General features: G+C 72.0%; 66 protein-coding genes and 1 tRNA gene (2 of these 67 running past the window's edge). 45 read left to right on the forward strand and 22 right to left on the reverse strand.

The genetic code is table 11. The features are described from left to right. On the reverse strand, positions 1 to 369 hold the start of the coding sequence (locus KIT14_13570; protein ID MCW5891562.1) for an alpha/beta hydrolase. It extends 621 nt beyond the left edge of the window; only the first 369 of its 990 coding nucleotides appear in the window; it begins with the start codon at positions 367 to 369; the stop codon falls past the left edge of the window. Between the two features lie 67 nt (positions 370 to 436). Here KIT14_13570 and KIT14_13575 point away from each other — a divergent pair, with 67 nt between their 5' ends. Both KIT14_13575 and KIT14_13580 read left to right on the forward strand, forming a co-directional pair. Then, positions 437 to 1210, forward strand: coding sequence for an enoyl-CoA hydratase/isomerase family protein (locus tag KIT14_13575; protein ID MCW5891563.1), 774 nt, complete (start codon positions 437 to 439; stop codon positions 1208 to 1210). Positions 1211 to 1226: 16 nt separating this feature from the next. Then, entirely contained in the window at positions 1227 to 2351 is a 1125-nt protein-coding gene (locus KIT14_13580) for a glycosyltransferase (GenBank protein MCW5891564.1), read from the forward strand. On the opposite strand, the gene efp is transcribed toward KIT14_13580, so the two are convergent. After that, positions 2324 to 2896 carry an elongation factor P gene (efp, locus tag KIT14_13585; GenBank protein MCW5891565.1) on the reverse strand — a complete coding sequence of 191 codons (573 nt, stop codon included), beginning with the start codon at positions 2894 to 2896 and terminating at the stop codon, positions 2324 to 2326. The genes KIT14_13580 and efp overlap by 28 nt on opposite strands. Before the next feature lie 61 nt (positions 2897 to 2957). Then, positions 2958 to 3287 carry a cupin domain-containing protein gene (locus KIT14_13590; protein ID MCW5891566.1) on the reverse strand — a complete coding sequence of 110 codons (330 nt, stop codon included), beginning with the start codon at positions 3285 to 3287 and terminating at the stop codon, positions 2958 to 2960. Positions 3288 to 3427: 140 nt separating this feature from the next. Here KIT14_13590 and nuoB point away from each other — a divergent pair, with 140 nt between their 5' ends. The 5 genes from nuoB to KIT14_13615 all read left to right on the forward strand — a co-directional run bounded on the left by nuoB (position 3428) and on the right by KIT14_13615 (position 9488). Further along, entirely contained in the window at positions 3428 to 3928 is a 501-nt protein-coding gene (nuoB, locus tag KIT14_13595; GenBank protein MCW5891567.1) for an NADH-quinone oxidoreductase subunit NuoB, read from the forward strand. 10 nt (positions 3929 to 3938) lie between these two features. Continuing rightward, the gene (gene nuoF / locus KIT14_13600) at positions 3939 to 5243 is read left to right on the forward strand and encodes an NADH-quinone oxidoreductase subunit NuoF (protein MCW5891568.1); all 1305 of its coding nucleotides are present in this window, start codon (positions 3939 to 3941) and stop codon (positions 5241 to 5243) included. Continuing rightward, positions 5230 to 6798: a (2Fe-2S)-binding protein gene (locus KIT14_13605; protein MCW5891569.1), complete on the forward strand. Its 1569-nt coding sequence runs from the start codon at positions 5230 to 5232 to the stop codon at positions 6796 to 6798. Before nuoF ends, KIT14_13605 begins: the two co-directional genes overlap by 14 nt. 765 nt (positions 6799 to 7563) lie before the next feature. Then, a complete protein-coding gene (locus tag KIT14_13610; GenBank protein ID MCW5891570.1) occupies positions 7564 to 9222 on the forward strand; it encodes a nitrite/sulfite reductase in 1659 nt (552 codons plus the stop codon). Further along, the gene (locus tag KIT14_13615) at positions 9219 to 9488 is read left to right on the forward strand and encodes a hypothetical protein (protein ID MCW5891571.1); all 270 of its coding nucleotides are present in this window, start codon (positions 9219 to 9221) and stop codon (positions 9486 to 9488) included. The genes KIT14_13610 and KIT14_13615 overlap by 4 nt, the downstream gene beginning before the upstream one ends. 74 nt (positions 9489 to 9562) lie before the next feature. On the opposite strand, the gene KIT14_13620 is transcribed toward KIT14_13615, so the two are convergent. Then, positions 9563 to 9910, reverse strand: coding sequence for a hypothetical protein (locus tag KIT14_13620; GenBank protein ID MCW5891572.1), 348 nt, complete (start codon positions 9908 to 9910; stop codon positions 9563 to 9565). Between the two features lie 153 nt (positions 9911 to 10063). Here KIT14_13620 and KIT14_13625 point away from each other — a divergent pair, with 153 nt between their 5' ends. From KIT14_13625 to dnaA, 3 genes are all read left to right on the forward strand, one after another. Beyond that, a complete protein-coding gene (locus tag KIT14_13625) occupies positions 10064 to 10795 on the forward strand; it encodes a thioredoxin domain-containing protein (GenBank protein ID MCW5891573.1) in 732 nt (243 codons plus the stop codon). 12 nt (positions 10796 to 10807) lie between these two features. Continuing rightward, positions 10808 to 11611, forward strand: a complete 804-nt coding sequence (locus KIT14_13630; protein ID MCW5891574.1) for a M48 family metallopeptidase — start codon at positions 10808 to 10810, stop codon at positions 11609 to 11611. A 337-nt stretch (positions 11612 to 11948) separates the two neighbouring features. Further along, positions 11949 to 13271, forward strand: coding sequence for a chromosomal replication initiator protein DnaA (gene dnaA / locus KIT14_13635; protein ID MCW5891575.1), 1323 nt, complete (start codon positions 11949 to 11951; stop codon positions 13269 to 13271). 100 nt (positions 13272 to 13371) lie between these two features. Here dnaA and KIT14_13640 read toward each other — a convergent pair whose 3' ends face one another. Next, the gene (locus tag KIT14_13640) at positions 13372 to 14148 is read right to left on the reverse strand and encodes a hypothetical protein (GenBank protein ID MCW5891576.1); all 777 of its coding nucleotides are present in this window, start codon (positions 14146 to 14148) and stop codon (positions 13372 to 13374) included. Positions 14149 to 14198: 50 nt separating this feature from the next. Here KIT14_13640 and KIT14_13645 point away from each other — a divergent pair, with 50 nt between their 5' ends. Genes KIT14_13645 through rfbC form a run of 6 tightly spaced genes read left to right on the forward strand, consistent with a single transcriptional unit; the run spans position 14199 to position 17822 of the window. Continuing rightward, entirely contained in the window at positions 14199 to 14792 is a 594-nt protein-coding gene (locus KIT14_13645; GenBank protein ID MCW5891577.1) for a hypothetical protein, read from the forward strand. 1 nt (position 14793) lies between these two features. Further along, positions 14794 to 15162 carry a hypothetical protein gene (locus tag KIT14_13650; GenBank protein ID MCW5891578.1) on the forward strand — a complete coding sequence of 123 codons (369 nt, stop codon included), beginning with the start codon at positions 14794 to 14796 and terminating at the stop codon, positions 15160 to 15162. Between the two features lie 54 nt (positions 15163 to 15216). Then, positions 15217 to 15690 (forward strand): hypothetical protein, encoded by a 474-nt coding sequence (locus tag KIT14_13655; GenBank protein ID MCW5891579.1) that lies wholly within the window; start codon positions 15217 to 15219, stop codon positions 15688 to 15690. Beyond that, the gene (locus KIT14_13660) at positions 15650 to 16405 is read left to right on the forward strand and encodes a uracil-DNA glycosylase (GenBank protein MCW5891580.1); all 756 of its coding nucleotides are present in this window, start codon (positions 15650 to 15652) and stop codon (positions 16403 to 16405) included. The genes KIT14_13655 and KIT14_13660 overlap by 41 nt, the downstream gene beginning before the upstream one ends. After that, a complete protein-coding gene (rfbA, locus tag KIT14_13665; GenBank protein MCW5891581.1) occupies positions 16402 to 17274 on the forward strand; it encodes a glucose-1-phosphate thymidylyltransferase RfbA in 873 nt (290 codons plus the stop codon). Before KIT14_13660 ends, rfbA begins: the two co-directional genes overlap by 4 nt. Then, entirely contained in the window at positions 17274 to 17822 is a 549-nt protein-coding gene (gene rfbC, locus KIT14_13670) for a dTDP-4-dehydrorhamnose 3,5-epimerase (protein MCW5891582.1), read from the forward strand. The genes rfbA and rfbC overlap by 1 nt, the downstream gene beginning before the upstream one ends. Here rfbC and KIT14_13675 read toward each other — a convergent pair. The 3 genes from KIT14_13675 to KIT14_13685 form a co-directional block, all read right to left on the reverse strand. Beyond that, entirely contained in the window at positions 17819 to 18145 is a 327-nt protein-coding gene (locus tag KIT14_13675; protein MCW5891583.1) for a gamma-glutamylcyclotransferase, read from the reverse strand. The genes rfbC and KIT14_13675 overlap by 4 nt on opposite strands. Continuing rightward, entirely contained in the window at positions 18142 to 18678 is a 537-nt protein-coding gene (locus tag KIT14_13680) for an acyl carrier protein (GenBank protein MCW5891584.1), read from the reverse strand. The genes KIT14_13675 and KIT14_13680 overlap by 4 nt, the downstream gene beginning before the upstream one ends. A gap of 580 nt (positions 18679 to 19258) precedes the next feature. After that, the gene (locus KIT14_13685; protein MCW5891585.1) at positions 19259 to 21154 is read right to left on the reverse strand and encodes a glucan biosynthesis protein; all 1896 of its coding nucleotides are present in this window, start codon (positions 21152 to 21154) and stop codon (positions 19259 to 19261) included. Here KIT14_13685 and KIT14_13690 point away from each other — a divergent pair. Both KIT14_13690 and KIT14_13695 read left to right on the forward strand, forming a co-directional pair. Continuing rightward, entirely contained in the window at positions 21073 to 21549 is a 477-nt protein-coding gene (locus tag KIT14_13690; GenBank protein MCW5891586.1) for a glutathione peroxidase, read from the forward strand. The genes KIT14_13685 and KIT14_13690 overlap by 82 nt on opposite strands. Positions 21550 to 21668: 119 nt before the next feature. Next, positions 21669 to 22523 carry a class I SAM-dependent methyltransferase gene (locus KIT14_13695; protein ID MCW5891587.1) on the forward strand — a complete coding sequence of 285 codons (855 nt, stop codon included), beginning with the start codon at positions 21669 to 21671 and terminating at the stop codon, positions 22521 to 22523. A gap of 13 nt (positions 22524 to 22536) precedes the next feature. On the opposite strand, the gene KIT14_13700 is transcribed toward KIT14_13695, so the two are convergent. Continuing rightward, on the reverse strand, positions 22537 to 23361 hold the full coding sequence (locus tag KIT14_13700; protein ID MCW5891588.1) for an SPASM domain-containing protein: 825 nt from the start codon (positions 23359 to 23361) through the stop codon (positions 22537 to 22539). Between the two features lie 956 nt (positions 23362 to 24317). Here KIT14_13700 and KIT14_13705 point away from each other — a divergent pair. The 9 genes from KIT14_13705 (at position 24318) to KIT14_13745 (ending at position 29468) form a co-directional block, all read left to right on the forward strand. Then, entirely contained in the window at positions 24318 to 24602 is a 285-nt protein-coding gene (locus tag KIT14_13705) for a hypothetical protein (protein ID MCW5891589.1), read from the forward strand. A 207-nt stretch (positions 24603 to 24809) separates the two neighbouring features. Further along, positions 24810 to 25202: a hypothetical protein gene (locus tag KIT14_13710; GenBank protein ID MCW5891590.1), complete on the forward strand. Its 393-nt coding sequence runs from the start codon at positions 24810 to 24812 to the stop codon at positions 25200 to 25202. A gap of 291 nt (positions 25203 to 25493) precedes the next feature. Further along, entirely contained in the window at positions 25494 to 26987 is a 1494-nt protein-coding gene (locus KIT14_13715; protein ID MCW5891591.1) for a hypothetical protein, read from the forward strand. A gap of 41 nt (positions 26988 to 27028) precedes the next feature. Continuing rightward, positions 27029 to 27451, forward strand: a complete 423-nt coding sequence (locus KIT14_13720; protein ID MCW5891592.1) for an HNH endonuclease — start codon at positions 27029 to 27031, stop codon at positions 27449 to 27451. Continuing rightward, positions 27448 to 27696: a hypothetical protein gene (locus KIT14_13725; GenBank protein MCW5891593.1), complete on the forward strand. Its 249-nt coding sequence runs from the start codon at positions 27448 to 27450 to the stop codon at positions 27694 to 27696. Before KIT14_13720 ends, KIT14_13725 begins: the two co-directional genes overlap by 4 nt. Beyond that, positions 27681 to 28784, forward strand: a complete 1104-nt coding sequence (locus KIT14_13730) for a hypothetical protein (protein MCW5891594.1) — start codon at positions 27681 to 27683, stop codon at positions 28782 to 28784. Before KIT14_13725 ends, KIT14_13730 begins: the two co-directional genes overlap by 16 nt. Beyond that, on the forward strand, positions 28784 to 28948 hold the full coding sequence (locus KIT14_13735; GenBank protein ID MCW5891595.1) for a hypothetical protein: 165 nt from the start codon (positions 28784 to 28786) through the stop codon (positions 28946 to 28948). The genes KIT14_13730 and KIT14_13735 overlap by 1 nt, the downstream gene beginning before the upstream one ends. Next, positions 28938 to 29105 (forward strand): hypothetical protein, encoded by a 168-nt coding sequence (locus tag KIT14_13740; protein ID MCW5891596.1) that lies wholly within the window; start codon positions 28938 to 28940, stop codon positions 29103 to 29105. The genes KIT14_13735 and KIT14_13740 overlap by 11 nt, the downstream gene beginning before the upstream one ends. Positions 29106 to 29180: 75 nt before the next feature. After that, positions 29181 to 29468 carry a hypothetical protein gene (locus tag KIT14_13745; protein MCW5891597.1) on the forward strand — a complete coding sequence of 96 codons (288 nt, stop codon included), beginning with the start codon at positions 29181 to 29183 and terminating at the stop codon, positions 29466 to 29468. 25 nt (positions 29469 to 29493) lie between these two features. On the opposite strand, the gene KIT14_13750 is transcribed toward KIT14_13745, so the two are convergent. Then, a complete protein-coding gene (locus KIT14_13750; protein ID MCW5891598.1) occupies positions 29494 to 30051 on the reverse strand; it encodes a hypothetical protein in 558 nt (185 codons plus the stop codon). A gap of 68 nt (positions 30052 to 30119) precedes the next feature. On the opposite strand from KIT14_13750, the gene KIT14_13755 reads away from it, so the two are divergent. The 6 genes from KIT14_13755 (at position 30120) to KIT14_13780 (ending at position 34365) form a co-directional block, all read left to right on the forward strand. Continuing rightward, positions 30120 to 30359, forward strand: a complete 240-nt coding sequence (locus KIT14_13755; GenBank protein MCW5891599.1) for an AlpA family phage regulatory protein — start codon at positions 30120 to 30122, stop codon at positions 30357 to 30359. Continuing rightward, positions 30356 to 30655: a hypothetical protein gene (locus tag KIT14_13760; GenBank protein MCW5891600.1), complete on the forward strand. Its 300-nt coding sequence runs from the start codon at positions 30356 to 30358 to the stop codon at positions 30653 to 30655. The genes KIT14_13755 and KIT14_13760 overlap by 4 nt, the downstream gene beginning before the upstream one ends. Then, a complete protein-coding gene (locus KIT14_13765) occupies positions 30624 to 31931 on the forward strand; it encodes a DUF3631 domain-containing protein (protein ID MCW5891601.1) in 1308 nt (435 codons plus the stop codon). Before KIT14_13760 ends, KIT14_13765 begins: the two co-directional genes overlap by 32 nt. Then, a complete protein-coding gene (locus KIT14_13770) occupies positions 31931 to 32602 on the forward strand; it encodes a hypothetical protein (protein MCW5891602.1) in 672 nt (223 codons plus the stop codon). Before KIT14_13765 ends, KIT14_13770 begins: the two co-directional genes overlap by 1 nt. After that, positions 32599 to 32967: a helix-turn-helix domain-containing protein gene (locus tag KIT14_13775; protein ID MCW5891603.1), complete on the forward strand. Its 369-nt coding sequence runs from the start codon at positions 32599 to 32601 to the stop codon at positions 32965 to 32967. The genes KIT14_13770 and KIT14_13775 overlap by 4 nt, the downstream gene beginning before the upstream one ends. Before the next feature lie 93 nt (positions 32968 to 33060). Continuing rightward, positions 33061 to 34365 (forward strand): site-specific integrase, encoded by a 1305-nt coding sequence (locus tag KIT14_13780; protein MCW5891604.1) that lies wholly within the window; start codon positions 33061 to 33063, stop codon positions 34363 to 34365. Positions 34366 to 34510: 145 nt separating this feature from the next. Here KIT14_13780 and KIT14_13785 read toward each other — a convergent pair. Beyond that, positions 34511 to 34583 (reverse strand) — tRNA-Arg (locus tag KIT14_13785). Between the two features lie 43 nt (positions 34584 to 34626). Then, entirely contained in the window at positions 34627 to 35010 is a 384-nt protein-coding gene (gene apaG / locus KIT14_13790) for a Co2+/Mg2+ efflux protein ApaG (protein ID MCW5891605.1), read from the reverse strand. A 51-nt stretch (positions 35011 to 35061) separates the two neighbouring features. Between apaG and KIT14_13795 the strand changes: the two genes are divergently transcribed. The 3 genes from KIT14_13795 to KIT14_13805 all read left to right on the forward strand — a co-directional run bounded on the left by KIT14_13795 (position 35062) and on the right by KIT14_13805 (position 38386). Further along, positions 35062 to 35904 (forward strand): response regulator transcription factor, encoded by an 843-nt coding sequence (locus tag KIT14_13795; protein ID MCW5891606.1) that lies wholly within the window; start codon positions 35062 to 35064, stop codon positions 35902 to 35904. 127 nt (positions 35905 to 36031) lie between these two features. Next, positions 36032 to 37729, forward strand: coding sequence for an amidohydrolase family protein (locus tag KIT14_13800; protein ID MCW5891607.1), 1698 nt, complete (start codon positions 36032 to 36034; stop codon positions 37727 to 37729). A gap of 21 nt (positions 37730 to 37750) precedes the next feature. After that, the gene (locus KIT14_13805; protein MCW5891608.1) at positions 37751 to 38386 is read left to right on the forward strand and encodes a class II aldolase/adducin family protein; all 636 of its coding nucleotides are present in this window, start codon (positions 37751 to 37753) and stop codon (positions 38384 to 38386) included. Between the two features lie 4 nt (positions 38387 to 38390). Here the strand turns inward: KIT14_13805 and KIT14_13810 are convergent, their stop codons facing one another. Then, entirely contained in the window at positions 38391 to 38855 is a 465-nt protein-coding gene (locus tag KIT14_13810) for a TIGR03618 family F420-dependent PPOX class oxidoreductase (GenBank protein ID MCW5891609.1), read from the reverse strand. Positions 38856 to 38916: 61 nt separating this feature from the next. Here KIT14_13810 and KIT14_13815 point away from each other — a divergent pair, with 61 nt between their 5' ends. After that, positions 38917 to 39441, forward strand: a complete 525-nt coding sequence (locus KIT14_13815; protein ID MCW5891610.1) for an NUDIX hydrolase — start codon at positions 38917 to 38919, stop codon at positions 39439 to 39441. A 2-nt stretch (positions 39442 to 39443) separates the two neighbouring features. Further along, the gene (locus KIT14_13820; GenBank protein ID MCW5891611.1) at positions 39444 to 40325 is read left to right on the forward strand and encodes a hypothetical protein; all 882 of its coding nucleotides are present in this window, start codon (positions 39444 to 39446) and stop codon (positions 40323 to 40325) included. A 7-nt stretch (positions 40326 to 40332) separates the two neighbouring features. Here the strand turns inward: KIT14_13820 and KIT14_13825 are convergent, their stop codons facing one another. The 6 genes from KIT14_13825 to KIT14_13850 form a co-directional block, all read right to left on the reverse strand. Further along, positions 40333 to 40575: an acyl carrier protein gene (locus tag KIT14_13825; protein MCW5891612.1), complete on the reverse strand. Its 243-nt coding sequence runs from the start codon at positions 40573 to 40575 to the stop codon at positions 40333 to 40335. Positions 40576 to 40615: 40 nt separating this feature from the next. Then, a complete protein-coding gene (locus tag KIT14_13830) occupies positions 40616 to 42046 on the reverse strand; it encodes a hypothetical protein (protein MCW5891613.1) in 1431 nt (476 codons plus the stop codon). A gap of 13 nt (positions 42047 to 42059) precedes the next feature. Next, positions 42060 to 42572 (reverse strand): TlpA family protein disulfide reductase, encoded by a 513-nt coding sequence (locus tag KIT14_13835; GenBank protein MCW5891614.1) that lies wholly within the window; start codon positions 42570 to 42572, stop codon positions 42060 to 42062. Positions 42573 to 42578: 6 nt separating this feature from the next. Continuing rightward, on the reverse strand, positions 42579 to 43043 hold the full coding sequence (locus KIT14_13840; protein ID MCW5891615.1) for a hypothetical protein: 465 nt from the start codon (positions 43041 to 43043) through the stop codon (positions 42579 to 42581). Positions 43044 to 43421: 378 nt separating this feature from the next. Next, positions 43422 to 45140, reverse strand: coding sequence for a hypothetical protein (locus KIT14_13845; protein ID MCW5891616.1), 1719 nt, complete (start codon positions 45138 to 45140; stop codon positions 43422 to 43424). 2 nt (positions 45141 to 45142) lie between these two features. Then, a complete protein-coding gene (locus KIT14_13850) occupies positions 45143 to 45325 on the reverse strand; it encodes a hypothetical protein (protein MCW5891617.1) in 183 nt (60 codons plus the stop codon). A gap of 173 nt (positions 45326 to 45498) precedes the next feature. Between KIT14_13850 and KIT14_13855 the strand changes: the two genes are divergently transcribed. After that, positions 45499 to 46356 carry a hypothetical protein gene (locus tag KIT14_13855; protein ID MCW5891618.1) on the forward strand — a complete coding sequence of 286 codons (858 nt, stop codon included), beginning with the start codon at positions 45499 to 45501 and terminating at the stop codon, positions 46354 to 46356. On the opposite strand, the gene KIT14_13860 is transcribed toward KIT14_13855, so the two are convergent. Next, positions 46302 to 46526 (reverse strand): helix-turn-helix transcriptional regulator, encoded by a 225-nt coding sequence (locus tag KIT14_13860; GenBank protein MCW5891619.1) that lies wholly within the window; start codon positions 46524 to 46526, stop codon positions 46302 to 46304. The two genes, KIT14_13855 and KIT14_13860, sit on opposite strands and share 55 nt — an antisense overlap. Before the next feature lie 87 nt (positions 46527 to 46613). Here KIT14_13860 and KIT14_13865 point away from each other — a divergent pair, with 87 nt between their 5' ends. After that, positions 46614 to 46916, forward strand: a complete 303-nt coding sequence (locus tag KIT14_13865) for a hypothetical protein (protein ID MCW5891620.1) — start codon at positions 46614 to 46616, stop codon at positions 46914 to 46916. Continuing rightward, positions 46889 to 48091, forward strand: coding sequence for a Coenzyme F420 hydrogenase/dehydrogenase, beta subunit C-terminal domain (locus KIT14_13870; protein MCW5891621.1), 1203 nt, complete (start codon positions 46889 to 46891; stop codon positions 48089 to 48091). The genes KIT14_13865 and KIT14_13870 overlap by 28 nt, the downstream gene beginning before the upstream one ends. Positions 48092 to 48098: 7 nt before the next feature. On the opposite strand, the gene KIT14_13875 is transcribed toward KIT14_13870, so the two are convergent. Next, entirely contained in the window at positions 48099 to 49334 is a 1236-nt protein-coding gene (locus KIT14_13875) for a patatin-like phospholipase family protein (protein ID MCW5891622.1), read from the reverse strand. 112 nt (positions 49335 to 49446) lie between these two features. On the opposite strand from KIT14_13875, the gene KIT14_13880 reads away from it, so the two are divergent. The 4 genes from KIT14_13880 to dnaB all read left to right on the forward strand — a co-directional run bounded on the left by KIT14_13880 (position 49447) and on the right by dnaB (position 52958). Continuing rightward, on the forward strand, positions 49447 to 50634 hold the full coding sequence (locus tag KIT14_13880; GenBank protein ID MCW5891623.1) for an acetyl-CoA C-acetyltransferase: 1188 nt from the start codon (positions 49447 to 49449) through the stop codon (positions 50632 to 50634). An 8-nt stretch (positions 50635 to 50642) separates the two neighbouring features. Continuing rightward, positions 50643 to 51299 (forward strand): HAD family hydrolase, encoded by a 657-nt coding sequence (locus KIT14_13885; protein MCW5891624.1) that lies wholly within the window; start codon positions 50643 to 50645, stop codon positions 51297 to 51299. Positions 51300 to 51409: 110 nt separating this feature from the next. Then, positions 51410 to 51571: a hypothetical protein gene (locus tag KIT14_13890; GenBank protein MCW5891625.1), complete on the forward strand. Its 162-nt coding sequence runs from the start codon at positions 51410 to 51412 to the stop codon at positions 51569 to 51571. Between the two features lie 16 nt (positions 51572 to 51587). Continuing rightward, on the forward strand, positions 51588 to 52958 hold the full coding sequence (gene dnaB, locus KIT14_13895; GenBank protein ID MCW5891626.1) for a replicative DNA helicase: 1371 nt from the start codon (positions 51588 to 51590) through the stop codon (positions 52956 to 52958). Between the two features lie 6 nt (positions 52959 to 52964). On the opposite strand, the gene thiE is transcribed toward dnaB, so the two are convergent. Next, positions 52965 to 53497, reverse strand: partial view of a thiamine phosphate synthase gene (thiE, locus tag KIT14_13900; GenBank protein MCW5891627.1) — the 3' portion only. The gene runs 88 nt beyond the window's last position; only the last 533 of its 621 coding nucleotides appear in the window; its start codon lies off the right edge, out of view; the stop codon is at positions 52965 to 52967.

Below are 53497 nucleotides of genomic sequence, written 5' to 3' on the forward strand. Positions count from 1 at the left end.
GTTCATGACCACGAGCTTGCGCGTCATCGCGGGGCGCTCCATCGCGAACGTCCAGGCGACGCCGCCGCCCCAGTCGTGCCCGACGATCACCGCGCGCTCCTGGCCGAAGGCGCGGATGATGCCTTCGACGTCGGCCACCAGCTCGTCGATCGCGTAGGCGGCCACCTGGGCCGGCTTCTCGCTCTCGTTGTAGCCGCGGAGGTCCGGCGCCACGACCGTGAAATGGGGCGCCAGCGCGGCGATCTGATGCCGCCAGGAGTACCAGAACTCCGGAAAGCCGTGCAGGAGGACGACCAGCGGTCCGCTGCCGTCGACGACGCAGTGGAGGCGGACGCCGTTGGTCTCGATCGTACGGTGCTGCAGGGGCATCCGACGTCTGCTACCGGCGGCTCGCCGCACCTGTCAAACCGCGTCGGCCTGCGGTATGGACCCGCGCATGTCGTACGAGTTCATCGGCTGGGAGCAGCGGGACCACGTCGTCACGGTCACGATCAACCGGCCGGAGGTGATGAACAGCCTCCACCCGGACGCCAACGAGGAGCTGTCGCAGGCGTGGGATCGCTTCGCGGCGGACGACGACCTCTGGGTGGGCATCCTCACCGGTGCGGGCGAGAAGGCGTTCTCGGCCGGCAACGACCTCAAGTGGACGGCGCAGCACGGCATGCCGCGCGTACCGCGCTCGGGCTTCGGCGGGCTCACGGCCCGCTTCGACCTGTGGAAGCCGATCATCGCGGCGGTGAACGGCTTCGCGCTCGGCGGCGGCCTCGAGATCGCGCTCGCCTGCGACGTCATCGTCGCCGCGGAGCACGCGACGCTCGGGCTGCCCGAGCCGCGCGTCGGGCTGCTCGCCGCCGCCGGCGGCGTGCACCGGCTGCCGCGCCACGTCCCGCTCAAGGTGGCGATGGGCATGATGCTGACCGGCAAGCCGATCACCGCGGCGGAGGGCCAGCGTCTCGGGCTCGTCAACGAGGTGGTGCCGAAGGGCGAGCTCCTGGCGACGGCGCAGCGTTGGGCCGCGACCATCGCCGAGTGCTCGCCGCTCTCCGTGCAGGCGACGAAGCAGGCGGCATACCAAGGGCTCGGGCGGCCGCTCGCGGAGGCGTTGACCGGCGACTATCCGGCGGTGGGACGCCTGTGGGCGAGCGAGGACGCGATCGAGGGCCCGCGCGCGTTCGCCGAGAAGCGCAAGCCGCAGTGGAAGGGCAGGTGACGGCCGTCGCGCCGCCGTGCGTCTCCTCTTCCTCAATCTGAACAAGAGCGTCGCCTTCGGCGGGATCGAGCGCTGGATGCTCGACACTGCGGAAGGCCTCGCCGCGCGCGGACACACGAGCGTACTCTCGGGACGGCCCGACGTGCCGTGGCTCGAGGTCGCGCGCCGCCGCGGCCTCACGGTGCGCGCCGACGCGCGCGGCACCTGGGCGCGGCGCCTGCTGCGGGTGCGCGAGGCGATGGTGGCCGAGCGGCCCGACGTCGTCGTCGTGAAGGGCAAGAAGCTGGGACGCATGGCCGCGTGGGCGCGCGCGACCGGCGCGCCGGGCCGGGTCGCGATGATGTTCGGGCTGACGCACGAGCTCGACGCCGGCCGCTGGATCGACCGCGTCACCTGGCGCGGCTGCGACGCCGGCATCGTGCTCGCGCACGGCGCGGCGCGCTGGTACGCCGACGCGGGGTTCGGGCCGCGGGAGAAGCTGCACGTCCTGTGGAAGGGCGTCGACCTGCCGCGCTTCGACGTCGCGCCGGCCGACGCCGCGACGGTGCGCGCCGAGATCGGTGTCGGCCCGGACACGCTGATGGTCGGCACGGTCGGCCGCCTCGCGTGGCAGAAGGGGCTCGACCGCCTGTTCACCGCGATCGGCCTGCTGCGGGAGCGCCTTCCCGACGCGAAGTTCGTCGTCGTCGGCGGCGGGGGCGACGCGCCGATCGTCGAGGCCGCGGCGGCGGAGCTGGGCGACCGCGTGCGCCTGCTCGGCCCGCGCGAGGACGTGCCCCGCGTCCTCGCCGCGCTCGACGTCGTGGTGCTGCCGTCGCGCTTCGAGGTGATGTCGCAGACGACGCTCGAGGGCATGGCCGCGGGACGCGCCGTCGTGTCGACGCGCACGATGGGCGCCGACGAGGCGATCGAGGACGGCACCAGCGGTGTCCTCGTCCCGGTCGACGACCCGCCGGCGCTCGCGGACGCGGTCGCCGCGCTGGCCGCCGACCCGGCGCGGCGTGCGGCACTCGGCGCGGCGGCGCGGCGGCGCGTCGAGACGCACTTCACGCTGCCGCGGATGCTCGACCGCTGCGAGCGGATCTTCGCCGCGGTCGCGGCCGATCGCCCGGCTCAGCTCTCCTTGGCGCGCGAGACGTAGGCGCCGGTCTCGGTGTCGACCTTGATCAGCTCGCCCTCGCTGATGAAGTTCGGCACCTGCACCACGAGGCCGCTCTCCATGGTGGCGGGCTTCAGGACGTTGGTGACGGTGGCGGTCTTCAGGCCCGGCGTGGTTTCGACCACGCGCAGGTCGACCGTCTTCGGCAGGCTCACGCCGATCGGCGTGGTCTCGTGGAACTCGACTTCGATGCGCGAGTTGGGCGTGAGATAGCCGACGGCGTCGCCGAGCTGCTCCTTGTCGAGGGCGATCTGGTCGAAGGTCTCGGTGTTCATGAAGTGGTAGTGGTCGCCGTCCTGGTAGAGGAACTCCATGATCTGCTGATCGAGCGTGGCGCGGTCGACCTTGTCCTCCGAGCGGAAGCGGTGCTCGGTCTGGCTGCCGGCCTTGATGTTGCGCAGCTTCGTCTGGACCATGCCGCGCCAGTTGCCGGGCGTGACGTGCACCACCTGCATGACGCGCCAGAGGGCGCCCTCGTGCGTGATGGTCATGCCGACGCGGAGCTGGGTGGCGGGGATGAGGGGCATGGGACGACCTCCTGGAGCGAAGCTGGGAACCCGGCTTGGTACCATCCGGGCCGCGGGTGGATCAACGCGGGGGCGGCTTCGGGGCCATGGTGACGAGGAGCACGAGCCGTCCGGGGCCGGAGTTGCGTACTCCATGCTCGGAGCCCGCGGGCGCGCACACGAGATCCCCCGGCCGCACCGTGCGCTCGTCGTCGTCGACGCGGATCGTGCCGCTGCCGTCGAGGACGAAGTAGAGCTTGTCGCCGACGGCATGGCGATGGCCGGCCTGCTCCTGGCCCGGCTCGAGGCAGTAGGCGTCACAGAAGAGGCCGTCGGTGTCGACGAGACCCACCTTCTGCATCTTGTCGGGGGCGAAGGCGACACGATCGGGCACGTGGAAGAAGCGCTCCATCGTGTCCCTCTAGCGCACGACGGCGACCGCTCCCAGGGCCGGAACTGGTCGAAAGCAGTGGTCTTTGACACCGACGCGGGGCGGCGCTACACGTCGGAAACCTCATGCCGAAGCCGATTGCGACGATTCCCGTCCCGCACATGGCGACGTCGGGGGACGAGGCGTTGCTCGCCGACGCGGTGGTGGTCACGCAGCTCGACCGCGCCATCGGGTGGGCGCGCAAGTACTCGCTCTTCCCGTATCCGTTCGCGACCGCATGCTGCGCGATGGAGTTCATGGCGCTCTCGATGTCGCCCTACGACATCGACCGCTTCGGCGCGCTGCTGCCGCGCTTCACGCCGCGCCAGGCCGACCTCCTCATGGTCATCGGCACGGTGACGATGCGTCAGGCGCCCATCCTGAAGCGGGTCTACGACCAGATGGGCGATCCGAAGTGGGTGATGGCGTTCGGCGCCTGCGCCTCGACCGGCGGCTTCTACGACAACTACGCGACGCTTCCGGGGATCGACCGCATCGTGCCGGTCGACGTCTACGTCCCCGGCTGTCCGCCGCGTCCGGAAGCCGTCCTCGACGGCCTCATGGCGCTCCAGCGTCGCATCCAGCGCTCCAAGCAGGAGCTGCGCGCGGGCGACGCCGCCTGATCCGCTGCCGATGACCGAGCGACTGCTGATGCGCTGCCGGGACATCCCCGGCCTCCGCTCCATCGACACCTACCTCCAGCACGGCGGTTACGAGGCGACGCGGACGGCGTTCGCGAAGTACCAGCCGCAGGAGCTGGTGGAGATGGTGAAGGCGTCGAACCTCCGCGGCCGCGGCGGTGCCGGCTTCCCCACCGGGATGAAGTGGGGCTTCCTGCCGAAACAGACCGAGAAGCCGGTCTATCTGGCGGTGAACGCCGACGAGAGCGAGCCGGGCACGTTCAAGGATCGCGTCATCATGGAGGAGGATCCCCACCAGCTGCTCGAGGGGATCATCATCACGGCCTACGCGATCAACTGCCACACCGCGTACATCTACATCCGCGGCGAGATGAAGTACGCGTACGACGTCCTCTGGGAGGCGATCCACGAGGCGTATGCGAAGGGCTGCCTCGGGAAGAACATCTTCGGCTCGGGCTTCGACCTCGACGTCGTCGTGCACCGCGGCGCCGGCGCCTACATCTGCGGTGAGGAGACGGGGCTGCTCGAGTCGCTCGAGGGCAAGCGGGCGTACCCGCGCATCAAGCCGCCGTTCCCCGCGACGCACGGGCTCTTCGGCTGCCCGACGATCGTCAACAACGTCGAGACCATCGCCTGCGTGCCCCATATCGTCCTGCGCGGCGCCGACTGGTTCCGCTCGATCGGCCCCGAGAAGAGCCCCGGCCCGAAGCTCTTCTGTGTGTCCGGCCATGTCGTCCGGCCGGGCGTCTACGAGCTGCCGATGGGGACGCCGCTGCGCGAGATCATCTATGACCACTGCGGCGGCATCCCGAACGGCCGCGTGCTGAAGGGGGTCATCCCCGGCGGCGCCTCGATGCCGATCTTCACCGCCGACGAGATCGACGTCCCGATGGACATGGACTCGGTGCAGAAGGCCGGGTCGTTCCTCGGCTCCGCCGGCGTCATGGTGATGGACGACAGCGTCTGCATGGTGTGGGCGTGCTACGTCCTCTCGAAGTTCTTCCACCACGAGTCGTGCGGCCAGTGTACCCCGTGCCGCGAAGGGACGGGGTGGCTCGAGAAGGTCCTGCACGGCCTCGAGTACGGCGGCGGACACGCGAGCGATGCCGATCTCCTGCTCAACATCGCCGGCAACATGATGGGCAACACCATCTGCGCGCTCGCCGACGCCGCGGCGATGCCGGTCCGCGCCTTCGTCACCAAGTTCCGCTCGGAGTTCGAGCAGCACGCCGCGCTCGGCCGCTGTCCGATGCGCCCCGACGCCGCCCCGGAGCCCCGCGCCCATGCCCACGGTTGAGATCGACGGCCGCAAGATCGAGGTCGAGGACGGCCGCACGGTCATCGAGGCCGCCGACCAGGCCGGCATCGAGATCCCGCATTACTGCTGGCATCCCGGGCTGTCGATCTCGGGCAACTGCCGCATGTGCCTGGTCGAGATCGAGAAGGCGCCGAAGCTCCAGATCGCCTGCAACACGCGCGTCACCGACGGCATGGTGGTGCACACGAAGAGCGAGAAGACGACGACGGCGCAGAAGGCCGTCCTCGAGTTCCTGCTCATCAATCACCCGATCGACTGTCCGGTGTGCGACCAGGCGGGCGAGTGCAAGCTGCAAGAGTACTACATGGACTACGACCGCCAGCGCAGCCGCGTGCCGCTGGGCAACAAGGTCAAGAAGTCCAAGGCGATCCCGATCGGCAAGCACGTCATGCTCGATCAGGAGCGCTGCGTGCTCTGCGCACGCTGTACGCGCTTCCTCGACGAGGTCACGCACACGAGCGAGCTCGGCATCTTCCAGCGCGGCGACCACAGCGAGATCGATCTCGCACCCGGCAAGACGCTCGACAATCCGTATTCGGCCAACGTCGTCGACATCTGTCCCGTCGGCGCGCTCACCAACCGCGACTTCCGCTTCCAGGCGCGCGTCTGGTACCTCGAGCGCACGGAATCGGTATGCGGCGGCTGCGCCAACGGCTGCAACATCGAGATATACCATCGCGAAGGTCGCATCTTCCGCTTCCAGCCGCGCGCCAACATGGCGGTGAACGACTACTGGATGTGCGACGCCGGTCGATCGTCGGCGTACGGCCTCCAGGGCGAAGGTCGCCTCCAGCAGGCGCTGCTGCGCGGCGAGGAGGCGTTCGTGCCGACGCTGTGGGCGGACGCGGTCGACGCCGTGGGTCGCCGGCTCGTCGAGACCGCCGACCGGCGCGGCGGGCAGGCGATCGGCATCGTCGTCTCGGCGCAGGCCTCGAACGAGGAGATCTTCCTGGCCCGGCGTCTTGCCGGGGCGCTCGGCGCGCGGCTCGCCGGCGTCTCCGTCTCGCCGGCCGGCGCGTACCATGACGCCTTCCTCATCAAGGCCGACAAGAACCCGAACACGCAGGGACTGCGCGCGCAGGGCGTCGATCTCGGCGCCGGCGTCGGCGCGCTGACCGAGGCCGCGGGGCGCGGCGAGCTCGAGGCGCTCGTGCTGGTGCGCTCGGACGTACTGGCGGAGACGACGGCAGGGCCGGCGCTCGAGACGCTGCCGTATTTGGCGGTGCTCGACAGCGGGCACGTCGCGGAGCTCCAGTACGCGAGCGCCGTGCTGCCGATCGGCACCTACGCCGAGAGCGACGGCACATTCACGAACCACGCCGGCCGCGTGCAGCGCTTCCAGCGCGCGGTCGCGGCGCCGGGCGAGGCGCGCCCTGGGTGGCAGGCGCTCGCCGACCTCCTCGCCGTCGTCACCGGGGCGCCGGCGCCGGCAACGGCGGCTGACGTCTTCGCCGCGCTGGCGGCCGAGGGCGGGGCGTTCGCGGGTCTCGATCACGCCGCCTTGGCGTCGTCGGGCCAGCCGCTGCGAGCCTGAGCGGCGCGCGGCCGAGTCGCGCCAGGAGCCACGTTGCGGCGGCGGCATCGGTGACGCCGAGGCCGCGTAGGACTCGACGCACGTGCGCCGGGGATGCCGCCTCCAGCCGGCGCTCGAGGGCGGCCGCGGCGCCGGCCGGTGCGAGGCGCTGCGCGAGGGCGCGCAGGGCACCGGCGTCGCCGCCGACGCCGCAGAGGCGGCCGAGGAGCCGCAGCGGAATGGTGGCGACGGCCGCGGCCGGCGGAAACGTGCGCAGGCTCCGTGCGCAGGGGCACGGCACGCCGAGGGTCAGCAGCCCGTCGAGCGCCGCTGCGGCGCCGGGTTGACTGGCGGCCTGGAGGAGGAGCGCGGTCGCGAGGTCCTCCCACAGCGACGTCCCGCAGAGGACGCGATCCCTGGCCGGGGCGCGGTCGAGCTGGAGGGCGCGCCGCATGCGCGCGGCGAGCGGCGCCAGCACCTCGGGCTCGGCGGCGCCGCGGCCGGTCACGCGCAGGACGGCGCCCAGCCGCGCCGGACGCACCGTGAGACGAAAGACCCGTCCGTCGGCCGACGCCTCCGCGCGCTCGAGGCGTGCCCCGCGGCCGAGAGGCCAGCGGTACGGCGGCAGGAGCAGCGTCGACGCCGTGAGGAGCGCCGCGCGCGGGGGCAGTGCTGCCCGCGAGGTGAGGACGATCTCGGCCTGCTCGCGTCTCATGCTGCGCATCTGCGCGACGGCGTTGACTTCACGGGAACGCGCCGTCCATAGTGCCGCAGGACTCCGACACGATGCGCCCGACGCCCGAACAGCACCGCGAAGCCCTCGCCGCCCACTCCGACCGTCTCGCCCGCCATCTGCGGGGCGACCTCGCCGCCGATTCCTGGCGGCCGGTGCGGCTCTCCTACGGCCTCTACTATCAGCTCGATCACACGAGCCACATGCAGCGCATCAAGGTTCCGGGCGGCTACCTCACCGCGGACCAGATGGACGTGCTGGCGGAGGTCACCGACCTCTACGGACGCGGCGTGAGCCACGTCACCACGCGCCAGGACCTGCAGATCCACTGGGTCCCGGTCGAGCAGATCGGCGACATGTACGAGCGCCTGCTCGCGGTCGACATCACGACGCGCGGCGCATGCGCCGATGCCGTCCGCAACGTCACCGGCTGTCCGTACGCGGGCGTCGCGCCCGACGAGCCGTTCGACGTCACCCCCTACTACCTGGCCATCCACGAGTACTTCCTCTTCAATCCGCTCAACCTGACGCTGCCGCGCAAGTTCAAGATCGCCGTCGAGGGCTGCCCCGAAGACTGCGCACAGTGCCCGATCAACGACATCGGCGTCTACGCCAAGGTCCGTGACGGCAAGCAGGGCTTCTCGGTATGGGCCGCCGGCGGGCTCGGCGCGCAGCCGTTTCTCGCCGTCCAGGCGGCCGAGTTCGTCCCCGCCGACGACATCCTCATCTGGTGCGAGGCGATCGTGCGCGTCCATCATCGCCTGGGCGAGCGCAAGAACCGCAGCCGCGCGCGTCTCAAGTACGTGGCGAAGAAGCTCGGGCCGGAGAAGTTCCGCGCCAGCATCGAGGCCGAGGTCGCGCGCATCGAGGCGGAGCGGGGCGCATCGCTGCGCACCGAGATCCGCACCTTCGTCGGCGAGTACGCGATCGCGCCGGTCGCCGTACCGAGGCCGACGGCCGCGGCGCCCGCGCCGGGCTTCGACCGCTGGCGCGCGACCAATACGCGGCCGCAGCGTCAGGCCGGGTTCCGCGCCGCGCTGGTCCAGCTCCCCCTCGGCGACATCACCGCCGACCAGATGCGCGAGGTCGCGGCGATCACCCGTCGCCACGGCAACGCCACGCTGCGCACGACGAACGACCAGAACCTCGTGCTGCCATGGATACCCGAGGCGGCGTTGCCGGCGGTCCACCGCGAGCTCGTCGCCTGCGGCCTCGGCAATCCGGACGTCTCGACCGTGCACGACGTCGTCTCGTGCCCCGGTATGGATTACTGCTCGTTGGCGATCACCCGCTCCATGGGCATGGCCGAGCGACTCCGCGCAGCGCTGCCGGACGACGCGGAGACGGGTGAGGACGTCGCCCTGCGGCTCGGGCGCTTCGGCATCAAGATCAGCGGCTGCCCGAACTCGTGCGGGCAGCACCACGTGGGCGACATCGGGCTCACCGGGCACTCCGTCACCGAGGCGGACGGCCGCCAACATCCGTACTACTCGATCCTCGTCGGCGGCAGCGTCGGCGAAGGCCAGGCACGGGTCGGCGCCCGCCTCGGTCGTTTCCGCGAGGAGGACGCACCGATCGCGATCGCGGCGTTGGTGCGCCACTTCGATGCCGAGCGACAGAACGGCGAGACGTTCCCGCAGTTCGTGCAACGCGTGGGGTCTAAGGCTCTCGGGGCGATCGCGGCGGCGGCGAAGGAAACGCCGGCGGCATGAACGAGGCGCCCGGGTCGCTGCCGGCGGACGGCGCTCCGAGCGACGCCTTCTACCGGGGGGTGATCACCCGGGTCTACTACGGCAGCGCCACCGGCACGCTGCGCAGTGAGGCGAGCGGCCGCGAGTATCGCTTCCGGGCACCCCTGGTCGACATCCGCGGTCCCATCCCGCGTTTCGACGGCCTGCGGGAGGGGATGCACGTCGGCTTCGATCTGTCGCGCACCGCGCGTGGCGTCGTCGTGTCGCTGATTCGCGTCCTCGAGTGACGACGCTGGCGTGAAGACGCAGGCGGGGGCAACGCATCGCCGGATGCGTCGCCCCCGCTTGGTCGTGGCGCCGATCAGCCGCCGCGGCGCTCGCTCGGCGGAGGCGGCGGAGGCGGAGCGGGCTTCGCCGGCGGGGGCGGGGGCGGCGCCTCCTTCATGGGATCGCAGATCACGTGGCCGAGCAGTGCACCGATCGCGGCGCCACCGAGCGTACCGCCGACGATCACGCCCGCGCGCGTGCCGTTGTCGACGTCGGAATCCTCGTTGTTGATCGTGACGCCGCCGGCGACGCCGCCGATCGTGCCGCCGATGATCGCTCCACCGATCGCGCACGCGCCCCACTCCCGCTCCTCGATCGTGGCGCATCCCGAAGCCAGAGTGACGACGGCGACGAGACCGCTCGCGATGACGCCCTTCCGCATGATCCCTCCTCGCGCCGGTGGCGCGCTAGAACGCTGCGTGCGGGTAACCGAAAGGGTACGGGGAGTCAAGGTGCGGAGACGGCGTTCCGCGCGCTTGACAGCCAGGAAGCGCGTCCATTTAATCGGCGATCAACCCGTCTCGAGGAGGTGTCCATGCTGCTGCGCACGACCGTCGCTGGTGGAGTGCTCGCTGCGATCACGATGCTGACCGCTTGTGGGGGATCGCCGGCCGACATCGAGGAGCTGAAGAAGGGCCAGAAGGAGATGCTGGCCAAGCTCGAGAGCCTCGAGAAGAACGTGCAGCAGATCAAGACCGCCCCGGCTGCGGCGGCACCGGCGCGGCCGCAGGTCGATCCGAACAAGGTCTACGACATCCCGGCGAGCCCGTCGCCGGTGAAGGGACCGAAGGACGCGAAGGTCACGATCGTCAAGTTCTCCGACTACCAGTGTCCGTTCTGCGCGCAGTCGGCGCCCCTGATCGACCAGGTGCTCCAGGCGTATCCGAACGACGTCAACTACGTCTACAAGCAGTTCCCGCTGACCTCGATCCATCCGCAGGCGATGCCGGCGTCGAAGGCCGCGCTCGCTGCCGGCAAGCAGGGCAAGTTCTGGGAGATGCACGCGCTCATCTTCGAGAACTATCGCCAGCTCAGCCCCGAGAAGCTGAAGGAGCTGGCGCAGCAGCTGAACCTCGACATGGCCAAGTGGGAGGCGGACGTGAACTCCCCGGCCGTCCAGGACGAGATCGAGGAGGAGATGAAGCAGGCGCGCGCGGCGGACGTGACCGGAACGCCGACCATCTTCGTGAACGGCAAGCGCCTGATGAACCGCTCGTTCGACGGCTTCAAGCAGGCGATCGACTCCGCGATGGCCGGCAAGGGCTGAGCCTCGCCGACGGTGTGGCGGTGCGGCGCCTGGTTCGGGCTCGCAGTCCTCGTCGCAGCGTGCGGCACGGTTCCGTACACGAACCGCAGCCAGCTGGTCCTCATCTCCGCGCGCGAGGAGGCTGCCCTCGGCGCGCAGGCGTTCAAGGAGGTCGTGACGGAGGAGCCCGTGCTTCGCGCGGGGGGCGTCGTCACACCGGTCGTCGAGGTCGGGCAGCGGCTCGCCGCCGTCGCGCAGCGACCGGATTTCGACTGGCGCTTCGTCGTCATCGACAAGCCCGACGAGGTGAACGCGTTCTGCCTTCCCGGTGGTAAGGTCGCGGTGTACACGGGCATCCTTCCGGTCGCGCGCGACACGGCCGGGCTCGCCGTCGTCATGGGACACGAGATCGCACACGCGCTCGCGCGGCACGGTGCCGAGCGCATGAGTCAGGGGATGGTCGCGCAGCTCGGTGGCGCGCTCCTCGGTGCGGGCCTCGGCGACTCGCAGAGCGGCCAGATGATCCTCGCGGCGTATGGGCTGGGCGCGCAGTACGGCGTCCTCTTGCCGTACTCGCGTACGCAGGAGTCCGAAGCGGATCAGATCGGGCTCATGCTGATGGCGCGTGCCGGATACGATCCGCGTGAGGCCGTCGCGTTCTGGCAGCGTATGGATGCTACGACGAGCGCGAGCGGCGCGCCGCCGGAATTCCTCTCCACGCATCCGGGACACAGCACGCGCGTGCGCCAGCTGAGCGGCTGGATGCCTGAAGCGACGCGGGTTTACGAACAGTCGACGCGCGCGCGCGTCGTGCCCCTCGTCGCGAGCGCATCGTGATGCGCGGCGCACGTCGCGGAATCGCAAAGACGCGCGGGACGTTAGCGCGACGTCACGCACGGCGCACACTTTGTCCTTGCTTTCCTCCCGTGGGCGGAGTACACGATGCACCTCTCCGAAGCACATTGCTTTCTTGGAACATTGGGCAGGTGAAGGGCTGGACGCGGTCGTTCTCGGCGACAGGGAGGACGGCGGTGGGGTGGCAGGGTGTCGGTGATGGCGGCCGCAGCTGCGTGGCGTATTGGGGAGTTGCACGGATTCTCCCCAGGTGGGGACAACGTCACGCAGCGAACACGTCCGGGCGCGACAGGAAGTCGGGCCGGTCGGGGGTCGCTGGATGGTGGACACCATCTGGGTGGGGGTGCGCCGCGAGCTTCGCGGGCGCTTGGCCGCCAGGGATTACGAGACATGGATCGCACCGCTACGCGCCGCGAGCTGGGGTGATGGCACACTTACGATCGAAGCACCGACGGACTTCGCGGCCGATTGGGTGCGGGGGCGCCATCTCGGAGCATTGAGCGGGGCCGTGACCGCGGTCACGGGCGAACCGGCGACGGTGCGCATCGTGGTCAACCGTGCGTTGCAGGCACCGCCACCGCCCGATCGTACCCGCCGTCCACCGCGACGGGCCGAGCCGGCCGACGGCGCCCGGACGCCGCCGCCGCGGTACTCGTTCGAGACGTTCGTCGTCGGCGCGAGCAACCGCATGGCGTACGAGGGAGCGCGCGCGCTGGTGGAGCGGCCGGGGCGGTTCACGCCGTTCTTCCTCCATGGCGGCACGGGCCTCGGGAAGACGCATCTCCTGATGGCGGTGGCGCACGCGCTGGGCTCGAACGAGGGGAGCCGCGTCCTCTATCTCACGGCCGAGGGGTTCGTGAACGAGATGGTGGAGGCGATCCGCCGTCGGCAGATGGAGCGCTTCCGCGCGCGCTTCCGCAACGTCGGGACGCTCATCGTCGACGACGTGCAGTTCCTGGCCGGCAAGACACGGTCGCAGGAGGAGTTCGGGCACACCTTCAAAGCGTTGCACGACGGGCGCCGCCAGATCGTGTTGGCCTCCGACCGGGCACCGCAGGATCTTCCCGGCATCGACGGGACGCTGCGCAGCCGCTTCGCGTCGGGTCTCATGGCCGACGTGCAGCCTCCGGATGCCGCGCTGCGCGTGGCGCTCGTCGGGCACAAGGCGACGGCGCTCGGGCTGCGCCTCGACGACGACGTCGTCGACCACCTCGCGGCACACTGGTGCGGCAACGGGCGCGAGCTCGAGGGCGTCTTGCTGCGCCTCGACGCCGTCGCCTCGGTGGCGGGACGGCCGATCACGATGGCGCTGGTCGAGGACGCGCTGGCGCCCTATGCACGGCGACGGCCGCAGGGGCCGACGATCGCCGGCATCGTCGGCGAGGTGTGCCGGCACTTCGACGTGAGCGAGCAGGAGCTGGTGTCGGCGGGACGCACGCGGCGCGTGGTCGTGCCACGCCAGGTGGCGATGTGGTTGTGCCGCCAGCACACGCAGGCGGCGTTGACGGAGATCGGACAGCGCCTCGGCGGGCGCGATCATGCGACGGTGCTGCACGCGCTCGCCAAGATCGAGCAACGCCTCGCCTCCGACGCGGAGCTCCGCGAGACCATCGCACGGCTCGCGGGACGCGTCGGTAGCTGAGGGAGGGGGGCGGGGCAGGCGGGGTCGGACGGGATGCGGTGGGCGGCGCCAGGGAAGGGGCCGCTGGCACCCGCGACGCCAGGGACGGCGTCGCGGGTGCCTATCCCTTCACCACGGTGACGCCCTCGGCGCCGAGCGCCTCGACGAGCGCCGCGCGCCAACGCTCCCAGTCGACGGAGAACTCACCCAGCGCCTCGTCGTCGAGCGTGAGCGGGACGACGGCGAGCGCGGGGACCCGCAGGTACGGGACGTGGACGAGGTGCGTACCGGCCTCCTCGAGCCGGAACACCGCCGGCGGAACGGCCGCGGCCTCGAGGCGGAGCACGAGCGGCTCGTCGGTCGCCGGAACGAGGTCGAGTGCGACGGCGGGCAGGTCCGGGTCCATCCCGGGCGCAAGCGGGTCGGCGTCGGCCGCGACGCCGTCGCGCGCCAGCGTGGCCGCGGCACGCGCGAGCTCGCCCGGTGGGCGGGGGCGCGCGCGGCGGATCCAGGGCACGGAGAGATGGAGGTCGGGGATCGGGTCGACGACGGCGAGGTCGGCGAACAGCGCCGGCAGGGTGCGGACCAGCGTCGCGTGATCGCCGTGCGCGTGCGCCGCCACGGCGGTGCGGTAGGCCGGGCTCGAGCGCACCTCGGCCAGCAGCGACGCGATCGCCGCCAGGTGCGCCTGCGCGTCGGCGAGCAGCGCCGCAGCCGTATCCGGATCGAGCGCGCGGTGATGGTGCGCACGCCGGGCGCGGTCGCCCAGCTCGAGCGTGGCGCGGACCAGCGCCAGGGCATCGTCGCGCTCGCGGACGCGAAACTTCTGCAGCTCGATGACGGCACGGCCGAGGTCGGCGACGACGGTCTCGAGCTCGGGGACGAGGACCTCCGACATGGTCCCTGCTCCTTACAACCCGGCCGGCGCTTTGCTAAGAAGGTCGCCGGATGCCTGCCCGTCCGCGCAAGGCCCGCCGGGTCACCATCCACGAGGTGCTCGGCACCGCCATCGAGCTCGAGAAGAAGACGATGGCGCTCTACGTCTCGTTCGTGCAGGCGTTCCCGCGCCCCGAAGAGGTCCGGAACTTCTGGTTCTCCATGGCCCGACACGAGGCCGGGCACTGCGGCGCCCTCGCCCTGGTCGAGACCATCGTCGAGACCGATCCGGCTCGCGCCGAGGCGACCCGGGTCTGGTTCGACGAGGCGACCGTCCGCCGCCTGCGCAGCCTGCTGACGGCCTACCTGCGCGAGGTGCGGGGCGGGATCACGCTGGAGCGTGCCTTCGAGATGGCGCTCGACGTCGAAGGGTCGGAGCTCGAGGACGTCGTCGTCGACATGCTGAGCGTCGTCCGCAGCCCGCGCTGGCGCGAGCGCGCGATCCAGATGCTGGTCCACGACATCGGCGATCTCTCGTACATGGTCGAGAAGTACACGAAGAACGTGGGCCTGCTGGCGCGGGCCGACGCGCTCCTCGAGAAGCACCTGGGCGAGCTGCGGCGACGGCGCTCGCCCGCGACGCGGTCGGCGGGGTCGCGGGCCTGACGTGGCCGGACGCGCGGCCGCCGGCATCGTGACGGTCCCCGCGTACCTCGACGCGGTGGAGCGCGTGCACGGGCTCGGACCCGCCGAGATGGCGCGCGCCCTGCGCGTGAGCCCGTCGGTGCTCCGGCGCTGGCGTCGCGGCACGCTCGTGCCGTCCTGGCGTCGCATTCGCTCGATGACCGCGCTCTGGGGCGGCAACGCGGAGCTGCTCGCTCTCGGCGCCGCCCTCCAGCGCTACGTCCGGATCACCGGCGTGTCCCTCGAGGATGCGGTGCGCATGGTGCGGACGGGTCGACGCAACGCTCCGGTGCGCGTGGCCCGCGCGCGCCCGCGCGATCGGCGGCAGCTGTCGCTGCCGATGGGACGCTGACGTCGCGCGCATCCTTGCCGCGCGCGGCGCCGCGGACTATCGTCCGCGCGCGCGATGCCCGGAGCCGACGATCGCCCGCGAGGGCTCGCCCCGACGGCGAACGTCGAAACCGCCGAAGGGCCGGTCACCATGGCGGAGACGCCGAACAAGGGCTTCGCCGTGCTCACACGGATGCCGGACGGGGCGCTCGGCTTTCGCCAGCTGATCAAGCTCGTGACCACCGGCCCGGTGCCGCTCGTGCGGGTCGTGCTCGCGTCGGGGCATCACGTGGAGTGCGCCGCCGGGCATCCGTTCTTTCGCGTCGGCATGGAGGCGGTCGCGGCGGCCGACCTGCGCTCGGACGATCTCCTCGAGACCGCCTACATGTACCCCGAGGGCTACGTCCCGCCCGACCTTCCCGGCGCGCGTCCCGGCGGCCCCGTCGCGGTGGCGCGGGTCGAGCCGGCGGGGCACGGTGCGGTGATGCACGGGACCGTGCGCGACACCCATGTCCTCTACCTCACCGCCGGCGTCCTCTGCGGCGAATGACCTCGACGCGCTGGCGCGGCGCCTCGTCCGCTGCCGCCGCTGCCCGCGGCTCGTCGCGCATCGCATGCGCGTGGCCCGCGACAAGGTCGCGCGCTTCCGCGACTGGACGTACTGGGGCCGTCCCGTCCCCGGGTTCGGCGATCCGGGCGCACGCATCGTCGTCGTCGGGTTGGCTCCGGCCGCACACGGCGCCAACCGGACGGGGCGAATCTTCACCGGCGACGAGAGCGGCAACTGGCTCTATGCGGCGCTCCACCGCGCCGGCTTCGCCAGCCAGCCGACGTCGACGGATCGGGACGACGGACTCGCGCTCACCGGCGTGTGGGTGACCGCGGCCGCGCGCTGTGCGCCGCCCGCGAACCGCCCGGCTCCGGACGAGCTCGACGCCTGCCGGCCGTGGCTCGTGCGGGAGAGCGGGCTCCTCGCCTCGGTGCGCGTCGTGGTCGCGCTCGGGCGGATCGGCCACGACGCCGTCCTGGCGCTCGAGCGCGCCGAGGGCCATGCGACGCCGCGCCCCAGGCCGGGGTTCGCGCACGGGGCCGAGCATCGCCTCGGCTCGGGACGGATGCTGATCTGCTCCTACCACCCGAGCCAGCAGAACACCTTCACGGGGCGTCTGACGCGGCCGATGCTCGACGCCGTCTTCGCACGTGCGCGGAGGCTGGCCCGGTTTCCTCCGCGGGGGGCGGGTGGTAACGGAGGGCCCCCACGATGAAGGGCATCCTCCTCGCCGGCGGCGCCGGCACGCGGTTGCACCCGCTGACCCTGGCGGTCAGCAAGCAGCTGCTGCCGGTCTACGACAAGCCGATGATCTACTACCCGCTGTCGAGCCTCATGCTCGCCGGCATCCGGGAGGTTCTCATCATCACGACGCCCCACGACCAGGCGAGCTTCCAGCGCCTGCTTGGCGACGGGAGCGTCCTCGGTATGGACCTGCGCTGGGCGGTGCAGCCCGAGCCGGAGGGCATCGCCCAGGCGTTCGTGATCGGACGCGATTTCATCGCCGGCGAGGCCGTGGCGCTCGCGCTCGGCGACAACATCTTCTACGGCCACGGCTTCACCGAGAGCCTGCGGCGCGCCGCGGCGCGCGCGAACGGCGCGACGGTGTTCGCCTACCACGTGGCCGACCCGGAGCGGTACGGCGTCGTCGAGTTCGACGCCGGCGGGCGAGCGGCCTCGCTCGAGGAGAAGCCTGCGCGGCCGCGGTCGTCGTACGCCGTCACGGGGCTGTACTTCTACGACGAGCGCATCACGGCGATCGCCGGCGGGCTGCGCCCGTCGGCGCGCGGTGAGCTCGAGATCACCGACGTGAATCGCGACTACCTGGCCTGCGGCGCGCTGCACGTCGAGAAGCTCGGGCGCGGCGTCGCCTGGCTCGATACCGGCACCCACGAGGCGCTCGTACAGGCGTCGACGTTCATCGCGGCGATCGAGGAGCGGCAGGGGCTGAAGGTCGCGTGCCTCGAGGAGATCGCGCTGCGCGCCGGCTGGATCGACGCGGCGGCGGTGCGCCGCGTCGCCGACGGGCTCGCGAAGACGAGCTACGGACAGTACCTGCGTCGCCTCCTGGAGCAGGAGCCCTGATGCGCGTCGAGCGCTGCGCCCTGCCGGAGGTGATGATCGTCGAGCCGTCGGTTTTCACCGATGCGCGCGGGGTGTTCTTCGAGACGTATCACGCGGAGCGCTTCCGGGATGCCGGCATCGCCGACGCGTTCGTCCAGGACAACCACTCGATCTCGATGCGCGGCGTGCTCCGCGGGCTGCATGCACAAGCACGCCACCCGCAGGCGAAGCTCGTGCGCTGCGTCGCGGGCACGGTGTTCGACGTCGCCGTCGACGCGCGGCGCGGCGCGGCGACCTTCGGGCGCTGGATCGGGGTCGAGCTGTCGGCGGAGAACCGGCGCCAGCTCTACGTCCCGGCGGGCTTCCTGCACGGCTTCTGCGTCCTCGGGGCGAGCGCCGAGGTAGTCTACAAGTGCTCGGCGGTCTATGCGCCGGGCGACGAGTTCGGCGTCGTCTGGAACGACCCGGACCTCGCCATCGCCTGGCCGATCGCGGAGCCGACGGTGTCGGCGAAAGACGCCGCGCTGCCGCGCCTCGCGCAGCTCGCGGACCGGCTGCCGGCGAGCTAGCCGCGGGCGATCGCCGCACCGACGTAGACGTCGCAGGCGAGCTCGACGCCGTCGGCGGCGACGGTGACCGCGCGGCGCACGTACAGTCGGCCCTCGTCCTCGTAGCAATCGAGCCGGCGCAGGGACGCGGCGTCGATCTCGCCGAGGACGAGACCGTCGACGATCCCGCCCGCATCGTCGAGCAGATAGGGATACCCGCCCAGCGGGTCGACGCGACGGAAGCCCCGCAGCGTCGCCGGGCGCGCCGGGAAGGTGCGCCCGGCGACGGCGCGCTGGCGGGCCGGATCGCGCAGGGTTCCGTAGACGAAGAGCCGGCCCGTCACGCCGCGTCGGGATGACGGCGCGGACGCAACGGCTCGCGTTGCACACGCACGTCGACGCCGCGTTCGGCGAGGCGTGCGAAGCGCGCCCGCACGCGTCCGACGGTGGTGTCGTCGGGGGCGAGAACGGTGATCTCGAGGCGGCTGCCGGGACCGGCGCGCCCGGCGTCCTCGCTCAGGGTCTGCACGAGATAGGGCGTGAGCGAGCCGGCGCGCTCGATCGCCGTCCCCGGCGTCGCCTCGGCCCGGACGACGCGCGCGACCACCTCGGCGGGAACGGCGGCGCTGTCGAGCGAGCGGTCGAGCGCCTCCTGCGCCACCAGCAGGATGGCCTCGACGAGATCGCCGTAGGTGCGGACCTCGGCGAGGACGCGCTCCGGAATCGCCAGCTCCAGCTCGTCCTCGAGCGCGAGGCCGAGCTCCGCCAGGTCGAGCGAGTCGGCGGCGAGATCGTCGACCAGCGAGAGCTCGTCGCGGAGGTCGGCCTCCTCGACGCCCAGGTGGTCGGCTGCCACGCGACGGACTCGCGGCTCCACCAGATTCCGCATGATGCCCACCCCTCCTCGGTACTGATCGGCCCCCCGGACCGGACCGCGACTATCTAGCACAGCCCGCTGCGAGGAACAGCGTCCGGGGCGAAGAAAAAATCGGCTTCCGTCGACGCGTTGCGCCGTCGCAAGGAGACTTCCGCGCCGCCCGGAGAAGGGTAGAGGGAGAGGGACATGGCGCACCGACACTCCGTCCTGGTGGTGGCACGAGAGGTGCGGGGGCGCTGCGGCTGGCAGGCGCGGCTCCGGAAGCGGCGCGACCTCCAGGTGACGCTGGCAGACTCGGCGCTCGCGGCGCTCGAGATGCTCGAACGCACACGGCCGTGCCTCGTCCTCGCGGCGCTCGACGACCGTGACGTCGGCGCGCTGCTGCTGCGCACGATCATGCAGGAGGCCCCCTGGCTGCGTCAGGTGCCGCTTGCGTTCGTGAGCGTCGGCGAGCCGCTGGTCGCCGCGCGTGCGCTGCGTACGACGGTCCTGCGGCCGTCGGGCGACGTGGCGCGCGTGGAGCGTCTGCTGTCCGCGTGCGGGGTGGCGCCGGCTGCCGAGCGGCAGCGCGCGGCGCGCCTCACGGCAGCCACGCGGACGACCACGTTTCCGTCAGGACCTGCCCCCGGCGCTCGAGAAATGCGCGCAGCTCGACCGGCGCCGCGTCCTTGGGCTCCATCTGGAAGGTGAGACGCCAGCCCCCGGTGACGGGATTCTTGTAGACGTGCTCATCGAAGATCGTGGCGCCGCCCGACGCCGTCACGACCGCGCGCGGCGCCGCGTCGGCGCCGAGCCCGGCGAGGGCCTCGCCCTCGAAGTCGAGAACCCAGCGATGACCCGTGCGCGGCGTGCCGACCGCGCCGTGGTCGCGCCGGGTGGCGACGACGCGCCCCGCCGGCGGCCGCGCCGGATCGTCGCCGTACCACGAGAGGACGTAGCCGTACGCCAGCGGCTCGCCCGGGGGCGGCAGCACGTCGGGCACCCAGAAGGCGACGACGTTGTCCATCAGCTCGTCCTTGGTGGGGATCGTGACCAGGCGCACCTGTCCCGCGCCCCAGTCGCCCTTCGGCGCGACCCAGGCGCTCGGACGCAGCTCGGCGCGCGTCTCGATGTCCTGATGGCTGCGGAAGTCGCGGTCGCGCTGGATGAGACCGAAGCCGCGTGGGTCGCGGGTCGCGAGCGCGGCGACGTCGATGCGCGTCGGGTTGTCGAGCGGGCGCCAGAGCCACTCGCCGCTCGCGAACTGGACCAGGAGACCGTCGGAGTCGTGCACCTCGGGACGGAAGTCGTCGACGCAGCGCGTCCCGTTCTCGCCAAAGAGGAACATGCTGGTGAGCGGCGCCAGGCCGAGGACCTTCGGCGCGCGGCGGAGAAAGAGGCGTGCGTCGACGTCGACGACGGTCTGCACGCCGGGCGTGACGGCGAAGCGATACGCGCCGCTGAGCGACGGCCCGTCGAGCAGGGCGTAGACGACGAGGCTGGTCGCGTCCGGCGCGGGGGTCTCGAGCCAGAGCTCGATGAAGCGGGGAAACTCCTCGCCGGTCGGCTCGACCGTGTCGACGGCGACGCCGCGCGCGGACAGCCCGTAGACGTTGTCGCGGCCGACGGCGCGGAAATAGCTCGCGCCGAGAAAGACGATGACCTCGTCGAAGTACTCGGGGGTCTTGAGCGGCGCGTGGATGCGGATGCCGGCCCAGCCGATGTCCTCGGGGATCGTCTTCTCGAAGGTGTTCTTGCCGTAGTCGAAGTAGCGGGTGGCGAAGGGGAGGGCCTCGACCCGATCGCGGTCGACGACGTGCACCTGCACGCTGCGGTCGAAGTAGAGCCCGGGATGGAACAGCTGCACCTGGAACGGCAGCTTCTCGTCGCGCCAGAGAGCGCGCTCCGGCCGGAAGCGGATGTCGCGCCACTGATCGTAGGTCATGGCCCCGCCCTTCAGCATCCAGGGGGGCACGACGGTCTGGCGGTCTCGGTACGGCTCCGCGGCGATCGTGCGGGCGACCTGCTCGACGTCGCCGAGACCGAAGGCCAGCGCGCCGCGGGCCGCCAGGGCGAGGGCGAGCCCGACGAGGACGAGGAGACGACGCACGCCGCGGGCGAGAGGACCTGGCCCTCGTCGCGACGCGCGCGCCCCGTCCGGATGTCCTCGCAGGCGCGGGCGATCTCCGCGGGGCTGCGGCCCGCGGCTGCGACGAGCCGGCGCGCCGGCCGCACGAGGAGGGCGCGCCGCGGCGTTCAGGTCGCCAGGTGACGAGGTCTTCACCGCGGGCCTCGATCCCTGCGGACGAGCAAGTCGAAGGCCTCCGACATGGCGGGCCACCGCTACCCCGCGTCGCGCCCCGAATCCACCCGCGCCGGCTTGCTCCGCAGCGGCGCGTGGAGAATACGGGCCACATGACGACGCTCTGGGACGTGAAGACCACCTGGCTCGACGGCACCCCCGCCGACCTCGCCACGCTGCGCGGCAAGGTCGCATTGGTCGTGAACGTCGCGAGCGCCTGCGGCTTCACGCCGCAGTACGCCGGCCTCCAGCGCCTGCACGACGAGCTGTCGGCACGGGGCTTCACCGTGGTCGGTGCACCCAGCAACGAGTTCGGCGGCCAGGAGCCGGGCGCAGCAGAGGAGATCCGAACCTTCTGCGAGCGCAACTTCGGGATCACGTTCCTGCTCCTGGCGAAGGGCGACACCAGGCCCGGGCCGTCGCAGTCGCCGGTCTACCGCGTGCTCACCGCGGGCGGAGACGTGCCGAGCTGGAACTTCTGCAAGTACGTCGTGGGCAAGGACGGCAGCGTGCGCGCCTTCTTCCCGAGTCGGACGGCACCCGACGATCCCGCATTGCGGCAGGCGATCGCCGATGCCCTGACGAGCTGACCGCACGACGTCGCACGACGCCCTTGAACGGGGTGTCCCGCACGGTGTAGGCGCGTCGGCATGCCTGGTGCGCTGATAGCTTCCTTGGTCGCCGTGATCGGACGCGGCGTGAGAGCGCCGTGCACCTGACCCTGAAGCGCGCCCTGCGCGTCGTGCATCGGGTGGTCGGTCCCATGCTCCCACCGACGCTATTGGCCCGGCGATATCCGGGCGTGCCCGGACGCATCCACATCGACGACCAGATGCTGGCCTCCGATGCGGCTGATCGGGTGCGGCACTACGTCGACGACGCGCGCTCGGCGATGACGAACCTCGAGGAGTCGCTGGCGGCGTGCGGGCGCCGCTGGGCCGACGTGGGCGCGTGCCTCGATCTGCCGTCGGGATACGGCCGCGTCACGCGCTGGCTCGCGCAGCGGCTGGATCCCGGCGCCGTCACCGCGGCGGACGTGGACGCGCAGGCGGTACGCTTCTGCGCCGCCGAGTTCGGCGTCCGGCCGCTTCCCGTTCCGCGGGACGTGCGGGCATTGCGGCTTCCGCAGTCCTACGACCTCGTGTTCACCGGATCGCTGCTGACCCACCTGCCCCCGGAGGACGGCTATCGCCTGCTGGAGACGTTGATTGGCGCGCTCGCCTCCGCCGGGCTCCTCGTCTTCTCGACGCAGGGATCGTCGTGCCTCCGACACCTCGACGTCTACGGCCCGTGCTTCGCGAAAGCCGCCGACCACTATCGCGACGGGCTCGCGCGCGACGGCGTCGCGTATCTCGACTATCCGCGCCACCGCGATTACGGCATCACCCTGCATCGAGCCGCCAGGCTGCGCGCCGTCCTGCAGGACCGTTTCGCCGACGGTGTCGAGCTGGTCCGCTACGCCGAGCGGGGATGGGACGCGCATCAGGACGTGTGGTCCCTTCGGCGTCTCCCGCGCGGGCCGCTGACCTCGCGCCCCGCGGGCGCCCCGGCGGCGCTCGCCTGACCCGACGAGGCGGTCAGTACGCCAGCACGGTGGCGAGCGTGCATCCGCGGCAGTAGTCCGCGAATCGGCCGTCGACCAGCCGGCGGCGAAAGGACGCGTAGGCCGGCCCGCGCCATGCCGCGGCGAAGGGCTCGTCCCGCACGTTGCCCAGCTTCTCCGTCGCGTAGCAGCAGGGCTTCACCCACCCGAAGGAGTCGACGAACGCCTGCTCGAAGCCGATGACGCATCGCCGTCCGGGCGGCGCGGGCAGCGGACCGGCGGGCGCCGCTGGCGGGGCGGCCACCCCGCTTGGAGGAGCCGGGGTCGGGACGCTGCCCGGCACGGGATTGCGGGGGAGCGAGACCGGGATGGGAGCCCGGTGCGCGGCGACGACGAGCCGCCCCATCGCGTCGGCGATCTGCGCCTCGGTGAGAAGGAGGGTCTCATCGAGCGGACGCACCACCTCGACGACGACCTCGTCGGCGCCGACGTCGACCGTGAGTTCGACGAGCCGCTCGACCGCCTCGACGTTTCCGGGTTGGAGCACGTGGTACACCACGAGGCGCGAGAGGCGCTCGGCGCGCGCCGCCCGCCGCTGTCGCTCGAAGGCCGTGAGGTTCCGGCGCAGGACGTCGAAGGCGTCGACGCCCTGGACTGCACGATCGGTGTGCGCGTCGCCGGCGTGGACGGATACGCGCACCGTGTCCCAGCCGATGGCGACGAGCTCCTCGGTAAGTGCGCCGTGGAGCAGCGTGCCGTTGGTCACGAGCGTTCCCCGCCAACTGCGGCGCTTGATCGCGGCGCAGATCGCACCCGCCTCGGGATGGAGGAGCGGCTCGCCGCCGCCGCCGATCACCACCTCCCGGAGCCCGGGGCAGCATCCCGTCGAACAGGCGCTCGTAGTCCGCGAGCCCGAGTCGCTCGCGCTTCTCGGCGCGACGGAGCGAGCCGAGGACGTCGGCGGCCGTGTGCTGGAGCCAGCACATGGGACAGGCGTGATTGCAGGCGGACGTCACCGGGGTGATCTGGAGCACCTCGGGCCCGACCAACGCCGTGCCGGCGAGCGCGCCCAGCCGCCGCGCCGCACGCCACACCGCACCGCCCGGCCCACGGTGGGGCGATGGTCCGACGGACGACCGTCGGCGCAGCCGCCCGGATCAGACCCAACCGCCATCGGATGGATGCCTATCATATCCGACGGATGTCGCACAGACGGAGTAGGGTGTGCGTCAGAAGTGCAAGTAGTTAGCTTCTAAGCTGGTAGCAGTCAACGGCTGGTGATCGCGGGGGCGGGGGCGGCGAGTGTGGTGGTGGGCGGCAGGCGCGCCCGCGAGGGTGTCGGCCACGCTGCCGGGCGCGAGCGGAGCGCAGGATCCGGTGCAGTTCGCCCGGGCGCCGCCTCCGCAGCGCGGCCCGCGAGGTGCCGAGCTGGCCTGCAGCAGCGACCGCGTCGGCAAGGCCCAAGCGTGCGCGCAGCGCGGGCGCTGCGGTGGATCGCGACGGGCGGGCGGACGGCGCATGCCCCCGGCAGGAATCGAACCTGCGACCCCCTGCTTAGGAGTTCCCCCCGGCCTCGGATGCGAGGCGCCGCGCGCCGCTATCATCGCGTCTTTCCACGCAACGCACGCTGCACCTGAGGCACCGGCACGTACCGGCACGCATCGAGCGTGTGACCGTCGCGTGACTGACCGGGATGGCGCACTACCCAGCGAGCCCGGTATGTTCGCGCCGTGTCGAGCAGGCGCCGGGAAGCACGACCATCGTCGTCTGCCAGCTCGTACTGGTTCGGATTCAACGTCCGAAGGAAACTGCGTCGTGCACGAGAACGGCATCGTGGCGAAGGCCAAAGGCGAAAAGCGCCGCCGCAGGGGCCTCAACGTCCACGACATCCTCGCTGGCGAGAAAATACCTGGCATGACCCTCCGTGGCAGCGACGTTCACATCAACCCCGGCTCGATACCGCAGCTCGCGAGCGAGGCGCAGGCGTGGCTCTCGGACCTGGCCAAGGCGGTAGTCGACCGCATCAATGCGGAGACGTCCGAGAGCAAGGTCGGCGGGCGGAAAAGGTCCCCACGGGCGAGCGCCCGCGTGTCAAGCTGACCCCCTGCTGAATTGGCAGGACGGCCCCCGCAAGCGCCTGTGCTACAATGCCTTTCGGAGCGCGGTCACAAGGCGGTCACGCGCCGCTCGGCCGCAGGAAGGCGCGCGATGCCCATGAAGACCCCCACGATGCCGCCGGATCCGCCGCCGAAGGTCGCCCGATCGAAGCGTCGTCGAGGCCGACCGACGGCACACGGGCTCACGACCATGCGCCGCGCGCTCGCCGTGCTCGGCACCGATCGGCTCGACGGCCGCAGCGCCATCGCGCAGGCAGCTCGCCGCTTCAAGCTCGACCTCGTGCGCGACCTCGGAGGCGACCCGTCGGCGCAGCAGCTCGCGATCATCGAGGTTGCGGCGCGCACCATGCTGCTGCTCTCGTCGGTGGACGACTGGATCATGCGCCAGCCGTCGCTGGTGAACGCGCGCAAGAAAGCGCTGCTGCCGGCCGTGCGCGAGCGCCAGCAGCTCGCCGACTCACTGGCCCGGATGCTCGGCCAGCTCGGCCTGGCGCGAAAGGCGGCGCCCGTCGAGAGCCTGGACGCCTACCTTGCCCGCCGCGCTGCGGAGACGGCCGCGCAGAATGCGCAGAACCCCGGGTAAGGTCGTCCAGGTCGTCCACCTCGTCCAGAACGTCCGCCCCGCGGGCCTTATTCGCGGACGAGGTCTGGACGAGAGGTCGTCCGAGGTCGTCCGAGGTCGTCCAGGGAGCGGCCGTCCTGCGCGCGTAGCCGGCTCGTGCGCCTCGCGCCGTCGAGACGTGCACCGTCGGAGAGGCCGCATCGACACGGGCCGTCTCTGGCGCCGCATCACATGACCGGTCATCCCGTCACGGGGATCTAGCTCCACGGGAAGCAACGTGACGAGCGCCGGCCATCCGCGCACGATCGCGCCATGCAGCTTCTCGCCGCGCTCGACGATCCCAAGCTGTTTGCGCCGTTCTTCCCGAGCCCGGCGTGGGATCGGTGGCGGACGTTCTTGCGCGTGCTCACCGGACAGCCGTTGTCGGGCGACGAGCTGGCGGTGTTCACGCAGGCGACCGGGCGCACCACGGCGCCGACGGTGCCGGCGGCGGAAGCGTGGGTCGTGTGCGGCCGGCGTGCCGGCAAGTCGCGGGTCGCGAGCGTCGTCGCCGCCTACACGGCCGCGCTCGCCGATCTGTCCAAGCTCGCGCCCGGCGAAACCGGCGTCGTGCTCTGCTGCGCCGTCGACAAGGCGCAGGCCGGCGTCATCCTCGGCTACATCCGGGCGCTCTTCTCGGACGTGCCGTTGCTGCGGTCGCTGGTGAGCAACGAGACGGCCGAGAGCATCGAGCTGCGGCGCCGGGTGCGGATCGAGGTGAAGAGCAGCAACTATCGGGCCGTCCGTGGCGTGACGCTGCTCGCCGCGGTGCTGGACGAGTGCGCGTTTCTCCGCGACGAGGCGAGCGCGCTGCCCGACGTCGAGCTGTACCGGGCGCTGAAGCCCGCGTTGGCCACGACCGGCGGGCTCATGCTCGGGCTCTCGTCGCCGTGGGCGCGTCGCGGGTTGCTCTGGACGAAGTACCGGAAGCACTGGGCGCAGGACGGGTCGGTGCTGGTGTGGCAGGCGCCGTCGACCACGATGCACCCCGGGCTCGATGCGGAGCTGATCGCCGAAGCGCGGGAAGACGACCCGGAGGCGGCGGCGGCCGAATGGGATGCCTGTTTCAGAGCCGACCTCGAAAGCTACTGCTCGGCCGACGTGCTCGACGCCTGCACGGCCAACGGCGTGACGGAGCGCCCGCCGATCGACGGCGTGGCCTACGTGGGCTTTCTCGATGCCGCGGCGGGCAGCGGGCGCGATAGTTTCACGGCCTGCGTGGCGCATGCCGAGCTGCGCGGCAGCGGACCGCCCTTCGTGCTGGTCGACGCCGTGCGCGAGTGGCGACCGCCCTTCGATCCGCTGGCCGTGGCCGAAGAGGCGGCCACCTTCCTGCGCGGGTACCGGATCGAGGTGGCGCAGAGCGATGGCTACGCCGGTGCATGGGTCTCCGAGGCCATCGCCCGGCACGGCGTGCACGTCCTGCAAGACGCGGAGCCGCGCTCGTCGCTGTACCTCGCGGCGTTGCCGTTGCTCACGGGCAGACAGTGCGAGCTGTTGGACCTGCCGCGAATGCGCACACAGTTCGCGCAGCTCGAACGGCGCCGCCGCGCCGGAGGCCGGGACGTCGTCGACCATCCGCCGGGCGGGCACGACGACCTGTGCAACGCGGTCGCGGGTGCCATGGTCCGCGCCGTCGCCTTCGCCGACGAGGGTCGGGCGCTCCCCGAGCTGGTCCGCCACCACGGCACCGACGACGCGACCGAGACGATGCGCGAGCACCTGGCGACGTTGCCGAGCTGGGTGGCACACGGCGACCCGCCCTGAGGCGTGACCACCTTTGCCCATCCACGTAACCACGACGGTGGATGGACACCGCCTGCACCGTCGTCGCTCCCGCTGCGATCGAGCCGCGCGCCCTCGTGCCGGACGGGAGTGGGCCGCGCCGCCATCGCCGTGCCGTTTCGGAGCCGGCGCTGGTCGTGGCGCTCGTGCCGGACGTGGAGCGCCGCCGGGCGCTCGCCGCGCGCTTCTGGCGCTACGTGCGGCGCGGCGACCTGCGGGCGTGCTGGCCGTGGGTGGCATCGACGAACCTGCACGGGACGGCGCGCTTCAAGATCGACGGCTCGCGCGAGGTGCCGGCGCCGCGCGTGGCGTGGCTGCTCGTCCACGGTGGCGTCCCGCTCGGCTGCATCGTGAAGCACCTGTGCGCCGATGCGACGTGCTGCAATCCGTCGCACCTGACGCTCGACCCTCCGGTGCGCCCGGCGCGGCTCCGGGAGCTGCCGTGACGCTCTCGCCCTGCGGCGCGTGGATCGCGACCGCATGGCGCCGGCTCGGCGAGCTGGCCGAGGCCGTCGCCGTCCCGCCGAGCTTCCGGCCCGACGTCGCGCTCATGGCGAGCGAGGAGCTGCGGCGCCGCCTCTACGTCGCCGAGCACACGGCCGCGGGCCGCTTCTGGTGGCGCGAGCTGGAGCGCGCGTGCGTCGACCTCTCCGAAGGCACCTGGGACCGCCCCGCGTGGGGGCTCTCGTGATCGATCTCCGCATCGCCAGCGGCACGCCGGAGGAGCTGGCCGCGATCGTCGATCGCTTCGAGCGGTTGCGCGGCGTGATTCAACCGCCGTTGACCGTGCCGGGCGCGATCATCGACCAGCCCGACGGCCAGCCTGCTCTGGGCTGGGTGTCCGCGCTGCGCCGCCTGGGCGACACGCTCGTGGCGACAATCACCGGGGCGCCGCGCCTGGTCGCGGACGTGCTCCGCGCCGGCGCCTACGAGGCCGTTCGCGCCGGGTTCTATCCGCACTGGGAAGAGACGACCGCGGAGACGAACGTGCAGAGCGGCGTGCGCGGCAAGGTGCTCGCGGGCGTGACGCTCGTGGGCGCCGCGCTGCCGACCGCCGCGACGCTCGACGACCTCGCCCGCATCCTGGCCGCCCGCGAGCTGCGCACCGTGCCGCTCGGCGGGCTCACCTTCACCGACTACCGTCCGAAGGAGGACGACATGCCCTTGCGTTTCGATGCCGAGGCCGCGCAGCGCGCGCTCGACGGCTACGCCGAGCAGATCATGGATAAGCACCACTGGCCCCGCAGCTCCTCCGCCTGTTGGCGCCGCGCCTTCGCGGTCGCGCTGCACGAGCATCCGGAGCTGGACGTGCGGCTGGCCGAGGAGGTGCAGCTTCGCGAGGCCGTGCGCGTCATCTGCCGCGAGAACGGCCTGAACGCGAGCGATCCGAAGGACCGGGCGCAGGCGCTCGGGATGCTGAACGAGCTGGCCGAGTACGAAGCCCTGATGCCGGCGTCGCTGCTCGCCGAGAAGCGTGCCCGCCGGAAGCGGCGTGAGGGGCCGCCGGGTACGGTGCAGACGCGCTACAGCGAGCGGGCGCCGGTCGTGCCGCCCGAGGTGCGCGACCTCGTGCAGCGCTTCGCCGACGAGCTCGGCGTCACGTGGGACGACCGCGCCGGGCGCGAGTGCATCGTGCGGTGCATCGAGCGCCAGTACCCCGAGCGCGCCACGGCGCTGCCGCCGGAGCTGCGTCGTCCGGATCCGCGTGGGTACAGCGTCGGGCTCGCCCCTCGCCTGCCGGGCGGCGGCGCGACCGGCGTGCCGCGGATGATGGGCTGATGCCGCGCGATCCGCACCTGCGCGCCGCGCTCGACACGTTGACCGGCGCGACCTGCACCTTGCCGCGCCCGGCCCGCCAGACGCTCGCGGAGGAGCTGCGGCAGGCACGCATCGCGCTCGCGAAGTTCGACGAAACGACGGAGGACACGACCCATGCGGTATGACCAGAACGCGGTGGACGCCCACGGCAAGCTGACCGAGGCGCTGCGGTTCCTCGACGCCGCCTGTACCCACACGGACGCCGACGAGGCGGTGCGCGCCGCGCGGACGAAGGCGCAGGAGGCCGCGGCGCTCCTCGCGACGAACGGCTACTGCGGGTGACGCCGTGTCCGTGATCTTCGCGCCGATCGCGGCCGGGCAGAGCGTCAGTTCGGCGTACGCGATCGAAGAGTTCGCGTGACGGGCGAGGCGGCGGCGTTCAGCGCGGAAGCCGTGCTGCCGGTGCAGCTCGTGGCGGGCCGCGCCGATAGCCCCGAACGGGCGCTCGCCCGGGCGGTGCTCGGCCAGGCGGTCGAAGATGCGGCCCGGGGCGATCGGGCGGCGCTCCGGTGGATCCACTCGGAGAGCCGCGCGTGGCCGTTCGCGTTCCTGAATCTGTGCGATGGGCTCGCCGTCGAGGCGCAGGCGCTCCGACGGCGGGTCGGACGGGCGACGCGGGCGCGGCGCTCGCGCCTGCGGGCGTGACGGCGGGGCGGCAGCGCTCGTACCACTAGAACGGCAGCGCGTCCTCGTCGGCGTCGCCGCCGATGTCCCACTCGACGACGTGCAGGGGCGGCGCTTCGCGAGCCGTGCGCCAGTCGCCCCCCGGCGCGCGGGTCGGGGCCGGCGGGTCAGGCTCGCCCGGCGCGACGAAGACGACGGTGGCGCGGCGAGGATGGGACGGACCGCCGCGCTTCGCCTGCATCGCGGCCGTCTTGCGCTCGCGGCGGGCACGGCGCCCGCAGTCCGCCGAGCACGACTCGGGCGGGCGCCCACGGCCGCCGGTGCGGGGCTGAAGGAAGATCGCTCCGCAGGCGGGACACTCGCGCAGCCGGCGGCGCAGGCTCTCGTCGCGCGCGAGGAGCTGCACGGTGCTCCACTCGGCGGACGCGCGTTCGCCAGCGATCTCGGCCAGCTCGGCGGCGTCGTGCGGATCGTTCGGGACGAGCGTCACGGCGGCGTCGGAAAGGAGGCTTGCGAGCGCCCAGCGCAGGCGCCGGCGCGTGGTCGCGGCCGTGAGGAGCGCCGTCACGGCGGCGTCGGAATTATCGACCACCATTTTTCTCATTTTGTGACCACCACTTTCCGGATCGTCGCTCTCGACCTCCGGCACCCATCCACACACCATCTCGTCGCATGGCAACCGACGAGAGCAACAGCAGCACGGTGCTCCGCATCCGTGACGTCTGCAACCGGCTCGGGATCTGCCGCCAGACGCTCCAGCGCTGGCGCGACAACGGCAGCTTCCCGGCCCCGATCATCCTTGGGCCGCGCACCGTTGGCTGGACGGTCGCTGCCCTCGACGAGTGGATTCGCAACCGTCCGCACGGCAACGCGGCCGTGACGCCGCCGATGAAGCGCGAGGCGACGCCGTGACGGCGTACACGGTGCCCGTCGAGGGGCGCTCGGACGAGGACGACGCGCGCCTCGTGCACGCGGACCTCGACGGCATGAGCCTCGACGACTTGGAGCACGAGTTGTGCCGCGTCGTGGTCGCGCTCGCCGCCGTCGACCGTCACGACGTCGATCGTTGGTGGCTTCTCGCGCGGCTGCGCCGCGTGCGGGCCGCCATCCGCAAGGTCAACGCCGAAAACGACAACGCCCGCCGGACGAGGGCGGGCGCTGTCTCAAGGATCCAGGATGATGACCGCCGCTACCGTAGCGCAAGCTGACCCGTCGGTCCACGTCGCGCCGCTCCTCGACGCGATCGACGACCTGGTCGCGATGTACGTCGTCATGGGCGCCGCCGAGCGCACGGCCGTCGCGCTGTGGGTGGCCCACTGCTTCGTGCTCGACGCCTTCGACGTGAGCCCGTACCTGAACGTCCGCAGCGCGGAGAAACGCTCGGGCAAGACGCGACTCCTCGAAGTGCTCGGCGAGCTGGTGCCGCGCCGCTGGCATGCGATCCAGCCGACCGAGGCCGTGCTGTTTCGGAAGATCGAGCGCGACACGCCGACGCTCCTGCTCGACGAGGTGGACGCGATCTTCAAGGGCCCGGCGTCGGAGCGCACGGAGGGGCTGCGCGCGGTGCTCAACAGCGGGTATCGCCGCGGCGTTACGGTCGATCGGTGCGTCGGCAAGGACAAGGACCGGCTCGCGTCGTTCCACACGTTCTGTCCGAAGGTGCTCGCCGGCATCGGCACGTTGCCCGACACGGTGGCCGATCGGTCCATCCCGATCGTCCTGTCCCGCCGCAAGAAGGGCGAGGCCGTCGCCCGGTTCCGCCTGCGGGACGTGACGCCCCAGGGCGCCGCCATCCACACGGCGCTGGAGGCGTGGGCGGCGACGGCCGTGGAGCCCTTGCGGGCGATGATGGGCAACGTCGTCATGCCGGAGGTGCTGGGCGACCGCGCCGCCGAGGTGTGGGAGCCGCTGGTGGCCGTCGCCGAGCTGGCCGGCGGGGACTGGCCGAGTCGGGCGCGGGCGGCGGCCGTGGACCTCAACGGCGCGGCGCCGGACGTCGAGTCGACTGGCGTCCAGCTCCTCGCCGCCGTCGCGGCGATCTTCGCGGCGCGGAAGACCGATCGCCTGTTCAGCGTCGAGTTGTTGGACGGGCTGATCGGGCGGGAGGGCGAGCCCTGGGGCTCGTGGTGGGGCCAGGACGTGGACCGCCGGAACATCCGCGGGCCGGGGTACAAGCTGTCGAGGTTGCTCAAGCCCTACGACATCGCCCCCAAGTCCATTCGGGTGGGGACGGAGCACGGTTCGGGCTACGAGCGAACGCAGTTCAGCGACGCCTTCGCTCGATATCTCGCAGAACGATCTGACAACGTGACAACCGTTGTGCCGCAAGGGTTTGAGGCGTCAGGACTTGGTGCGGGCGGAAACCACGTCCTGACGCATGAAGTGCAAGGGGCTCTAGGCTTGTCAGGTCGTCAGGTCGTTGAGACGGTTTCTACGGGATCGGCGACGGAAACGCCGTGCCGCGAGCCCGGGGAGGAAGGCTGATGCCCTACTTCGATGCGCTCGCACTGGGCGCCATCCATGAATCCGGCCACGCCGTGGCCGACATCGTCCTCGGCGTCCCGCTTGAGTTCGTGTGCCTGGACGACGATGGCACCGGTCTCACGCGAGCCTGGTACGAGCATCGCCGTCGAGAAGACGACTACCTGCACGCCGCCGACGATGGCGCCCGACTGACCGACGAGGTGGCGCACTTCCTCCGGCGCGAGGTCGTCCGACGGCTCTGCGGTGGCGTCGCTGAACACGTCGCCACGAAGCGCCGATTCCGCCACTACGGTGACGCTGGCGACGACAACGACTTTCTCGGCGCCCTGCCCGCCGTGCGCGTCCTTACGGGGCGGCCCTCGAACGTGGCGCAGATCCGCCAATGGCAGTGGGCCACGGGGCGGCCCCAGCAGCTTGTCCTTGAGTGCTTCGAGTGGCTCGAATTCGAGCGGGCCAGGCGGCGCGGCCGAACCGTTCTTCGCCGGCACTGGTCTGCTGTGGAGCGGGTCGCTGCGGCCTTGCGCCGCCACCGGCTCTTGCGTGGCGACACGGTGCGAGACCTCGTCAACGAGGCCGCCAAGCTGCGCGCCCCGACGGCGCAACCCCCAAGCCGGCACGATGCCCGCGTGACACGTGCCCGGTCAAATGTTGTGAGGAGGAGGCCGCGATGAGTGCCGATCTTGAAGCCCTGAAGGCGAACCCGGAGCTGGTCGACCGGCTCGACGCCGCGTGCTTGCCCAGCGTGCTCGATCGGGCCAGCGCCGAGCACGGGCGGCTGGCGGTGCTGGAACGCGCGGTGCACCGGCGGCTGCGCAGCGTTCAGGCAACCGCCGCGCTGGCCGGCGATGACGACGAGCTGCTCGACGACACCGCGGTGGCGCGCTTGCTGAGCGTCCCGACGAGCCACGTCGCGGACCTGCGGCGGCGCGGGGACCTGCGGGAGACGCCCGTGGGCGGGAAGTACAAGCGCGTGCGGCGCGGCGACCTCCGCGACTTCGTGCAGCGCCAGGGTGCGGCCGGGCGGGTCGCGCGATGACGAGGGACAACCCGATGACCGCCAGGGGCGAGGCCCGACGCCCGTTCCTGGCCCAACCGCGCCGGACTCGGCGCAGCAAGGGGAGGTGACGGCATGGCCGTCTACAAGAGCACGGCCCCACGGCGGCGAAAGAAGCCGTGGGTCCACGACGTGACGGAGGTGCTGGCCGACGGTACGAAGCGGCGGCACCAACGGTTCTACGCGACGGAGGACGACGCCTGCGCGGCCGACGCGCGCTGGCGGAAGGGGGTCCGGCACGGGCCGGTGGCCGTCTCGCGCGCCATCACGTTCGCCGACTACGTGACCTTGCTCACGCAGCGGCACCAGGGACAGCCGCGCACCATCGAGTCCTTCGCGACGACGTGTGCGCTGCATCTGCTGCCGACCTTCGCGCGCCGACGGCTCGTCGACATCACGCGGGCCGACGCGAAGGCGCTGCTCGCGACCAAGAAGGCCGAACCCGTGTGGCGCCGCGTCCACGGGAAGCTCGTCCTCGACGCCGAAGGGCAGCCGATCGCACAGCGGGCGAAGCGGGCGGGGGCCTCGGTGCGGATCATGTACTCGGTCCTGCGCTACGTCGGCAGCGAGGCCGTCGAGGACGGGCTGCTCGACCACAACCCCTTCGCGAAGCTCGGGCGCCGCCTGAAACTGGAGATCGAGACGAAGGCGCGGCAGCACGCGATCAAGAAGCGGGCGATGACGGCCGGCCAGCTTCGGCGCTTCCTGGCCGGCGCGCAGCAGTGGACCCCGCGGTTCTACCCGCTCTTCCTGTTCCTGGCCCGCACGGGGCTGCGCATCGGCGAAGCGCTGGCGCTGCGGGTGCACGACGTGGCGCCGGACTTCCGCGCGGTGCACGTCGAGCGCGAGCTATCCGACGGGCGGATCAAAGCCCCGAAGACGCCGAGCAGCGTGCGCGACGTCCAGGTGACGGCGCAGGCGGCGGCCGTGCTGCGCCGGTCGATCGAGACGCAGCGCAAGGCCGACAAGCTCGCCCACGGCTGGCGGCGGCTGCCCGAGTGGGTGTTCTACGCCGAGACCGAGCCGCCGGAGTGCACGCTACTGCCGGACGAGACGTTCAATCCGGCAGGGACGCTCGACCCGCACAACGTCCGGCGCGTGATGCGGCGCGTGCTCCGGGCACTGCATCGGCAGGACGCGGAGGCCGGCGTGTCCCCGGACGCGCGGTTCCCGGTGCACTTCTCGCCGCACTCGTGCAGGCATTCGTTCGCGTCGTTGAACGTTCAGGCGGGTAAGAGCCTGGAGTGGGTGCAGCGGCAGCTCGGGCACGAAGACTTCGCGCTGACCGTGAACTGCTACGGGAGCTGGTTGCCGGCCCAGACCGGCGACGCCAGCGACGTGCTCGACGACGCCGATTGGCAGGACGCGGAGCACGGCTAAGCGATGCTCCCAGGGCCGCGGCAGATCCTGACCGATTCATTAGACACGCCGCCGGTCCCATTTCTTTGTGACCTGTTTGTGACCTGAGGCCGGACGGGGACTCCTAAGCCGACGCGTGGGGCGCGAAATCGTTACAGATTCAGCATGCCCCCGGCAGGAATCGAACCTGCGACCCCCTGCTTAGGAGGCAGGTGCTCTATCCACTGAGCTACGAGGGCGCGCCGCGCTTAAATCGCAGGCTGGTCGGGGGGTCAAACCCGGTCAGTGGAGGATGCCGGGGACCTGGAGCTGGAAGCGGGGGATCGTGGCCTGGAAGACGCGGCCGCCGGACTCGTGCATCTCGTAGCTACCTTCCATGGTGCCGAAGGGGGTCGGGATGACGGCGCCGCTGGTGTAGCGGTGCTCCTCGCCGCGATCGAGGATCGGCTGCTGGCCGACGACCCCGGGGCCCTCGACCTCCTGCACAGCGCCGTTGCCGTCGGTGATGACCCAGTGGCGGCGGCGGAGCTGTACCCGGGGGGCGTCCTCGTTCGCGATCGTCACCGTATACGAGAACGCATACGTATTCTCTCCCGGGTCGGAACGCTCGGGGAGGTACGTCGATTCGACGGTCACACGGACGCCGTGTGTGACGGCGGAAGGCATGGGCGGTGCTTCCTACCAGCCGCAGCGACCGGGTCAACCCGCGCGGAGCGCATGGCAGCGAATCCGATTCCCGTCTACGAATATGGCATTGCCCTTGCTGAAGGGGAAGCAGATCGCATGAGCATACTGGTGGTCGAAGACAATCCGCTGAGTGCGACGGTGCTCGAAACCCATCTGTCCAGGCAGGGTTGGGACGTCCTACATGCGGCGGACGGGCGCGCCGCGCTCGAGGTCCTGGAGCGCGCGCCGGACGTCGAACTTTTGATCACCGACATTCAGATGCCGCAGCTCGACGGCCTTGAGCTCATCACGCTGATTCGCGCGCGGGCGGAGTGGAAGACCTTGCCCATCCTGGTGGCGACCGCCCGCGCGAGCGCGGAGCTGGTGACGCGGGTGGCGATGCTCGGGGTACGGCACATGGCGGTGAAGCCGTTCAACGTTCCCCAAATCGTTCAGCAGGTCCGGGAGGTACTCCGCACGGAGGCGCCTACCTTGCGGCCTCGCCAGCAGGTCCAGGTCGCCCTGGGAGTGGACGAGACGGCCTATCGCGGCCTGCTGCGCGGCTTCGCCGACCTCGTCGCCGGTCGCCTCGTCGAGCTCGAGGCGGCCCTCGCCGGCGGCCCGGCCTCGACGGCCGCGGTCGGTTCCGGCCTCGTCGAGCTGCGCGAGAGCGCGAGCCTGGCGGGGGCGGATCGGGTGGTCGTCGCGATCGACGGCGTGCTGGCGGCGGCGCGCGGGACCTCGGGGGAGACGGCCTCGCTGGGACCGCTCATGCGTGAGCTCCATCGGGTGGGCGTTGCGGTGGGGCGCATCGTCGGACGCCCGCCGGCGGCGGCGCCCGAAGCGCCGGTCGAGCCGGCGGCCGAGCCGGCGATCGACGAGCCCGGCGCCTAGACTGCATCGACCACGCGCGCGCAGTCGCCACGGGCAGCGGCCTGCTCCGCTCGTCCAGGCAAGGGACGGAGCGACACGTCGCCGCGATCCTTGGCGGCGATCGGTCGATCGAGCTAATACGCCGGTGATGGCCGATCTCGTGATCCGCGACGCGCTCCTCGTCGACGGCACCGGCGCCCCGGCGCAGCGCGGCGATCTCGCGATCGACGACGGCCGCATCGCCGCGATGGGCGCGGGCGCCGCTTGCGGCGACCGCGAGCTCGCCGCCGACGGCCTCGTGCTCGCGCCCGGCTTCATCGACCTGCACACGCACTACGACTGCCAGCTTTTCTGGGACGCCACGGCCAGCCCGTCGCCGTGGCACGGCGTCACCACGGTCGTGATCGGCAACTGCGGCTTCACCGTCGCGCCGTGTCGGCCCGAGCACCGCGAGACGCTGATGCGGCTGCTCTCGTTCGTCGAGGGCATGCCCCTCGACACCCTGCGCGCCGGCCTGCCGTGGTCGTGGGACGACTACCCGTCGTACCTCGCGGCGCTCGACGCGCAGGGGGTGGGCGTCAACGTGGCGTCCTTCGTCGGCCATTCGGCCATGCGCGTCGAGGTGATGGGCGCGGACGCCGTGGAGCGTGCCGCCACGCCGGCCGAGTGCGAGGCGATGGCCCGGCTCGTGCGCGAGGCGATGGACGCCGGCGCCATCGGCTGGTCGACGTCGATCTCGCCGACGCACTTCTTCGCCGACGACGGCAAGCCCGCACCGAGCCGCCTGGCCGCCGCCGCCGAGCTCGACGCGATGGCCGGCGCGCTGCGGGCGAGCGGGGGGGGCGTGATCGAGGTCGCGCCGGTGACGACCGTGATGGGGACGACGGAGGAGCGGCTGGCCGAGGTCGCGCGCTTCGCCGACCTCGCCCGTCTGAGCGGCGGCCCGGTGGTCTTCGCGCCGCTGTTCCAGAACCCGTTCGTCGACGGTTACGAGGCGCAATGCCTCGCCGAGGTCGCCCGGCTGCAGGCGGAGGGGACGGCGGTGATTCCGCAGGTCGGCTGCCGGCCGCTCGAGCTGCGCTTCGATTTCGCGACGCCGGGCTTCGGCCTCGACAACAACCCCTTCTGGAAGCCGTTCATGGCGCAGCCGCGCGCCGCGCGCCGCCGCCTCTTCGCCGATCCGGCCTTCCGCGACGAGCTGCGCGCCATGTCGGCGGGCTACAAGATCGCGCTGGCGGCGACGTGGGAGCGGCTCGTGCTGCGACTGCCCGGCTCGGAGCGTACGGGCCGCTGGCAGGATCGCAGCGTCGTCGAGATCGCGGCCCTCCGTGGCGGGGATCCCGTCGACGCCTTCTGCGACACGGTGCTCGACGACGACCTCGAGGGCCAGTGGGGCGCCCTCGTGCTGAACGTCGACGAGGACGTGATGGCGATGATGATGCGCCATCCCGCCGGCGTCATCGCCCTGTCCGACGCCGGCGCGCACATGGACACGCTGTGCGACCAGGGCTTCACCACCTGGCTGCTCGGCCACTGGGTGCGCGAGCGCGGCCGCTTCGGGCTCGAGGAGGCGGTGCGGCTCGTGACCAGCGTCCCGGCCGACCGCTACGGCCTGCGCGCCCGGGGCCGCCTCGCCCCCGGACACGCGGCCGACCTCGTGCTCTTCGACCCGGCCCGCGTCGGGACGCGCAAGACCGAGATGGTGCACGACCTGCCGCAGCGCCAGCGGCGTCTCCTCCAGGGGGCCGACGGCGTCGAGTGGGTCTTCGTCAACGGCATGCCCGTCGTCGAGCGCGGCGTGCCGAACGGCCGCCGGCCGGGGCGCGTGCTCCGCGGCGGCATCTGAGCGGAAGGGGAATCGTCCGTCATGCAGACCGACGCCGAGGCGCGACGGCAGATCGTCGAGATCGCCGGCGACCTGTTCGCGATGGGACACCTCACCCCCACCGGCGGCAACATCAGCGCCCGCGGGACCGACGAGGACAAGCTCTGGATCACACCGAGCCAGCTCTACAAGGGCACGCTCACGGAGGACTCGCTGCTGTGCATCACCGGCGACGGCGCCGTCGTCGCCGGCAGCGGCAAGCCGTCGATCGAGTTCCAGATGCATTGGCAGTCGTACCGCGCGCGGCCGGACTCGTTGGCGGCGGTGCACACCCACAGCCCCGCGGCGACCGCGTTCGGCATCACGAACCAGAGGTTCCCGCCCATCAACACCGACGCGGTCTTCCTCGCCGATACCCAGATCGTCCCCTGGTCGATGCCGGGCTCGAAGGAGCTGGCCGACGCGGTCGAGGAGGCGCTCAAGCTGAGCCGCGGCGCCATCCTCCAGTGTCACGGCCTCATGGCCGTCGGGAAGACCATGCGCGACGCCGCCACGCGCGCGATGATGCTCGAGGAGACGGCGAAGCTGGTGCTCTACTGCAAGCAGTTCGGCGGCGAGCTGGCGCTGCTCCCTGACGAGTGGGTGGAGAACCTGGCCTCGATCGCGAACTTCCTCTAGCCCGTCAGTACACCCCGGCGCCGAGCTTCTTGTGGTCCCAGCTGGCGACGCGCTCGGGGCGGATGCGGATCACGCAGCGCTTCGCGGCCTGGCCGCGCACGGCCTCGCGGAAGCCCTCGGCGGGGCCCTGGGTGTACTTCTCGTTGACGCGCATGAGGACGTCGAGGACCTTCTCGGTATCGGCGTCGATCTCGGCGCGGCCGCGGATCATGAGGCCCTTCAGCTCGGGGTAGGTGCGGCCGCTCTCGATCAGCAGCGCGCAGCGCGGGTCGCGGCGCAGGTTCAGCACCTTCTGCGACTTCTGGAAGGTCGTCATCACCACCGAGCCGTCCGGGTCGACGACGAACCACATCGCCAGCGGGTGCGGGTAGCCGTGCTTGTCGTTGCTGACGAGGATGATGGTGTGCGATTCGGCGAGGTACCGGGTCTGCTCGTCGGGCGTGAGGGCGATCTGGTCGCGTCGGTTCATGCGTTTCGCGTAGTCGAAGCGCCTCTTTTTTTCCACCCGGCGAGCCGCTAGACCCGGCGGCGTGCGCCGGCCGATCTATCAGGGTCGCATCGTCGACCTCGGCATCGAGGACGTCACGCTGCCGAACGGGGCCCGCGTCGCGCTCGAGGTCATCCGGCATCCCGGCGCCTCGGCGGTGGTGGCGGTCGACGCCGCCGACGCCGTCGTCCTGATCCACCAGTACCGCCACGCCGCCGGTGGCTACCTCTGGGAGCTGCCGGCCGGGGTGCTCGACCACGAGGGCGAGGCGCCCGAGTCCTGCGCGGTTCGCGAGCTGCGCGAGGAGACCGGCCTCGTCGCCGGCGAGATGACCCCGCTCGGCAGCATCCTCACCACCCCGGGCTTCACCGATGAGCGCATCCATCTGTTCCTCGCCTTGCACCTGCGCGAGGAGGCGGCCGAGCGGGGCGAGGACGAGGACATCGCCGAGGTGGCGCGCGTCCCGTTCGCCGACGCGCTCGCGCGCGTGCGGCGCGGCGAGATCGTCGACGGCAAGACCATCGCCGGACTCCACCTGGCGGCGGCGCGCCTCGGGATCGGCGCCTGACGATGTACGTCTCCCGCAGCCCGTGGCACCTCGGGATGCCGCACACGATCGCGGGGGCGATGTCGGAGATCGCGCTGCTCGCCCACGTGCAGGATCTCCAATGGAGCGAGATCGGGCGCCTCGTCGGCACACCGGCATCCCGGCTCCGCGACGGCGAGGGACGCGAGGTCTACGCGAGCATCTACTACGTCGAGATCGACGGCCTGCCCGAGGCGGGGCTGCGCGCGTTCGGGCCCGACGACGACCTCGACGTGCTCTCGTCGCTCGGCCGCTTCGGAACGACCATGCTCGAGGTCGACCACCTCCTGGTCTCGCCGGGCACGCCGGCCGCGCCGCTGCCCAGCGCGCCGCGCGTGCGGCTGTCGAACGTGCTCGTGGCGCTCGGCGGCGGGCCCGACGATCTCCGCATCGCCACCCCGGCCAACGCCCGACTGGACGCCATCCCGAGCTTGCCGACCCAGCCCGAGTCGTATCGCGCCACCCGCGAGGCACAGGCGCGGGGCACGTTCGCGCCGCCCCCCACGGACGCGCGACCGCTCGGCATGTCCGGCTTCACCGTCACCCTGCCGATCAACCCCGACCGCGACCTCAACGGCGTCGGCCTGCTCTACTTCGCGAACTACGTCGCCTTCCTCGACGCCGCCGAGCGGGCGGCGCTGCTCGCGAGCGGCACGTACGCTGCCGGGGCGTTGGACGGGCGCGCCACCGTGCGTCGGCGGATCGGCTTCTACGGCAACTGCCGTGCCTCGGACACCCTCGGCGTCGAGGTCGACGCCTACGCCGTCGGACCCCAGCGGCTGCTCGTGCACCACCGGGTGCGCCGGCAGAGCGACGGGCGCCTGATCGCGGTCGCGCAGGCCGAGAAGCAGCTGCGCGCCGGCTGAGGGACGCTCACAGCCGATCGAGGTGTGCGACCAGCGCGCGCACGCTCTCCATGCGGCCGGCACGCAGCTCGGTGCCGTCGAACGGTACGCCGAACTGCTCCTCGACGAAGGTCGCGAGCAGCGTGATCCCCATCGAGTCGAGGATGCGCTCGCTGAGGAGCGGGGTATCGGCGGTCACCGCAGCGGCGCGGTCGCCCGCCAGGTACTGGCGGACGAAGTCGAGGAGCCGGGCCGCGCGCGGATCGTCCATGCGCGGCGGGGATTAACATGGGACCCGCGGCGGGTCGACGTCAGCGCGGCAGCCCGAGGAGCGCGGGGAAGACCTCCGGGAAGCGCGCGAAGGCGGGGCCCTGGAAGTGGAGCAGGATGGGCGTCAGGGCGCCCAGGGCCCACATGAGGACGGTGCGCACGGTGTGCCCCGCGACGCCGCCGTCGGGCGTGGGCGGCAGCGTGACGTGGAGCACGACGCCGAGTCCGTTGATCGCCGCCCAGAGTGCGATCGGCAGCACCTGGACGAGGGTGAAGTCGCCGCTCACGAACGGCAGGCCGGCGATGTGCCACAGGAAGCTCACGGCGAAGGCCGCGGCGATGTTGCGCACCGCGTGACGACGTGCGCCGAGCGGGGCGTACACGTGCTGGACGAGCCAGTTGGTCAGCGTGCCGCGCCATGCCCACCACAGCTCCGACGGGTTCTGGCAGCCGAGGAGGCCGCGGAAGTTGGCGCGCAGCTGGACGCCGAAGAAGAGCGCGACGCCATCGATGAGCGCCCAGCCGCCCATCACGGCGAGCGCCGTACGCAGAAAGAGAGCGATCGCGGTGGGCCAGGCGAGGAGCGGACCGCCGGCGGCGAGGACGTCGTCGACGGAGACCGGGATGGCGAGCGCCAGCCAGGTCTGGGCGGCGCCGAGCGCGACGCGGCGTACGGCCCGGCGCGGATCCGGGGCGGCGTCGCGGGCGAGGTTGCGGCGCGAGAACTCGGCGTACACCTCCGGCGCGCCGAAGAGGCCGAAGGCGCCGGGGTAGAACGTCAGGTAGGCCGCCCAATCGACGAGCCGTCGCGGCGCGCGCACGGCCTCGACGAGGAAGCTCGCCTGGCGCAGCGCCGCGAACGCCAGCAGGCCCTGGACCTGGAGCGCGGCGAAGCCGCCGCTGCCGGTCCGCATCCGGAGGCCCCAGACGTACACCCCGACGAACAGGGCCGCCTGCACCGCGACCAGCACCCAGGGCCGGGACCGCAGCGGTCCGCGCACGAGCAGCGCACCGGCGAGACAGGCGCCGCCGACGCCGAGCACGGCGTGGGCGCCGGCGTACTGGAGGAGCACGCCGAGGCTCACGGCGACGAGCCCGGCCTTGCGGATCCACCCTGGCGCCCCCTCGAGCGCGAGGCCGCCGAAGGCCGCGAGGGCGAGGTGATCCCAGCGCGTGAAGAGGCCTTCGAAGCCGGGGCTCGGGTTGCGCACCAGCCAGGCGGCGAAGCCGACGGCGAGCACGGCGCAGCCGGCGCGCATCGCGAGGCCGACGGCGGCCGAGCGCTCGCCCAGCCGCCGGACCCCGAGCCCGATCCCGGCGAGCACGGCGGCGAGCGCCGCCAGCCCGCCCAGGTCGAGCAGGTGCCCGACCATCGGTGCCGCCGGTGCCGGCACCGGGGCGCGCAGCAGCGGCTCGAGCGCGTCGCGCAGCGGCGCGACGACGTCCTTCAGGAGATCGGAGGAGACGGCCACGGGCGGTGGCCCGTCACTCGGGCGCGGCGACGCCGAGGTGCTCGACGATCAGCTTCTCGAGGCCCGGGGGATCGAGGTACTTCGGGTGTCGCACGATCCGGTCCTTCCAGATGGCGAAGCTCGTGGGCAGCCCCTCGGGCATGATCCGCTGGGCGCGCTCCTGCGCGCCGGGGTGGATCCAGTACGTGTCGTAGTGGATGCCCCAGTCGGCGGCGACGCGCGCCACCTCGGCGGCGTCGCCGAGGTCGACGGCGACGCCGATGATGCGCACGTCGCGCGCCGCCCAGCGCCTGGCGGCCACGTCGAGGGTCGGGACCTCGGCGCGGCACGGGGCGCAGTAGGACGCCCAGAACGTCACCACGGCGCGGCCGTCGCCGACGACGTCGCGCAGGGGCACGGGCGCGGCGTCGCCGCGCCGCACGGGCAGGTCGAGCAGGTCGGCGGTCGCCGCGTCGGACGGCGCGGCGACCGCCGCCGCGCCGCTGCCGACGAGGAGCGCGAGCGCGGCGACGGCGAGCACGCGCATGGGCGGCTACTTCACCGTGAGGGTGCCCTTGATGTCGAGCGTCCCCGTCACGACGTCGACCGAGTCGAGCTCCTTGCGGACCAGGAACGCGTAGCTGCCCGGGGCGAACGAGCACACGCTCGCGAAGCGGCCCGGCGGGATGAGGCCGACCAGACGGTCGCCCTCGAACTGGAAGAGCCCCCACGGCGGCCGCTTGCCGGGATCGGACGTCGCCCAGGTGCAGCGGATCTTGTCCTTCAGGTCGGGCGGCGGGATGAAGGCGACGCGGAGGAGATTGAAGGACTGGTTCTGGAACACGAGCACTTCGTCGGCGCTCATCGTGCTGTCCGAGGGGATGATGAGGTCCTCGCCCAGCGTGATGGTCTGCGTCTTGTGCTTCGCGTGCGACGAGGCGTCCTCGTCGGCACGCACGGGCACGGCGGCGACGACGAGGCTGAGACAAGCGGTGAGGACGAGGCTGCGGACGGTCATCGTGCACACCTCCGGGTCGTTGGGGTTGCCGCGGTGTCTAGCGCCTTCGTCCGCGGGGCGCCAGGGTTGGCGAGATCGTCGGGTGTCCGGAGGGCCGGGCGCGGTGGTCCTCGAAGCGAGCGCCATGCTAGCCCCGCCGTCGTGCGAGGAGCGCTCGAGCGCGGAAGCCTGCGGGTCGGTGGGTTGGTCGCCGGACTCTTCCTCCTCGAGCTCGCGCTTCAGGGCGCGGCGCTCCTCGCGCGTCCGCGGTGAGCGCGCACGGTGAAGGCGCGCGGCGCGTCCTCGCCGTGGGCGACAGCAACGTCTTCGATCTGTTCGTCCCGCGGGGCGAGAGCTACCCGCACCGGCTCGGCGAGCGCCTCGCGAGCGCCGCCGTGATCAACGGGGGCGTCCCCGGCACGGCGAGCGCGCGCCTGCTCCGCGTCCTTCCCGCGCTCCTCGCAGAGCACCGGCCGACGGACGTGCTCGTGACCGTCGGGGTGAACGACTTTCTGGGTGGCGGGGGAGACCGGATCGAGCGCCCGTGGTGAGCGCGCCTGCGGAGCGTGCGCCTCGGCTACCTGATCGCGTGGCACCTGCGGGAAGATCGTCCGGAGACCGTGGACCCGGATCGCCCGCAGACCTTTTTTCGTCGGGGATGCGATCGTCGATGCGACGCCGCGCCGCCGCCGCGCCGAGGACGGCGCCCCCGACACGATCCGCAATCTCGTCGCCGTCGCCGAGACGATCCGCGCCGCCGGCGCCACGCCGTGGTTCGTCACCTACGGCAGCGAGACGCCCGTCTACCGCGTGGCGAGCAGGTGGCTTCGCCAGGCCGCCCAGCAGAGCGGCACCCGCGTGATCGCGGTTACCGTGCCGCCCGAAGAGCAGTTCCCGGACGGGCACCCGCGGGCCGCCGGCTATGCCCGCATCGCCGACGGCGTGGCGGCGGCGCTCGAGCGCGACGACGCCTCGCTCCGTGCCGGCGCGGCGGCCGGGTCGGCGAGCCACGGGCGGTAGACGCGCGCCGCCCGTGCGCGGCGGCACGGGTGCGCCACATGGGGTGTCGCTTGCGCCTCGTCCGAGCTGACCGGTATCTCGGTAGTCGGCTCGCGGGACGCCCCGCGCCGCCGACGACGCCGGGCGGCCGGCGGGGAGGTGCAGTACGGCACACGTCACCTTCAAGCCGGCGGCCTGTGCCGACGTCGGTCGCAGGTCGACGGTCTTGTGCTGTGTGTTCATGAGCTCGCGGCCGTCGAAGGCGAGGTACACGCCGACCGCGCGGAAGCGGCAGTAGAGCGGCTCGCTCTCATCATCGACGCGGCCGGTGGCGAGGGGGTGCCAGGAGACACCGAGCGCGACCGCGAACTTGTCCAGGGCGATCTTGGTGAGCGCCCAGCCGCGCGACTGCTTCTCGCAGTAGAAGTCCGCCGACTCGCCGGGCTTGCGGATCGCCTCCCGGGGCAGGCGCGTCGCATCGATCGCGACGGTGCGGATGGCGAGCGAGTGGAACGGCGCGATGAAATCGGGCCGTGCGGCGGGGAAACACACGTTCGCGTGCGCGCGCAGCTCGTTCAGCCGATCGAGCGCGACGTTGAGGTCCGTCACGATGCCGCAGAGCTGCTCGACGCGGGAGACCGCGGCCTCGGGGCGCACGGCGACGGCGCCGCCGTTGCTGGGACCAGTCGCCGGCGCGGCGGTGGTCGTCTGCGGCCGCTGATCACGGCCGGCGAAGGGCAGCCCGCCCTGACGACCGTTCGTCGGCTGGTCCTTTGCCTTCGCCCGCGCGATCGCAGCGTCGTAGACGGCGAGCACCGCGGCGTGCCCCTGCGTGTCGTCGACCGCGACGAACTCGGCCTCGAAGAGCGCCCGGGACGTCTGGTCGAGCAGCTGCACCGCCGCCGTGCACTTCTCGCCGAGCGCGAGCGCCTCGAGCGCGCCCCATCCGCTCCACTTGACGGCGGCGGGCAACTCCGGGGCGACGGACCCGCCCCGGCTGTCGTAGGCGGCCTCGCCGGGCCGGTACGTTTCCGCCGTGGCGATGCGCTCGCGCGCCATCGCGAGCACCTGCGACGTGGTGTAGGTGCGGGAGGGATCGGGCTTCGGGTAGGTGCCCATCGTCAGCCCGCCGCCATCTGGTCGCCGAGCTGCTTCCGCAGGAGGCCCAGCACCTCCAGTGCGCGCGCGGCGGCGACCCCGGGGTCCGCGTCGTAGACCTTGACCTCGCACTGCACCTTGCCCTTGGCGTTGGTGCTCAGCTGGACGCTGTGCGGGGCGACGTGCTCGACGAGCTGCTTCTCCATGGGAGCCTCTTTCAGGCGGACAGCCCAACCGCGCGGAGGCAGCTGGGGCAGAGGGTGAACGGGGGCCGGCGGCAGGCGCGCCGGCAGGCGAAGGTGCGCGGGCAGCGCGGGCAGCGGTGGTACCAGCGCGGCGAGCTGGTCTGTGACGCGACCGGCATGCTAGTCCCGTCGTCGTGCGACGACTGATCGAGCGCGGCGGCCTGCTGGTCATCGGCCTGATGGTAGGACTCGCGGCCCTCGAGCTCGTGCTGCAGGGGGCGGCGGTCCTCATCCGCCCGGCCCCGAGCGCGAGCGGTGTGGGCGCTCGACGCCTGCTCGCCGTGGGCGACAGCAACGTGTTCGGCCTGTTCCTCCCCCGGGAGGCGAGCTACCCGCACCAGCTCGGCGCGCGGCTCTCGAACGCCACCGTCGTCAACTGGGGAGTCCCCGGGACGACGAGCGGGCGCTTGCGGAGCCTGCTGCCCGCGCTGCTCGCCGAGCAGCGGCCGACGGATGTCCTCGTGACCGTGGGCGTCAACGACTTCTGGGCCGCCGGCGACGACCGGATCGAACGCCCGTGGTGGGCGCGCCTGCGCACCGTGCGCCTCGGCTACCTCCTCGCGTGGTACCTGCGCGACGATCAACCGGAGACCGTAGACCCGGACCGCCCGCAGACCTTCCTCGTCGGGGATGCGATCGTCGACGCACGGCCGCGGCGGCGCCGTGTGGAGGATGGCGCCCCGGAGACCGTCGCCAACCTGGTCGCGATCGCCGAGGCGGTCCGCGCCGCCGGCGCCACGCCCTGGTTCGTCACGTACGGGAGCGAGACGCCCGTCTATCGCGTCGCCAGCCGCCGGCTGCGCGAGGCCGCGGAGCAGACCGGGGCCCGCCTGGTCGCGGTCACCGTGCCGCCGGAGGAGCAGTTCCACGACGGCCACCCGCGTGCCGATGGGTACGCCCGCATCGCGGCCGCGGTCGCGGCGGCAGTCGAGCGCGATCACGCCTCAGCCCCCGTCGACGCGGCATCGAGCTCCGCGAGCCGCAAGCAGTAGACGCGCAGCGGCCGCTGGCCGCCGCGCTCCCAGCGCCCGACCGTCGCGGCCCGCGCACCGACCCGCACCGCCAACTCCTCCTGGCTCCAGCCGCACCGCTGCCGCAGGGCGCGGATGCGCTCCGGAGTCCACCGGGCGGGCGTAGCGTCGGCCGTCGTGTCGCTCGTCACAGCCGGTCCTATACGCCGGTCATTTCTGAGCGTCAAGTGGGTGGGTCTATGTTGCTCGCGTCAGTGGTTTCGGCTAGACGGGACCCCATGGCCGACGCGAAATCACAGACCGAGGTGAACTGGGTCGCGCGGGCGATCGATCAGCTGAACGGGCCGAGCGAAGCTATGCGGGCGGTATGGGGCAGGGGAGTCCGCGTCTCAGCGGCGACCCTCGGACGCGCGAAGCGTAGCGGCAAGGTGGGTGACGCAGACCTCGCTTGCGCCCTGTCCGAGCTGACCGGTATCTCCGTATTTCTGCTCGCGGGCCGCGACGAGCCGACCGAGGCACAGGCGAAGCGGCGCAAGCCGTCGAGAGGAGGATCGTGGCACACGTCACCTTCAAGCAGATGATGAACGAGGTGGTCGCCTTCGGGAGCTGCTGCGAGTGTGGGACGTGCGTCCTCGTCTGTCCCCACAACGTGATCGACTACGTCGAGGGCAAGCCGAAGCAGGTGGCGAAGGCGTCGGCGGCGTTCGACTACTGCGGCATCAGCGAGGGCATCGGCTGCGACGTCTGCGCGCAGGTGTGCCCGCGGCTCGGCATCCGCGAGTTCGGCTTGCGCGACGCGGTGCATCCGCGGGCGCCCGGCGTCTACGAGGGCGTCTTCGGGCGCTACCGGCGGATCGTCGCCGCGCGCTGCACCGACCCCGATATCCTCGGGCGCGCGCAGGACGGCGGCGTGGTGACGGCCATCCTCGCCCATGGCCTGCGCGAGGGGCTCTTCGACGGGGCGGTGGTGTCGGCCGCCGACGACGCCACGCCGGCCGCCCCGAAGCCACGCGTGGTGACCACGGTCGACGAGGCGATCGCCAGCGCCGGCTCCTGGTACACCTACTGTCCGAACGACCTCGCACTCGCCGACGCCGCGGAGATGGGGCTGCAGAAGGTCTGCTTCGTCGGCGTGCCCTGCCAGGTGACGCCGGTGCGCAAGATCCAGCAGGCGGACACGGCTTTTCTCCACACGCCGCGCAAGAAGGAGCAGCACGTCGCGCGGCAGCGGAAGTTCCTGAAGGGCTACGGCGAGATCGTCGACTTCACCGTCGGGCTCTTGTGCACCGAGGTCTTCACCTACCAGGGCCTCATGGTCGAGAAGATCGAGCAGGGCATGGGCATCCCGCTGCGCGACGTGAAGAAGTTCAACGTCAAGGGGAAGGTCCTCGTCTACAAGAAGGACGGCGAGGTCAGCGAGATGAGCCTCCACAAGGCGCAGGAGTATGCCCGCCCCGAATGCCATCACTGCGGCGACTTCACCGCCGAGCTCGCGGACATCTCCTGCGGCGGCGTCGCCTGCCTCGACTGGACCATCACCGTGCTGCGCTCCGAGCGCGGCGAGGCGCTGTTCGACGACCTCGTGCGCCGTGGCCTCGTCGAGATGCGGCCGATGGAGGAGTTCGAGCAGTCGCTCGAGGTGATGATCCGCCTGACGCGCAAGCAGCGCGACCGGGTTCCGGTGCCGCCGGGGCGGCCCGTGAGCTACGTGCGGCCGGCCGACTGGCCGCGTGTCGCGGCCGACCCGGAGCCCTGAGGGGCGGTCACGGCGGCGGCGCCTGGTCGGCGAACAGCGCGACCAGCTCGTCCGCGCGGCGTGCGGCGTCGGCGCGGCCGAGCGTGATCAGGTGGCTCGCGTAGCAGCCGTCGAAGAGGAGGTAGGAGAGCAGGTCGGCCTCGGCGACGAGGCCCTGCACGGCGTAGCGCAGGACCGCGTCGGAGATCCAGGCACGCAGGCTCTCGGGACGCTCCTTGTGCGCGTAGCACTCGGCCGCGAGGACACCGAGGTCCTGGGACGGCCGCAGGTACACGGTATCGACGACCCGGTAGGGCGCGCCCCGCACCCGCTCCACGGTTTCGTTGACGTGGGCGAGAAAGCCCGCGCCGTAGGTCCGCACCCCGGCCTCCAGGACCGCGTTCGTGAGCTGGAGGCGGTCGACGTCGTAGTCGATGCGATCGAGCAGGAGCGCGTTCAGCATCTTGCCGGTGAGATAGGTGAGGGAGGCGTAGTTCGCCGTGCGCGCGGCGGCGAGCGCCGCATCCTCGGCGGGCGTCGGCACGTGGCGCAGGCCGATCACGAGGAGCCGGTCGCAGCCGAGCCGCAGCGCCGGCGCGAGCGGGGTGTTGAGGCGCAGGCCGCCGTCGCAGAAGAACTCGCCGTCGACGCGCAGGGCGGGGAAGAGGAACGGGATCGCGGCCGAGGCGAGGGCGTGCTCCGGCGTGAGCGCAGCGGGCCGGGCGACGACGAACGGATCGTTCGGCCAGACCGGCGTCGTGGGCTCGCGCCGGTCGACCCAGACGACGGAGCGGCCGGTCGCGATCTCGGTCGCCGCGACGGCGACCGCCTCGACGTCGCCGCACGCGACGCGGGTGCGCAGCCGATCCCAGGCGACCGTCTCGCGCACGAGCCGCTCCAGCGGCCGCGTGTCGAGGATGCCGGACAGGCGGTCCGTGCGGGGGGTCGGCTCGGCGGACCCGAGGCCGAGGGCCCGGCGCGGAATCGCGAGGAGGTCGCGCAGGCCCATGCGATACACGCCGGCCACCTCGAGGCTCCGCCAGATGGCTTCGAGGCGTGGCCCCGCGTCGGGTTCGTCGAGGGAGGCGGCGAGCCAGCAGGCATGGATGGCGCCGACGCTCGTGCCGGTGAAGACGTCGATACGCGGCGGCCGGCCGAGTCGCCGCGGCAGCTCCTCGAGCAGCCAGGCGAGGACCCCGACCTCGTAGGCCCCGCGGGCGCCGCCACCCGAGAGCACGATCCCGAACCGCCGCCGCTCGCTCATCCCCGTCCCGATAGCGTCAACTTTGCGGGCTATGCTAGGGTCCCGAGACCCGACCCGATCGGTCGCGACCTCTGGCGCGACCCGTCGCTCGCCACTCGAAGGAGGTCCGTCCATGGCCAAGGCAGTCATCGTCAGCGCCGCGCGTACCGCGATCGGCACCCTGGGAGGCGCGCTCGCGCAGCAGCCCGCCACCAAGCTCGGCGCCATCGCCGTCCGGGAAGCCATCGCACGCGCGAAGCTCACGTCGGAGCAGGTCGACGAGGCGATCCTCGGCCACGTCCTGCCCGCCGGGCTCGGGCTGAACCCCGCGCGCGTGGCGCAGATCGAGGCGGGCATGCCGAAGGAGAAGACCGCCTACGGCGTCAACAAGGCGTGCGGCTCGGGGCTGAAGGCCGCGATCCTGGCTGCCCAGGGCGTCCTGACGGGCGACAGCGAGATCGTCGTCGCCGGCGGCATGGAGAGCATGAGCGGCGCGCCGTACATCACGAAGAAGGCGCGCTTCGGCATCCGCATGGGCCACGAGCAGCTGCTCGACTCGATGATCGCCGACGGCCTCACCTGTCCGATCACGCTCGTGCACATGGGCATCACGGCCGAGAACGTCGCCGCCAAGTACGGCATCTCGCGCGAGGCGCAGGACGAGTTCGCCGCCGAAAGCCAGGCGAAGGCCGGCGCCGCCATCGAGGGCGGCAAGTTCAAGGCCGAGATCGTCCCCGTCGAGGTCCCGGGTGCGAAGAAGGGCGAGACCTTCAAGTTCGAGGTCGACGAGCATCCCCGCCCCAGCACCACCGCCGAGAAGCTGAAGCCGCTGCGCGCGGCCTTCAAGCCGGACGGCGGCACCGTCACCGCGGGCAATGCGTCGGGCATCAACGACGGCGCCGCGGCGGTGGTCGTCATGACCGACGAGCGCGCGAAGGCGCTCGGCCTGACGCCGCTCGCGACCATCCGTGCGTGGGGCTCCGCCGGCGTCGATCCGTCGATCATGGGCATGGGTCCCTGGCCGGCGGTCGAGAAGGCGCTCGAGCGGGCCGGCCTCCGCAAGGAGGAGATCGACCTCTGGGAGCTCAACGAGGCCTTCGCGGCGCAGTCGCTGGGCGTGCTCGCCGAGCTCAAGATCCCGAAGAACCGGGTCAACGTGAACGGCGGTGCGATCGCGCTGGGCCATCCGATCGGCGCCAGCGGCGCCCGCGTCCTCGTGACGCTGCTCTACGCCATGGCCGATCGTGACGCGCGCCTCGGCGTCGCCTCGCTGTGCATCGGCGGCGGCCAGGGCATCGCGATGGTGGTCGAGCGAGCCTAAGGGGGTCAGTGCGGGTCGCAGCGCTCTTCGACGTCGACGGCACGCTACTCGCCCGCAACTCGGCGCAGCTGTACATGCGTCATCTACGGCGAACCGGGCAGGCGCGTCGCCGCGACGTCGCCCGCACGCTCTACTACCTCGCCCGCTACAAGCTCGGCCTGCTCGACGTGCAGGCCGCGCTCACGGCCTCGATGGAGTGGGTGCGCGGACGCTCCGAGGCCGACACCGAAGCCGACTGCCGGACCTGGTACGCCGACGAGATCCGCGGCTATCTGTACCCGGCGATGGCCGCGCTCGTGGCGCAGCATCGCGCCGCCGGGCACGTGCCGGCGCTGCTGACGAGCGCCACCCGCTACCTGGCCGAGCCGTTGGCCGCCGATCTGGGCGTGCGCGACGTGCTCGTGAGCCGCCTCGTCGTGCGCGACGGGCGCTTCACCGGCGAAGCGGTGCGGCCGATCTGCTATGGGCGTGGCAAGGTGTACTGGGCGGAGCGGTTCGCGGCCGAGCACGACGTCGACCTCGGGGCGAGCTGGTTCTACACCGACTCGATCACGGACATGCCGGTGCTCGAGCGGGTGGGGCACCCCGTCGCCGTCCACCCCGATCCACGCCTGCGACGGATCGCCCAGCAGCGTGCCTGGCCGGTCCTGCGCCCGAAGCTCTGATCGTCGGAGGTGGCGGGCGTTCCCCTCATGGGCTAGAGAAGCACCTCGCAGGGACGCGTAGCATGGGGCAGGCGGTGAAAAGGCGACGTGGGGCACCGGCACGAGCGTTCGTGCGCCCGCTCGTGATGCTGACGATCGGTGCGGTGGCGGGCGTCGCCATCTGGCGCGTCCTCATGGCCGACTCGGGCGTGCAGCCCGAGGAGCAGATCACGCGGCAGGATCGCCGGCAGCTCGAGCGGCTCCTCGAGCAGCGGACCGGCGTCGCGCGCTGAACGGGGCTCGTCGTCCATGGCGAGCATCGAGGAGGGCTTTCGCCGGGTCCCGCCGCAGGCGCTCGACGCCGAGGAGAGCGTCCTCGGCGGCATCCTCCTCGATAATACGGCGATCGACCGCGTCCACGAGCTGATCACCGCGGACGACTTCTACCGCGAGGCGCACCGCAAGATCTACCGCGCCATGCTGTCGCTCTCGGAGCGCAACGAGCCCGCCGACCTGATCACGCTGACCGAGGCGCTGCGCAATCGCGGCGAGCTGGCCGACGTGGGCGGCGTCGCCTTCCTGGCGGAGCTCGCCGAGCGCGTACCCACCGCGGCCAACATCGCGAACTACGCCCGCATCGTCCGCGAGAAGGCGATCCTGCGGAACCTCATCACCACCGCGACCGGCATCGCGACGCGCGGCTACGACGGTCAGGGCGACGTGAAGGAGCTGCTCGACCGCGCCGAGTCGGAGATCATGCAGCTCTCGGAGCGCGAGGTGAAGCCGGCGTTCGTGCGCCTCGACCAGCTGCTCGGGCAGACGTTCAAAGACATCGACCGGCTGCACGAGCAGCAGAACGCGGTCACGGGCGTCACCACCGGCTTCATCGACCTGGACAAGCTGACGGCTGGGCTGCAGCCGTCGGATCTCATCATCATCGCCGGACGCCCCAGCATGGGGAAGACGGCCTTCTGCCTCAACATCGCCGAGAACGCGGCGCTCAAGGGCGACGCGGGCTGCGCCTTCTTTTCGCTCGAGATGTCGAAGGAGCAGCTGGCGATGCGCATGCTGTGCTCGCAGGCGCACGTCGACCTCGCCCGGGTGCGTACCGGACATCTGAACGACCGGGAGTTCCGTGAGCTCGCCGAGGCCGCCGCACGTCTCTCGTACGCGCCGATCTACATCGACGACACCCCGGCGCTCACGGTCCTCGACCTGCGCTCCAAGGCACGCCGCCTGCACCGCGACGCGAACGCGCGCCTGAAGCTCATCATCGTCGACTACCTCCAGCTCATGCGGGGCTCGGAGGGACGGGACAGCCGCGAGCAGGAGATCTCGGAGATATCGCGCTCGCTGAAGGCGCTGGCCAAGGAGCTGCACGTGCCGGTGATCGCGCTCTCGCAGCTGAACCGGCAGGTCGAGAGCCGCAGTCCCCCGAAGCCGCGGCTCTCCGACCTCCGCGAGTCGGGCGCGATCGAGCAGGACGCCGACGTGATCGGCTTCATCTACCGCGAAGAGGTCTACGTCGAGGACAGCGACAAGAAGGGCGTCGCGGAGATCATCGTGGCGAAGCAGCGCAACGGCCCGATCGGGTCCGTCGAGCTCACCTTCCTGCGCGAGTTCACGCGCTTCGAGAACCGCGAGGTCATGCCCAGCGAGCCGGACACCCAGGTCGGCTGAACGCGCTCAGCGGGCGAGGCGGGCGACGACGTCGCGCACGGCAGCGGCCGGGTCCGGGGCGCGCACGAGCGCCCCGATCATGGCGACGGCGTCGGCACCGGCCGCACGCACGGCCGCCGCGGTGTCGGGTCCGATGCCCCCGATGGCGACCAGTGGGCACTCGGGGACCGCCGCCCGTACGGCGGCGACGAGATCGAGACCGCGTGGCGTGAGGGCGTTCGTCTTGCTGGTGGTGGCGTAGATCGGGCCGACGCCGAGATAGTCGGCCCCGGCGGCGGCCGCGGCCCGCGCCTGGGCCACGTCGTGCGTGGACAGCCCCACCACGACGCCCGGGCCGACGACACGGCGGGCGGCGGCGATCGGCAGGTCGTCCTGCCCGAGGTGAACGCCGGCGGCGCCGGCGGCGCGGGCGACGTCGGCGCGGTCGTTGACGACGAGGCGGGCGCCGGCGGCGCGGGCGCGAGCGACGAGCACGCGGGCGACGGCGAGCACCTCGCGTGCGCTCGCGTCCTTCAGCCGCAGCTGGAGGATGCGCGCCC

It is taken from the genome of bacterium (assembly GCA_026129405.1).
GTDB lineage: Bacteria > Desulfobacterota > Binatia > DP-6 > DP-6 > JAHCID01.

What these genes read in the sequence shown, in the direction of transcription:
- KIT14_13615 (MCW5891571.1), top strand. Translation starts at nt 9,219, where the DNA reads ATGAACGAGGCGCCCGGGTCGCTGCCGGCGGACGGCGCTCCGAGCGAC.
- KIT14_13620 (MCW5891572.1), bottom strand. Translation starts at nt 9,910, where the DNA reads ATGCGGAAGGGCGTCATCGCGAGCGGTCTCGTCGCCGTCGTCACTCTG.
- KIT14_13780 (MCW5891604.1), top strand. Translation starts at nt 33,061, where the DNA reads ATGGCCGTCTACAAGAGCACGGCCCCACGGCGGCGAAAGAAGCCGTGG.
- KIT14_13645 (MCW5891577.1), top strand. Translation starts at nt 14,199, where the DNA reads ATGCCTGCCCGTCCGCGCAAGGCCCGCCGGGTCACCATCCACGAGGTG.
- KIT14_13750 (MCW5891598.1), bottom strand. Translation starts at nt 30,051, where the DNA reads ATGAGAAAAATGGTGGTCGATAATTCCGACGCCGCCGTGACGGCGCTC.
- KIT14_13655 (MCW5891579.1), top strand. Translation starts at nt 15,217, where the DNA reads ATGCCCGGAGCCGACGATCGCCCGCGAGGGCTCGCCCCGACGGCGAAC.
- KIT14_13820 (MCW5891611.1), top strand. Translation starts at nt 39,444, where the DNA reads ATGTACGTCTCCCGCAGCCCGTGGCACCTCGGGATGCCGCACACGATC.
- KIT14_13685 (MCW5891585.1), bottom strand. Translation starts at nt 21,154, where the DNA reads ATGCGACCTTGCCGCGCAGCGTGGCGAGGTCGGCGGGGGTGCCGTCGA.
- KIT14_13875 (MCW5891622.1), bottom strand. Translation starts at nt 49,334, where the DNA reads ATGAGCGAGCGGCGGCGGTTCGGGATCGTGCTCTCGGGTGGCGGCGCC.
- KIT14_13740 (MCW5891596.1), top strand. Translation starts at nt 28,938, where the DNA reads ATGCGGTATGACCAGAACGCGGTGGACGCCCACGGCAAGCTGACCGAG.
- KIT14_13845 (MCW5891616.1), bottom strand. Translation starts at nt 45,140, where the DNA reads ATGGGCACCTACCCGAAGCCCGATCCCTCCCGCACCTACACCACGTCG.
- efp (MCW5891565.1), bottom strand. Translation starts at nt 2,896, where the DNA reads ATGCCCCTCATCCCCGCCACCCAGCTCCGCGTCGGCATGACCATCACG.
- KIT14_13660 (MCW5891580.1), top strand. Translation starts at nt 15,650, where the DNA reads ATGTCCTCTACCTCACCGCCGGCGTCCTCTGCGGCGAATGACCTCGAC.
- apaG (MCW5891605.1), bottom strand. Translation starts at nt 35,010, where the DNA reads ATGCCTTCCGCCGTCACACACGGCGTCCGTGTGACCGTCGAATCGACG.
- KIT14_13640 (MCW5891576.1), bottom strand. Translation starts at nt 14,148, where the DNA reads ATGTCGGAGGTCCTCGTCCCCGAGCTCGAGACCGTCGTCGCCGACCTC.
- KIT14_13575 (MCW5891563.1), top strand. Translation starts at nt 437, where the DNA reads ATGTCGTACGAGTTCATCGGCTGGGAGCAGCGGGACCACGTCGTCACG.
- rfbA (MCW5891581.1), top strand. Translation starts at nt 16,402, where the DNA reads ATGAAGGGCATCCTCCTCGCCGGCGGCGCCGGCACGCGGTTGCACCCG.
- KIT14_13800 (MCW5891607.1), top strand. Translation starts at nt 36,032, where the DNA reads ATGGCCGATCTCGTGATCCGCGACGCGCTCCTCGTCGACGGCACCGGC.
- nuoB (MCW5891567.1), top strand. Translation starts at nt 3,428, where the DNA reads ATGGCGACGTCGGGGGACGAGGCGTTGCTCGCCGACGCGGTGGTGGTC.
- KIT14_13755 (MCW5891599.1), top strand. Translation starts at nt 30,120, where the DNA reads ATGGCAACCGACGAGAGCAACAGCAGCACGGTGCTCCGCATCCGTGAC.
- KIT14_13825 (MCW5891612.1), bottom strand. Translation starts at nt 40,575, where the DNA reads ATGGACGATCCGCGCGCGGCCCGGCTCCTCGACTTCGTCCGCCAGTAC.
- KIT14_13835 (MCW5891614.1), bottom strand. Translation starts at nt 42,572, where the DNA reads ATGCGCGTGCTCGCCGTCGCCGCGCTCGCGCTCCTCGTCGGCAGCGGC.
- KIT14_13880 (MCW5891623.1), top strand. Translation starts at nt 49,447, where the DNA reads ATGGCCAAGGCAGTCATCGTCAGCGCCGCGCGTACCGCGATCGGCACC.
- KIT14_13720 (MCW5891592.1), top strand. Translation starts at nt 27,029, where the DNA reads ATGGACACCGCCTGCACCGTCGTCGCTCCCGCTGCGATCGAGCCGCGC.
- KIT14_13610 (MCW5891570.1), top strand. Translation starts at nt 7,564, where the DNA reads ATGCGCCCGACGCCCGAACAGCACCGCGAAGCCCTCGCCGCCCACTCC.
- KIT14_13605 (MCW5891569.1), top strand. Translation starts at nt 5,230, where the DNA reads ATGCCCACGGTTGAGATCGACGGCCGCAAGATCGAGGTCGAGGACGGC.
- KIT14_13765 (MCW5891601.1), top strand. Translation starts at nt 30,624, where the DNA reads ATGATGACCGCCGCTACCGTAGCGCAAGCTGACCCGTCGGTCCACGTC.
- KIT14_13775 (MCW5891603.1), top strand. Translation starts at nt 32,599, where the DNA reads ATGAGTGCCGATCTTGAAGCCCTGAAGGCGAACCCGGAGCTGGTCGAC.
- dnaB (MCW5891626.1), top strand. Translation starts at nt 51,588, where the DNA reads ATGGCGAGCATCGAGGAGGGCTTTCGCCGGGTCCCGCCGCAGGCGCTC.
- KIT14_13865 (MCW5891620.1), top strand. Translation starts at nt 46,614, where the DNA reads ATGGCCGACGCGAAATCACAGACCGAGGTGAACTGGGTCGCGCGGGCG.
- KIT14_13715 (MCW5891591.1), top strand. Translation starts at nt 25,494, where the DNA reads ATGCAGCTTCTCGCCGCGCTCGACGATCCCAAGCTGTTTGCGCCGTTC.
- KIT14_13795 (MCW5891606.1), top strand. Translation starts at nt 35,062, where the DNA reads ATGGCAGCGAATCCGATTCCCGTCTACGAATATGGCATTGCCCTTGCT.
- KIT14_13710 (MCW5891590.1), top strand. Translation starts at nt 24,810, where the DNA reads ATGCGCCGCGCGCTCGCCGTGCTCGGCACCGATCGGCTCGACGGCCGC.
- KIT14_13770 (MCW5891602.1), top strand. Translation starts at nt 31,931, where the DNA reads ATGCCCTACTTCGATGCGCTCGCACTGGGCGCCATCCATGAATCCGGC.
- KIT14_13805 (MCW5891608.1), top strand. Translation starts at nt 37,751, where the DNA reads ATGCAGACCGACGCCGAGGCGCGACGGCAGATCGTCGAGATCGCCGGC.
- KIT14_13735 (MCW5891595.1), top strand. Translation starts at nt 28,784, where the DNA reads ATGCCGCGCGATCCGCACCTGCGCGCCGCGCTCGACACGTTGACCGGC.
- dnaA (MCW5891575.1), top strand. Translation starts at nt 11,949, where the DNA reads ATGGTGGACACCATCTGGGTGGGGGTGCGCCGCGAGCTTCGCGGGCGC.
- KIT14_13690 (MCW5891586.1), top strand. Translation starts at nt 21,073, where the DNA reads ATGACGACGCTCTGGGACGTGAAGACCACCTGGCTCGACGGCACCCCC.
- KIT14_13625 (MCW5891573.1), top strand. Translation starts at nt 10,064, where the DNA reads ATGCTGCTGCGCACGACCGTCGCTGGTGGAGTGCTCGCTGCGATCACG.
- nuoF (MCW5891568.1), top strand. Translation starts at nt 3,939, where the DNA reads ATGACCGAGCGACTGCTGATGCGCTGCCGGGACATCCCCGGCCTCCGC.
- KIT14_13840 (MCW5891615.1), bottom strand. Translation starts at nt 43,043, where the DNA reads ATGACCGTCCGCAGCCTCGTCCTCACCGCTTGTCTCAGCCTCGTCGTC.
- rfbC (MCW5891582.1), top strand. Translation starts at nt 17,274, where the DNA reads ATGCGCGTCGAGCGCTGCGCCCTGCCGGAGGTGATGATCGTCGAGCCG.
- KIT14_13850 (MCW5891617.1), bottom strand. Translation starts at nt 45,325, where the DNA reads ATGGAGAAGCAGCTCGTCGAGCACGTCGCCCCGCACAGCGTCCAGCTG.
- KIT14_13810 (MCW5891609.1), bottom strand. Translation starts at nt 38,855, where the DNA reads ATGAACCGACGCGACCAGATCGCCCTCACGCCCGACGAGCAGACCCGG.
- KIT14_13590 (MCW5891566.1), bottom strand. Translation starts at nt 3,287, where the DNA reads ATGGAGCGCTTCTTCCACGTGCCCGATCGTGTCGCCTTCGCCCCCGAC.